Annotated in this window: 53 protein-coding genes (2 of these 53 running past the window's edge); 46 read left to right on the forward strand and 7 right to left on the reverse strand. The window is 51.2% G+C overall.

The features are described from left to right. The 11 genes from rsmH to HMPREF9469_RS32080 all read left to right on the forward strand — a co-directional run. On the forward strand, nucleotides 1-176 hold the final stretch of the coding sequence (gene rsmH / locus HMPREF9469_RS15750) for a 16S rRNA (cytosine(1402)-N(4))-methyltransferase RsmH (protein WP_007863638.1). It extends 766 nt beyond the left edge of the window; only the last 176 of its 942 coding nucleotides appear in the window; its start codon lies beyond the left edge, outside the window; its stop codon occupies nucleotides 174-176. A 77-nt stretch (nucleotides 177-253) separates the two neighbouring features. Continuing rightward, nucleotides 254-784, forward strand: coding sequence for a septum formation initiator family protein (locus HMPREF9469_RS15755; protein WP_007863639.1), 531 nt, complete (start codon nucleotides 254-256; stop codon nucleotides 782-784). Further along, the gene (locus HMPREF9469_RS15760) at nucleotides 762-3,083 is read left to right on the forward strand and encodes a peptidoglycan D,D-transpeptidase FtsI family protein (protein WP_007863640.1); all 2,322 of its coding nucleotides are present in this window, start codon (nucleotides 762-764) and stop codon (nucleotides 3,081-3,083) included. The genes HMPREF9469_RS15755 and HMPREF9469_RS15760 overlap by 23 nt, the downstream gene beginning before the upstream one ends. A gap of 104 nt (nucleotides 3,084-3,187) precedes the next feature. Then, nucleotides 3,188-4,978: a peptidoglycan D,D-transpeptidase FtsI family protein gene (locus HMPREF9469_RS15765; protein ID WP_007863641.1), complete on the forward strand. Its 1,791-nt coding sequence runs from the start codon at nucleotides 3,188-3,190 to the stop codon at nucleotides 4,976-4,978. Nucleotides 4,979-5,048: 70 nt separating this feature from the next. After that, on the forward strand, nucleotides 5,049-6,017 hold the full coding sequence (gene mraY / locus HMPREF9469_RS15770) for a phospho-N-acetylmuramoyl-pentapeptide-transferase (RefSeq protein WP_007863642.1): 969 nt from the start codon (nucleotides 5,049-5,051) through the stop codon (nucleotides 6,015-6,017). Between the two features lie 33 nt (nucleotides 6,018-6,050). Continuing rightward, on the forward strand, nucleotides 6,051-7,409 hold the full coding sequence (gene murD, locus HMPREF9469_RS15775; RefSeq protein ID WP_007863643.1) for a UDP-N-acetylmuramoyl-L-alanine--D-glutamate ligase: 1,359 nt from the start codon (nucleotides 6,051-6,053) through the stop codon (nucleotides 7,407-7,409). A gap of 13 nt (nucleotides 7,410-7,422) precedes the next feature. Continuing rightward, complete coding sequence (locus HMPREF9469_RS15780; protein ID WP_007863644.1) at nucleotides 7,423-8,646, forward strand: FtsW/RodA/SpoVE family cell cycle protein; 1,224 nt, start codon at nucleotides 7,423-7,425, stop codon at nucleotides 8,644-8,646. A gap of 92 nt (nucleotides 8,647-8,738) precedes the next feature. Further along, nucleotides 8,739-10,004, forward strand: coding sequence for a UDP-N-acetylglucosamine 1-carboxyvinyltransferase (murA, locus tag HMPREF9469_RS15785; RefSeq protein WP_007863645.1), 1,266 nt, complete (start codon nucleotides 8,739-8,741; stop codon nucleotides 10,002-10,004). A 147-nt stretch (nucleotides 10,005-10,151) separates the two neighbouring features. Beyond that, entirely contained in the window at nucleotides 10,152-10,883 is a 732-nt protein-coding gene (locus HMPREF9469_RS15790; RefSeq protein ID WP_007863646.1) for a cell division protein FtsQ/DivIB, read from the forward strand. Between the two features lie 124 nt (nucleotides 10,884-11,007). Beyond that, a complete protein-coding gene (locus HMPREF9469_RS15795) occupies nucleotides 11,008-11,535 on the forward strand; it encodes a hypothetical protein (RefSeq protein ID WP_040416584.1) in 528 nt (175 codons plus the stop codon). A 4-nt stretch (nucleotides 11,536-11,539) separates the two neighbouring features. Continuing rightward, on the forward strand, nucleotides 11,540-11,689 hold the full coding sequence (locus HMPREF9469_RS32080) for a hypothetical protein (RefSeq protein ID WP_156200150.1): 150 nt from the start codon (nucleotides 11,540-11,542) through the stop codon (nucleotides 11,687-11,689). Between the two features lie 127 nt (nucleotides 11,690-11,816). On the opposite strand, the gene HMPREF9469_RS15800 is transcribed toward HMPREF9469_RS32080, so the two are convergent. Further along, nucleotides 11,817-12,323 (reverse strand): GNAT family N-acetyltransferase, encoded by a 507-nt coding sequence (locus tag HMPREF9469_RS15800; protein ID WP_007863648.1) that lies wholly within the window; start codon nucleotides 12,321-12,323, stop codon nucleotides 11,817-11,819. 581 nt (nucleotides 12,324-12,904) lie between these two features. On the opposite strand from HMPREF9469_RS15800, the gene ftsZ reads away from it, so the two are divergent. From ftsZ to HMPREF9469_RS15825, 5 genes are all read left to right on the forward strand, one after another. Next, nucleotides 12,905-14,200, forward strand: a complete 1,296-nt coding sequence (ftsZ, locus tag HMPREF9469_RS15805) for a cell division protein FtsZ (RefSeq protein ID WP_007863649.1) — start codon at nucleotides 12,905-12,907, stop codon at nucleotides 14,198-14,200. A gap of 380 nt (nucleotides 14,201-14,580) precedes the next feature. Then, nucleotides 14,581-15,426 carry a sigma-E processing peptidase SpoIIGA gene (locus tag HMPREF9469_RS15810; protein ID WP_007863650.1) on the forward strand — a complete coding sequence of 282 codons (846 nt, stop codon included), beginning with the start codon at nucleotides 14,581-14,583 and terminating at the stop codon, nucleotides 15,424-15,426. A 30-nt stretch (nucleotides 15,427-15,456) separates the two neighbouring features. Beyond that, nucleotides 15,457-16,197 carry an RNA polymerase sporulation sigma factor SigE gene (gene sigE / locus HMPREF9469_RS15815; protein WP_007863651.1) on the forward strand — a complete coding sequence of 247 codons (741 nt, stop codon included), beginning with the start codon at nucleotides 15,457-15,459 and terminating at the stop codon, nucleotides 16,195-16,197. A gap of 143 nt (nucleotides 16,198-16,340) precedes the next feature. Beyond that, nucleotides 16,341-16,817 (forward strand): YcxB family protein, encoded by a 477-nt coding sequence (locus tag HMPREF9469_RS15820; RefSeq protein WP_007863652.1) that lies wholly within the window; start codon nucleotides 16,341-16,343, stop codon nucleotides 16,815-16,817. A gap of 61 nt (nucleotides 16,818-16,878) precedes the next feature. Continuing rightward, nucleotides 16,879-17,526, forward strand: a complete 648-nt coding sequence (locus HMPREF9469_RS15825; RefSeq protein ID WP_007863654.1) for a hypothetical protein — start codon at nucleotides 16,879-16,881, stop codon at nucleotides 17,524-17,526. A 157-nt stretch (nucleotides 17,527-17,683) separates the two neighbouring features. On the opposite strand, the gene HMPREF9469_RS15830 is transcribed toward HMPREF9469_RS15825, so the two are convergent. From HMPREF9469_RS15830 to HMPREF9469_RS30695, 4 genes are all read right to left on the reverse strand, one after another. Next, nucleotides 17,684-18,610, reverse strand: coding sequence for an NYN domain-containing protein (locus tag HMPREF9469_RS15830; protein ID WP_040416587.1), 927 nt, complete (start codon nucleotides 18,608-18,610; stop codon nucleotides 17,684-17,686). 174 nt (nucleotides 18,611-18,784) lie between these two features. After that, complete coding sequence (sigG, locus tag HMPREF9469_RS15835; protein ID WP_007863656.1) at nucleotides 18,785-19,561, reverse strand: RNA polymerase sporulation sigma factor SigG; 777 nt, start codon at nucleotides 19,559-19,561, stop codon at nucleotides 18,785-18,787. Nucleotides 19,562-19,674: 113 nt separating this feature from the next. Beyond that, nucleotides 19,675-19,950: a hypothetical protein gene (locus HMPREF9469_RS15840; RefSeq protein ID WP_040416590.1), complete on the reverse strand. Its 276-nt coding sequence runs from the start codon at nucleotides 19,948-19,950 to the stop codon at nucleotides 19,675-19,677. 59 nt (nucleotides 19,951-20,009) lie between these two features. Further along, nucleotides 20,010-20,588 (reverse strand): TetR/AcrR family transcriptional regulator C-terminal domain-containing protein, encoded by a 579-nt coding sequence (locus HMPREF9469_RS30695; protein ID WP_007863657.1) that lies wholly within the window; start codon nucleotides 20,586-20,588, stop codon nucleotides 20,010-20,012. Between the two features lie 481 nt (nucleotides 20,589-21,069). Here HMPREF9469_RS30695 and HMPREF9469_RS15850 point away from each other — a divergent pair, with 481 nt between their 5' ends. The 11 genes from HMPREF9469_RS15850 to HMPREF9469_RS15900 are packed head-to-tail and all read left to right on the forward strand — an operon-like array spanning nucleotide 21,070 to nucleotide 34,378. After that, nucleotides 21,070-22,740 (forward strand): AMP-binding protein, encoded by a 1,671-nt coding sequence (locus HMPREF9469_RS15850; RefSeq protein WP_007863658.1) that lies wholly within the window; start codon nucleotides 21,070-21,072, stop codon nucleotides 22,738-22,740. Beyond that, nucleotides 22,737-23,267, forward strand: coding sequence for a desulfoferrodoxin family protein (locus tag HMPREF9469_RS31400; protein WP_007863659.1), 531 nt, complete (start codon nucleotides 22,737-22,739; stop codon nucleotides 23,265-23,267). Before HMPREF9469_RS15850 ends, HMPREF9469_RS31400 begins: the two co-directional genes overlap by 4 nt. Before the next feature lie 37 nt (nucleotides 23,268-23,304). Then, nucleotides 23,305-25,344 (forward strand): oxidoreductase, encoded by a 2,040-nt coding sequence (locus HMPREF9469_RS15860; protein WP_007863664.1) that lies wholly within the window; start codon nucleotides 23,305-23,307, stop codon nucleotides 25,342-25,344. 27 nt (nucleotides 25,345-25,371) lie between these two features. Further along, a complete protein-coding gene (locus tag HMPREF9469_RS15865) occupies nucleotides 25,372-26,649 on the forward strand; it encodes a CaiB/BaiF CoA transferase family protein (RefSeq protein ID WP_007863665.1) in 1,278 nt (425 codons plus the stop codon). A 33-nt stretch (nucleotides 26,650-26,682) separates the two neighbouring features. After that, entirely contained in the window at nucleotides 26,683-27,873 is a 1,191-nt protein-coding gene (locus HMPREF9469_RS15870) for an acyl-CoA dehydrogenase family protein (protein ID WP_007863667.1), read from the forward strand. Between the two features lie 31 nt (nucleotides 27,874-27,904). Continuing rightward, nucleotides 27,905-29,140, forward strand: coding sequence for a CaiB/BaiF CoA transferase family protein (locus HMPREF9469_RS15875; RefSeq protein WP_007863669.1), 1,236 nt, complete (start codon nucleotides 27,905-27,907; stop codon nucleotides 29,138-29,140). Nucleotides 29,141-29,169: 29 nt separating this feature from the next. Next, on the forward strand, nucleotides 29,170-30,312 hold the full coding sequence (locus HMPREF9469_RS15880) for an acyl-CoA dehydrogenase family protein (RefSeq protein ID WP_007863671.1): 1,143 nt from the start codon (nucleotides 29,170-29,172) through the stop codon (nucleotides 30,310-30,312). Between the two features lie 56 nt (nucleotides 30,313-30,368). Further along, nucleotides 30,369-31,793, forward strand: a complete 1,425-nt coding sequence (locus HMPREF9469_RS15885; RefSeq protein ID WP_007863673.1) for a SulP family inorganic anion transporter — start codon at nucleotides 30,369-30,371, stop codon at nucleotides 31,791-31,793. Between the two features lie 27 nt (nucleotides 31,794-31,820). Next, nucleotides 31,821-32,624, forward strand: a complete 804-nt coding sequence (locus tag HMPREF9469_RS15890) for an electron transfer flavoprotein subunit beta/FixA family protein (RefSeq protein WP_007863675.1) — start codon at nucleotides 31,821-31,823, stop codon at nucleotides 32,622-32,624. Nucleotides 32,625-32,643: 19 nt separating this feature from the next. Next, entirely contained in the window at nucleotides 32,644-33,648 is a 1,005-nt protein-coding gene (locus HMPREF9469_RS15895; protein ID WP_007863677.1) for an electron transfer flavoprotein subunit alpha/FixB family protein, read from the forward strand. A gap of 49 nt (nucleotides 33,649-33,697) precedes the next feature. Further along, nucleotides 33,698-34,378 (forward strand): DUF3298 and DUF4163 domain-containing protein, encoded by a 681-nt coding sequence (locus HMPREF9469_RS15900; RefSeq protein ID WP_007863679.1) that lies wholly within the window; start codon nucleotides 33,698-33,700, stop codon nucleotides 34,376-34,378. Between the two features lie 217 nt (nucleotides 34,379-34,595). Here HMPREF9469_RS15900 and HMPREF9469_RS15905 read toward each other — a convergent pair whose 3' ends face one another. Beyond that, nucleotides 34,596-35,372, reverse strand: a complete 777-nt coding sequence (locus HMPREF9469_RS15905; RefSeq protein ID WP_007863681.1) for a type III pantothenate kinase — start codon at nucleotides 35,370-35,372, stop codon at nucleotides 34,596-34,598. 104 nt (nucleotides 35,373-35,476) lie between these two features. On the opposite strand from HMPREF9469_RS15905, the gene coaBC reads away from it, so the two are divergent. The 10 genes from coaBC (at nucleotide 35,477) to HMPREF9469_RS15955 (ending at nucleotide 46,276) form a co-directional block, all read left to right on the forward strand. Beyond that, nucleotides 35,477-36,661 carry a bifunctional phosphopantothenoylcysteine decarboxylase/phosphopantothenate--cysteine ligase CoaBC gene (gene coaBC / locus HMPREF9469_RS15910; RefSeq protein WP_007863686.1) on the forward strand — a complete coding sequence of 395 codons (1,185 nt, stop codon included), beginning with the start codon at nucleotides 35,477-35,479 and terminating at the stop codon, nucleotides 36,659-36,661. Nucleotides 36,662-36,781: 120 nt separating this feature from the next. Then, nucleotides 36,782-38,386, forward strand: coding sequence for a peptide chain release factor 3 (locus HMPREF9469_RS15915; protein ID WP_007863688.1), 1,605 nt, complete (start codon nucleotides 36,782-36,784; stop codon nucleotides 38,384-38,386). A 30-nt stretch (nucleotides 38,387-38,416) separates the two neighbouring features. Then, nucleotides 38,417-38,863 carry a GatB/YqeY domain-containing protein gene (locus HMPREF9469_RS15920; protein ID WP_007863690.1) on the forward strand — a complete coding sequence of 149 codons (447 nt, stop codon included), beginning with the start codon at nucleotides 38,417-38,419 and terminating at the stop codon, nucleotides 38,861-38,863. 18 nt (nucleotides 38,864-38,881) lie between these two features. Next, complete coding sequence (gene pepV, locus HMPREF9469_RS15925; RefSeq protein WP_007863691.1) at nucleotides 38,882-40,288, forward strand: dipeptidase PepV; 1,407 nt, start codon at nucleotides 38,882-38,884, stop codon at nucleotides 40,286-40,288. A 164-nt stretch (nucleotides 40,289-40,452) separates the two neighbouring features. Next, nucleotides 40,453-41,370 (forward strand): SGNH/GDSL hydrolase family protein, encoded by a 918-nt coding sequence (locus tag HMPREF9469_RS15930; protein WP_007863693.1) that lies wholly within the window; start codon nucleotides 40,453-40,455, stop codon nucleotides 41,368-41,370. Between the two features lie 592 nt (nucleotides 41,371-41,962). Beyond that, nucleotides 41,963-42,979, forward strand: a complete 1,017-nt coding sequence (locus HMPREF9469_RS15935) for a methionine ABC transporter ATP-binding protein (protein ID WP_007863697.1) — start codon at nucleotides 41,963-41,965, stop codon at nucleotides 42,977-42,979. 1 nt (nucleotide 42,980) lies between these two features. Next, the gene (locus HMPREF9469_RS15940) at nucleotides 42,981-43,646 is read left to right on the forward strand and encodes a methionine ABC transporter permease (RefSeq protein WP_007863699.1); all 666 of its coding nucleotides are present in this window, start codon (nucleotides 42,981-42,983) and stop codon (nucleotides 43,644-43,646) included. A 224-nt stretch (nucleotides 43,647-43,870) separates the two neighbouring features. Further along, the gene (locus HMPREF9469_RS15945) at nucleotides 43,871-44,803 is read left to right on the forward strand and encodes a MetQ/NlpA family ABC transporter substrate-binding protein (RefSeq protein ID WP_007863700.1); all 933 of its coding nucleotides are present in this window, start codon (nucleotides 43,871-43,873) and stop codon (nucleotides 44,801-44,803) included. Nucleotides 44,804-44,945: 142 nt separating this feature from the next. Continuing rightward, entirely contained in the window at nucleotides 44,946-45,893 is a 948-nt protein-coding gene (locus HMPREF9469_RS30700; RefSeq protein ID WP_007863701.1) for a hypothetical protein, read from the forward strand. Between the two features lie 89 nt (nucleotides 45,894-45,982). Continuing rightward, complete coding sequence (locus HMPREF9469_RS15955) at nucleotides 45,983-46,276, forward strand: PRC-barrel domain-containing protein (protein WP_045093357.1); 294 nt, start codon at nucleotides 45,983-45,985, stop codon at nucleotides 46,274-46,276. Nucleotides 46,277-46,531: 255 nt separating this feature from the next. On the opposite strand, the gene aroD is transcribed toward HMPREF9469_RS15955, so the two are convergent. Next, nucleotides 46,532-47,296: a type I 3-dehydroquinate dehydratase gene (gene aroD, locus HMPREF9469_RS15960; protein WP_007863703.1), complete on the reverse strand. Its 765-nt coding sequence runs from the start codon at nucleotides 47,294-47,296 to the stop codon at nucleotides 46,532-46,534. Between the two features lie 175 nt (nucleotides 47,297-47,471). Here aroD and nrdR point away from each other — a divergent pair, with 175 nt between their 5' ends. The 9 genes from nrdR to HMPREF9469_RS16005 all read left to right on the forward strand — a co-directional run. Beyond that, nucleotides 47,472-47,924 (forward strand): transcriptional regulator NrdR, encoded by a 453-nt coding sequence (gene nrdR, locus HMPREF9469_RS15965; protein ID WP_007863704.1) that lies wholly within the window; start codon nucleotides 47,472-47,474, stop codon nucleotides 47,922-47,924. Between the two features lie 29 nt (nucleotides 47,925-47,953). Beyond that, on the forward strand, nucleotides 47,954-48,460 hold the full coding sequence (locus HMPREF9469_RS15970; protein WP_007863705.1) for a YqeG family HAD IIIA-type phosphatase: 507 nt from the start codon (nucleotides 47,954-47,956) through the stop codon (nucleotides 48,458-48,460). Between the two features lie 29 nt (nucleotides 48,461-48,489). After that, on the forward strand, nucleotides 48,490-49,878 hold the full coding sequence (gene aroE, locus HMPREF9469_RS15975; protein ID WP_040416678.1) for a shikimate dehydrogenase: 1,389 nt from the start codon (nucleotides 48,490-48,492) through the stop codon (nucleotides 49,876-49,878). Between the two features lie 136 nt (nucleotides 49,879-50,014). Further along, nucleotides 50,015-50,572, forward strand: a complete 558-nt coding sequence (gene efp, locus HMPREF9469_RS15980; protein ID WP_007863707.1) for an elongation factor P — start codon at nucleotides 50,015-50,017, stop codon at nucleotides 50,570-50,572. Nucleotides 50,573-50,669: 97 nt separating this feature from the next. Beyond that, nucleotides 50,670-52,457, forward strand: coding sequence for an arginine--tRNA ligase (gene argS, locus HMPREF9469_RS15985; protein ID WP_007863708.1), 1,788 nt, complete (start codon nucleotides 50,670-50,672; stop codon nucleotides 52,455-52,457). A 28-nt stretch (nucleotides 52,458-52,485) separates the two neighbouring features. Further along, nucleotides 52,486-55,644 carry a DEAD/DEAH box helicase gene (locus tag HMPREF9469_RS15990; RefSeq protein ID WP_007863709.1) on the forward strand — a complete coding sequence of 1,053 codons (3,159 nt, stop codon included), beginning with the start codon at nucleotides 52,486-52,488 and terminating at the stop codon, nucleotides 55,642-55,644. Beyond that, nucleotides 55,641-56,267 (forward strand): flavodoxin family protein, encoded by a 627-nt coding sequence (locus HMPREF9469_RS15995; RefSeq protein WP_007863711.1) that lies wholly within the window; start codon nucleotides 55,641-55,643, stop codon nucleotides 56,265-56,267. Before HMPREF9469_RS15990 ends, HMPREF9469_RS15995 begins: the two co-directional genes overlap by 4 nt. 222 nt (nucleotides 56,268-56,489) lie before the next feature. Next, nucleotides 56,490-56,966: a MarR family winged helix-turn-helix transcriptional regulator gene (locus tag HMPREF9469_RS16000; protein WP_007863713.1), complete on the forward strand. Its 477-nt coding sequence runs from the start codon at nucleotides 56,490-56,492 to the stop codon at nucleotides 56,964-56,966. Next, nucleotides 56,967-57,671, forward strand: partial view of an ABC transporter ATP-binding protein gene (locus tag HMPREF9469_RS16005; protein WP_007863715.1) — the start only. 1,044 nt of this gene lie beyond the right edge of the window; only the first 705 of its 1,749 coding nucleotides appear in the window; the start codon lies at nucleotides 56,967-56,969; its stop codon lies off the right edge, out of view.

Below are 57,671 nucleotides of genomic sequence, written 5' to 3' on the forward strand. Positions count from 1 at the left end.
GGTTCAGGACCAATGAGAACCCCTGTATCTGCCCTCATGAGTTTCCTGTCTGCGTGTGCGGCAGGAAGAGCAAAGGAAAGGTGATATCAAGGAAACCCGTATTGCCCTCAGAGAAAGAACTGGAAGAAAACAGCCGTTCAAAGAGCGCCAAGCTGCGCGTGTTTGAACGGGGATAAATACAGATGATGTAACGCCGCACAAAGGATTTTCGTACAAAGGATGACCATATCAAGACAGAAGGGAGGATAAGGTTATGGCTGCAAGAACGCAGGCGTCATCAGGACGCACCAACAGACAGACAAACCGCAGGGCTGCACATACAGATCCCTATATGTACGGCACCGCGGCACCACAGCTTAAGCCGCAGGCCGCTCCACGGCCGGAGCGCAGGCCGGGGAAACCGGCAGGCAGCCAGTCCGTCCGGCACAATCACCGGATCCGCCGCAATCAGGAACGCGCATTGTATATGGATCTTCCGTATGTAATCATGCTTACCATTGCGTCAGTGTTTACCTTATACCTCTGCATCAACTACCTCCATGTGCAGTCATCCATTACAGCAAGAATGCATAACATCGAGAAGATGGAGGCACAGTTAGAACAGCTTAAGGCGGAAAACGATGCCCTGGAGACCAGCATCAATACCAGCATTGACTTAAACAAGATCTATGAGATCGCCACTAAGGAGCTGGGGATGGTCTATGCCAAGAAGGACCAGGTGTTATTGTATGACAAGACAGAAAGCGAGTATGTAAGACAGTATGAAGACATCCCGGAACACTAATGGAGGCGGCCGCCCCGGTGGTAATGGAAAAGGGAACGGCCGGGAGCAGCACAATACAAAAGGAAAATACTTTTATCCAAAGTATTTGCAGGAAAAGCTGGCAATCACCGTATTGGTGATTACGCTGGCTTTATTTGCATTAATAATGGTCCTTTACAGAATCATCAGGGACAACAATGAACAGTACAACAAGATCGTACTGACCCAGCGCCAGCAGGAGTATGAAAGCCGTACCATTCCCTACCGAAGAGGGGATATCGTGGACAGGAACGGCACCTACCTGGCTACCAGCGAAAAGGTATACAACCTGATCATCGACCCCAAACAGATCATGTCCAAACCGGAGCGTTATCTGGAACCCACCATAGAGGCGCTGGTGACCAGCTTTGGCTTTGACGGCGGGGAGGTGCGGGGCCTGATTGAGGAGAGGGCGGACAGCGCCTATCTCAGATATAATAAGGGGCGCCAGCTCACCTATGACCAGAAGACTGCCTTTGAGCAGCTGGCAAAGGATATGAACAAAGCCTATTATGAGAACAAGGACGAGGTGGAGGGAAAAAAGCGGGTCAAGGGGATCTGGTTTGAAGATGAATATAAAAGGATCTATCCCTATAATTCCCTGGCCTGCAATGTGATCGGATTTACCAGCAGTGACGGCAGCGTGGGAACAGGAGGGATTGAGCAGTACTATAACAGCAGCCTTATTGGGGTGAACGGACGGGAGTACGGATACCTGGACGAGAACTCCAACCTGGAGGGCGTGGTGAAGCCGGCAGAGGGCGGCAAGACCATTGTTTCCACCATTGATGTGAATATCCAGAATATTGTACAGAAATACATCAATGAATGGCAGACCACCACGGGCAGCAAGGTTACGGCAGCCATTGTCATGAATCCCAACAACGGTGAGATCCTGGCCATGGGCACAAGCAATGTTTTTGACCTGAACAATCCCAGGGATGTAAGCGGATTTACCCAGGAGGATCTGTTTGTTCTTGGAAAAAAAGAAGCAGCCGCTGTATACAGAAGGGAAAACGAAGGGAAGACTATTACAGAGGACCAGGTGCTGGATCATTTCAGCCGGGAGGATGTGATCTCCTACGGGCAGCAGGTGGCCTGGAACCAGATCTGGAGGAATTTCTGTGTCAGTGACACATATGAGCCGGGTTCCCCTTCCAAGATCTTTACAGTGGCGGCCGGCATGGAGGAGGGACTTATAAAACCCAGTGACAGCTTTGAGTGTGCCGGTATCCTCCATGTGGGAGATCATGATATCAAGTGTACGGCGTGGCGCAGGGGCGGCCACGGGTGGCTGAACGTACAGGAATCGCTGATGCAGTCATGCAACGTGGCCATGATGCGTATGGGCGCCATTATAGGCCGGGACCGCTTTACCAAGTACCAGTCCATCTTTGGATTTGGTGACAAGACAGGGATCGACCTGCCGGGTGAGGCGGATACCAGCAGCCTTGTATACAATGCGGACAACATGCGGCCCACGGATCTGGCAACCAATGCCTTTGGCCAGAACTACAACTGCACCATGGTCCAGATGGCTGCGGCATTCTGCTCCGTGCTCAACGGCGGATCTTATTATGAACCCCATGTGGTAAAGCAGATCCTCAATGAACAGGGCTCCGTGGTGGAGAAAAAGGAACCTGTACTGGTGCGGGAAACCGTATCCCAGTCCACAGCTGATTTCCTGAAGGAGGCCATGTTCCAGACGGTTGAGACCGGTACCGGAAAGGCAGCCCAGGTCATTGGATATGATGTGGGAGGCAAGACCGGAACAGCGGAAAAACAGCCCCGTTCAGCCAAAAACTATCTGGTCAGCTTTGCGGGCTTTGCGCCCATAGAGGATCCCCAGGTGTTTGTCTATGTAGTGATCGACACCCCAAACTATCCGCCGGGTGAGCAGCAGGCCCACAGCTCCTACGCAAGCGCGGTATTTTCAAAGATCATGACGGAGACCCTTCCTTATATGAATATATTTCCCACCAAGGATCTGCCGGAAGATGAGGCCATACAGGAAAGCCTTCCTTCCTCCGAGGGGATCAATGAGGTGGAGACAAGCCTGGAGGAGGGTGAAGGCCAGGAGGAGACCCCGGCCGAGACGCAGCAGCAGTATGATACGGATGAAGTGGTTCCGGATGATGGCGGGGGAAGCGGGGTACCGGATTCAGTTCCCCGGGATCCGTCAGCCCCTGAGGGGCCTGGGACCGATACCGGACCCACAACTGAGGCCGATCCCTCCAAGGAGGAGACGGCCGATCCCCAGACCGCGGGGAGTAATCCCTGACGGCCGTACCTGGAGCAGTACCGGATACTCCTTTCCGGATAAAGATTCATAAAATGAGACCGGCCCCAATATATTATTAACAATGATGGACGCCGGAGACGCTCATGAATTCAAACCTTACAAAGCACAGAAAGAATATAGCCGTCCTTGCACTGCTCATTGCCATTGTCATGGTGAGCCTCTCGGGGCGGCTTGCTTATCTTATGCTGTTCTGTTCCGAACACTACAGCGCAATGGCGGAGGACCTGCACCAGAGGGAACGTACCATCAAGGCAGCCAGAGGCCGGATCATCGATGCCAACGGCGTGGTCATAGCAGATAACAGGACCGTGTGCACCATTTCCGTTATCTACAACCAGGTGACGGACCGGGAGCGCGTAATACAAGTGCTCTGCAGTGAACTGGGGCTGGATGAGGAGCCGGTCCGAAAACGGGTTGAGAAGCGCAGCTCCAGGGAGATCATAAAGACCAATGTGGATAAGGAACTGGGGGATAAGATCCGCTCATACCGGCTGGACGGGGTAAAAGTGGACGAAGATTACAAGCGTTATTATCCCTATGACAGCCTGGCGTCCAAGGTGCTTGGATTTACAGGAGGCGACAACCAGGGAATCATAGGGCTGGAGGTAAAATACGAAAAGTACTTAAAAGGCATGAATGGGAAAATACTTACCATGTCGGATGCCAAAGGGGTGGAGATTGAAAATGCCTCCGAGGACCGGATCGAACCCATACCGGGAAATGACCTGCACATCAGCCTGGATGTGAATATCCAGAAATATGCGGAGCAGCTGGCCTATCAGGTTCTGGAAAAAAAGAATGCCAAAAAGGTCTCCATCATAGTCATGAATCCCCAGAACGGGGAGCTGCTGGCCATGGTCAATGTGCCGGAGTTCAATCTCAACGATCCCTTTACCCTGGACCAGAATCTGCGCAGCCAGAGCCTTCAGGAGATCGCTGCCCAGAACGCCTCCCTGCCCGCGTCCAAAAAGCAGGAGCAGCTGAACCAGATGTGGAGGAATACCTGTATCAACGATACCTATGAACCGGGTTCCACCTTTAAGATCATTACGGCGGCAGCCGGATTGGAGTCCGGTGCGGTGAAGCTGACAGACCAGTTTTCCTGCCCGGGATTTAGGATCGTGGAGGACCGGAAAATACGCTGCCACAAGGTGGGCGGACACGGCTCCGAGACATTTTTACAGGGTGCCATGAACTCCTGCAATCCGGTGTTTATCGATGTGGGGCAGAGGCTGGGCGTGGATGGCTATTATAAATATTTTACCCAGTTCGGCCTTAAGGGAAAGACAGGGATCGACCTGCCCGGAGAAGCTGCCACCATTATGCACAAAAAGGAAAATATGGGACTTGTGGAACTGGCCACAGTGTCTTTCGGCCAGTCGTTCCAGATCACGCCCATCCAGCTGATCACAACAGCTGCCTCCATTGTCAATGGAGGAAACCGTGTAACGCCCCATTTCGGGGTAGCGGCAGTGAGCACGGACCAGACTTCGGTCCGCGCCTTCAAATATCCCTCCAAGGGACGCATCCTTTCTGAGGAGACCAGCGCCACCATGCGCTACGTGCTGGAACAGGTAGTGTCGGAGGGAAGCGGCAAAAAGGCAAAGCTGGAAGGCTACAAGATCGGCGGCAAGACGGCCACGTCAGAGAAGCTTCCCAGAAGCCTGAAAAAATATATTTCATCTTTTATCGGCTTTGCTCCGGCGGACGATCCGCAGGTCATGGCGCTTATTACAATCGATGAACCGGAGGGGATTTATTACGGCGGAACCATTGCCGCTCCGGTGGTTGGAGATCTGTTTAAGAATATACTTCCTTATCTGGGAATTCAGGCAACGGAGGAAGAAACTGCTGTGCACGTTTCCAATCCATAGTTGATTATTCCCGGAAAAAGACGTATACTAATTACCAAATAAGACATACATATGAGATTGAGGTGCCCTTATGATTCATGAAACCATACTAGCTATCATTATTGCATTTGCCATCAGCGCACTGCTTTGCCCCATTATCATCCCTTTTCTGCACAAGCTTAAATTTGGCCAGCAGGTAAGGGAGGACGGACCGCAGGCCCATTTGAAAAAGCAGGGAACGCCCACCATGGGCGGGCTGATTATACTTTGCAGTATTATCATTACATCCATCTTTTATATTCCCAGCTATCCCAAGATCATTCCCATCCTTTTTGTGACGGTAGGGTTCGGCATTATCGGATTCCTGGACGACTATATCAAGATCGTGATGAAGCGCTCGGAAGGCCTGAAGCCGATGCAGAAGTTAGTTGGACAATTTATTATCACAGGTATTTTTGCCTGGTATCTGTTAAACAGCGGGGAAGTGGGGACCAATATGCTCATCCCATTTACCGGCGGGTTTGACGGCGGAAAGTTCCTTTCACTGGGAATCTTTTTTATCCCGGCCCTGTTCTTTATCATGCTGGGCACGGACAACGGGGTGAATTTTACAGATGGACTGGACGGACTTTGTACCAGTGTCACCATTCTGGTTGCCACGTTTCTGACCATTGTGGCCATAGGCGAGGATATGGGAATCAGTCCCATGACAGGAGCGGTGGTGGGAAGCCTTCTGGGCTTTCTGCTCTTTAATGTGTATCCGGCAAAGGTGTTTATGGGAGATACCGGTTCCCTGGCCCTGGGCGGTTTTGTGGCTGCTTCCGCCTATATGATGCGCATGCCCCTGTTTATCCCGATCATTGGCCTGATCTACCTGGTGGAAGTGCTGTCCGTCATTATGCAGGTTACGTATTTTAAGCGTACAGGCGGAAAACGCATTTTTAAAATGGCTCCCATCCATCACCACTTTGAACTGTGCGGATGGTCAGAGACCCGGGTAGTGGCGGTATTTGCCATTGTAACCGCAATATTGTGTATGGTTGCTTATCTTGGATTATAGTCGCATGCGTACGGTGAGGAGGTTAATTGACAAATGAATCAGAGTCAGAAAGTGTTAGTTGCAGGAACTGGATTAAGCGGAATCTCAGCAGCGCGCCTTATACTGGAGCGTGGCGGTGAGGTGGTGCTTTATGACGGTAACACTGCCTTAAAGGAAGAAGACATCAAGGCAAAGCTTGATAAAGAAGCAAAGGTCAATGTTGTGCTGGGAGAGATCAAGCGCTCCGATCTTTTGGGAGTTGAACTGTGTATCATCAGCCCGGGCATTCCTCTGGACAGTCCCTTTGTGGCTGTTGTGGATGATGCCAAGATCCCCATTCTGGGCGAGATCGAGCTGGCTTACCAGTGTGCGATGGGCAAGCTGGCTGCCATAACAGGAACCAATGGAAAGACCACCACCACAGCGCTCACAGGAGAGATATTAAAGGCGCGGTATGAAGAAACCTTTGTGGTGGGGAATATCGGCGACCCGTACACTGCCAGGGTGTTGGACATGACGGAAGAATCCGTGACCGTTGCGGAAGTTTCCAGCTTCCAGCTGGAGACCATCATGGATTTCCACCCGGATGTAAGCGCAATCCTGAATATTACCCCGGATCATTTGAACCGCCATGGGACCATGGAGAATTATATACGTATCAAGGAGTGCATCACCCTGAACCAGACGGAACAGGACGCTGTGGTGCTGAATTATGACGACCCGGTCCTGAGGGGATTTGGCCAGGATCCGGAGCTTAAGCCCAGGGTCATCTGGTTCTCCAGCCGTGAGAAGCTGGCGGACGGATTCTGTATGAACGGAGATAATATTGTCCACTGCCAGAAGGGCCGTGAGACAGTGCTGGTCAATGTCCATGACATGAAGCTTCTTGGGCGGCATAATTATGAGAATGTAATGGCGGCAGCTGCCATTGGCCTGGAGATGGGAGTTTCCATGGCTGATATTGCCAGGGTGGTGGAGGGATTCCTTCCCGTGGAACACCGCATTGAATTTGTGCGGGAGCGCACCGGAGTCAGGTATTACAATGATTCCAAGGGCACAAATCCCGATGCGGCCATCCAGGCCCTGCGCGCCATGCCGGGACCTACCATCCTCATTGCAGGCGGATATGATAAGAACAGCGATTATGATGACTGGGTATCTGAGTTTGAGGGCAAGGTCAAATACATTGTCCTGATCGGACAGACCAGGGATAAGATTGCCGAATGTGCCAAGAAGCACAAATTTACGGAAATCATGTATGCGGAAGATATGCAGGAAGCAGTCCAGGTGTGCGCGGTTTATGCGGATACCGGGGATTATGTGCTGCTCAGTCCCGCCTGTGCGAGCTGGGGAATGTTTAAGAATTATGAAGAGCGCGGGCGTGTCTTTAAGGAGTGCGTCATGGCGCTGTAGGAGGTAAATGCTTATGGCGGGAAAGGTGCAGACGGCCGCCCGGCCCTCGGGCCAGGCTAAACGGCCGGCTATGAACCAGGACATAAGAGAACAGCAGATGCCAAAGAAAAAAAAGAAGGTCAAACATTTTTACGACTACAGCCTTCTGTTCTGCATCATTTTCCTGACAGCTTTCGGACTTGTCATGATTTATAGTGCCAGTTCCTATTCGGCCCAGCTGAATTACAAAGGCAACGGCGCTTATTTCATGGAGCGCCAGGCAGGGATCGCGGCCGTGGGATTTGTGGCCATGATCATCATATCCAAGATGGATTACCATATATTTGCCAGGTTTTCCGTGCTGGCCTATCTCATGTCATACATACTCATGATAGCGGTCAGCTTTGTGGGCCGGGAGGTAAATGGTAAAAGGCGGTGGCTGGCAATCGGTCCCTTGAGCTTTCAGCCCACGGAGTTTGTAAAAATTGCCCTGATTGTTATGCTGGCCGCCATGATCACCACCATGGGTATAAAGATCAACAAGTGGCGCAATATGGGATATGTGGTGGCCATGACACTGCCCATCGCGGGCCTGGTTGCCATGAACAACTTAAGTTCCGGCATCATTGTGTGCGGTATTGCCTTTGTCATGCTGTTCGTGGCCTGCAAGGTGAAGTGGCCCTTTTTTACCATCGGCGCCCTGGGACTGGGTACGCTGGCATTTGCCGGGCCCATTGGAAAGTTCCTTATGACCATCAAACTGCTTCAGCCCTACCAGTTCAGGAGAATCGAGGCGTGGCTGAACCCGGAGTCCGACCCTACGGACAAGGGGTTCCAGGTGCTTCAGGGCCTTTATGCCATTGGTTCCGGCGGGCTGGTGGGACAGGGACTGGGAGAGAGCATCCAGAAGCTGGGATTTCTTCCTGAGTCCCAGAACGATATGATATTTGCCATTATCTGTGAAGAACTGGGATTGTTTGGCGCGGTGTCCATTATCCTGATATTCCTGTTTATGATATACAGGTTTATGCTCATTGCCAATAATGCACCGGATCTGTTTGGCGCCCTTTTGGTGGTGGGCGTCATGGGGCACATTGCCATTCAGGTCATCCTGAATATCGCGGTTGTAACCAATACCATACCGAACACCGGAATCACCCTGCCTTTTATCAGTTACGGGGGCACCTCGGTCCTGTTCCTTCTTATGGAGATGGGGGTCGTACTCAGCGTGTCCAATCAGATAAAATTAGAAAAATGACAAATTGGGCCTGCACAGGCGGGCACGTCCCGGCATATGCTTTAAGTAGATAGTGTTTTCTGCGGAAGGCATATATACCAGGAGGTGCCCCATTGTCTGTCATTCAGGTCTTTGGTCTTACTCCCTTAAAAGGGGAGATATCCATACAAGGTTCTAAAAATGCCGTTTTGCCCATGATGGCCGCGGCTGTGCTTCACAGAGGGATTACTGTTTTAACCAATGTCCCGGTTATCCGGGATGTGGCCTGTATGCTGGACATACTGGAATTTCTCGGCGCCAGATGCTGCCATAAGGGCGACTGCCTGGTTATTGACGCCCGGAACATCACCCAGACCAGCATACCGGAGCGGTATGTGACCGCCATGCGTTCTTCTATTGTCGTACTCAGCGCCCTGCTGGGACGCATGGGAGAGGGGTGCAGCTGTTATCCGGGAGGATGCCTGATCGGAGCCAGGCCCATCGACCTTCATCTTATGGTCCTTAAAAGCCTGGGAGCTGAGATCAGCGAGACGGAGGGACACATTAGAGCTGCCTGCGGCAAAGGGCTTACGGGGACGGAGATCCACCTGCCTTATCCCAGCGTGGGGGCAACGGAGCAGGCCATACTGGGATCTGTTCTGGCCAGAGATGTGACCATTATACACGGAGCAGCCAGGGAGCCGGAGATCAGCCAGCTTTGCCGTTTCCTCAACAACATGGGGGCCGTTATCTGCGGAATGGGCACAGACCACCTCATGATACAGGGAGTGGAGGAACTGCACGACAGCAGCTTCCGGGTGGAAGGGGACCGGATTGTAGCCGGCACGTATGCAGCAGCAGTTGCAGCAGCCACGGGAAGCGTGATCTTAAGGGAAGTCTGTCCCACGGAGCTGGAAGTTCCCCTGGAAATGCTGAAACAGGCCGGTGTATCGGTCCGCATTGAGAAGTGCTGCAAACAGATCCGGATCGAGATGAAGCAGCGTCCGGGCTGCCTGAACATTAAGACAGGGCCTTACCCCCAATTCCCCACAGATCTTCAGTCGCCCTTTATGGCATTCCTGGCTTCCGGGGAGGGGACCAGCACCATTGAGGAGCGGGTGTTTGAGGGCAGGTTTGCCACGGTGCGTTCCCTGATCCGGATGGGGGCATCCATAAGAACTGAGGAACGCAAAGCAGTGATTGAGGGGCATTACCCTTTGAAGGGGGCGGAAGTATCTGCCTCGGATCTAAGGGGAGGGGCGGCTCTTGCAGTGGCGGCCCTGGCAGCCCAGGGAGAGACCCTGATCAGAGACTGCCATCACATTGAGCGGGGGTATGAGGATATTTGCCGCGACATGGCGGTTTTGGGGGCCGACATCAGGTGGCTGGAGCGGGAGTGAGTGATCCATCGTTCCCTTCTGCGGATCGCTGAAGGCGCTCGGTGGATTGTTTAAGGCACTCTGCGGCTTGCTGAAGGCATTCTGCGATTGTTTAGGCGCTTGAAACACGCTTCGGGGAAATGAATTCATAACCAGGTGAGGTACTGCATGAGAAATTTTGGTAGGAAACATCATACGGGAGCAGGAATCGCTGTGGCAGTCATACTGCTGGCAGCCATCCTGCTTCTGTCCGTGCATATACAGAATATTTCAGTGACGGGCAGCAACAAATACAGTGAAAAGCAGATCGAGGAATTTTTGTTTTCCGGAAGGTGGGGCAAAAATTCCGCTTATGCTTATTTTGCGGACAGGTTTAAACCCCACCGCCAGATTCCTTTTGTGGAGGACTACAAAGTGGTGTTCCACGGCCCCTTTCAAGTGGAGGTCATCATCTACGAAAAAAGCATTGTGGGATATGTATCCTATATGAGCAGCTACATGTATTTTGACAAGGACGGGATCGTGGTGGAGAGTTCCGGCAACCAGCTGGAGGGTGTTCCCTGGATCACTGGACTGGATTTTGGGCAGATCGTGCTTCACAGGGCTCTTCCCGTGGAGGATAAGAATGTGTTTGAGGAGATCCTCAACCTGACCCAGCAGCTTTCCACCTATGAGATTGCGGTGGACAGGATCAAATATGACACTCATGGACAAGCCACCCTGTTTATCGGACAGATGGAGGTGACCCTGGGAGACAATTCAGATATAGATGGGAAGATATCCACCCTCAATGATATTCTAACGGCCCAGCCCCATCTCACCGAGATCAGCGGGACCATGCGCCTGGAAAATTATTCGGAAACCAACAGCAGGGCAGGGATTACTTTTAAGAAAAAATAAGAACGCCAGGTTTTTGCAAGGAGGGAAAATGAACTTTTTAACTCAAATTTTCAACATAACATCATCCCGACACCAAAATACCTCAAAGCCAAGTATGACTGGGATCGCCCATATGAGAGCGGCTTTGCCAAAAGTGGAAAAAGAGATAAGAACATATAAGAACCCCAGCAGTATTTCACTGGATATTGACAAACATAAAAATATAGTCATAGTGATCTATTATTACCACCAGGCCGGATTTGGGATTGACATAGGTGATTTTATAGAGATGAACTACCCTTATACATTTGAGGATATTGGCAGGAACATAGTGGAATGCTTTGAGACGCGTTCCCAAAGGCATGTTGTCATCGAAGAAGAGAGGGCCTGCCTACAGCCCTCTTTTAAGGTCATAACAAAGGGAAAGGGGTTTGTATACTGGCTTAACAGGCACGAATCCATCCATGTACATATGGGCGAAAACATCTCTATCGAGTATATGCACAGGGAGTCTTCGGGAGAAAACCGTGGTTATTCCCAACATAAAGAAGAATACAATGAGATTGAGATCAAGCTTTCCAAGGATTCCTCAGCCATGCAGATCGGTCAGGCGGTTAATCAGGTATACCGCGCTAAGAACGGTGTGGATTTGGCTGCTGTTACAAAGGGGTGAACTATTGCGCTATTATCAAAAGAATAAAGTGGCATGGGAAGATAAAGGCAAAACCATTTCACAATTTTGTTGTAATAATGGGCGTGAGTTATTCTCGCTTATTCAGCTTGGCGCAAAAGACGGGGTTGACTTTGATATTGCGGAAAATTTATAATTGGGGCAATTACATAGTTTAAATGATTTAAAACAGCTTTTTGAAAAGGTTTCCTAATGCTTAAAACCGGGAGGCGTATTACTCATCCACGATTACCCTCAGTGAACAAGGGCAAAGTGACTGTAGATTACTCTTTATGCATAAAGTAATAACTTGCGTCAAAGGTTTCACTTCCATCATACTTAGAATATTGACCGTAATGGGAAAATTTAAATCCGCATTTCAATAAAATTTTGGCGGATGCCACGTTGGCATTGGCATGGTTTGCAACAAAATCACGGACACCAAGCTCTTCGTATGCCCACTGGATCATAGCCAATGAAGCTTCGGATGTGTATCCCCTGTTCCAATAATTTTTGTTTAAATTATACCCTAATTCATAGGCGTTGCTATCTGATTGAAAACAAATTGAGCCTGAACCTATTACCTTATTTTCTTTTTTCAGGACAAAAGCAAACACATGGTTGTCCCCTTTAATTGAGGAGATCCATGTTTCTGCATCCTTAACACTTGTATATAAATTATAAGGCATATACGTATTAACAACGGGGTCGCTGACCCATTCAAATACATCATTGGCATCATTGGCAGTAAGCGGCCTTAATAACAGTCTCTCGGTTTCTATCACTTTCATATGGTATGATCCCTTCAAATAATGATCTGTGTATTTTTACATATGGAGATATTCTACCACAAATATCTTTGTTTTTCTATGATGGCGGCAAAAATCGATGGGGTTCTCTGCATCTGCCGGATCATACCCATAGTTATATTATAATAGGAAGCGAAAGTTTGAAAGAAATGTTGTCAACTGATCCTGATTCTGGTACAATGTCCATGGGTGTTGTGGCTTCTGCTCTATTTGAGAGAGTTATAAAATGGTATTAGGCCTTCTCGCATAGCTGGCATAAAGGTGGATAAAATAAGTAGAAGTACCCTGGGAATATGTTAGAAGCTATCGAAAATACAGAACGTGTGTTTGGCGATCGCGAAAGCAGCTTGATAGCATCCGCCCAATTACAGGCAATGCTGTAAAGTACAGGAAAAGCAAGGATTTAACGGAAATGTAATTTTTCTTAAAAAAGCTATTGATATTTTTTGTAAAATCAAATATAGTATTAGTTAGACCAGAAATCAATGAGAAATTGACATAGAAATAAGAAGTATGAGCATGGCTTTATGTGGTAGTAAGGGAATAAAAGGAGGATATGAATCTTGCTAGAGATTAAGATAAATGAGTCAGACAACGCTGCCAGAATCATAGTTGTAGGAGTGGGCGGTGCAGGTAATAATGCAGTAAACCGTATGATTGATGAAAACATTGCAGGGGTAGAGTTTATTGGTGTGAACACTGATAAGCAGGCCCTTCAGTTTTGTAAGGCACCCACTGCTATGCAGATTGGTGAAAAACTGACCAAGGGATTAGGCGCAGGAGCCAGACCGGATGTTGGAGAGAAGGCTGCTGAGGAAAGTTCTGAGGAGATTTCACAGGCACTGAAAGGTGCTGACATGGTATTTGTAACCTGCGGTATGGGCGGTGGTACAGGAACAGGTGCAGCCCCCGTAGTTGCCAAGATTGCAAAGGACATGGGTATCCTTACCGTAGGAGTGGTGACCAAGCCCTTCCGCTTTGAGGCCAAGACCCGTATGAGCAATGCTCTTGAAGGTATCGAGAACCTGAAAAACAGTGTCGATACCTTAATTGTGATTCCAAATGACAGGCTTTTGGAGATCGTGGACAGGCGTACCACCATGCCTGACGCTCTTAAGAAAGCAGATGAGGTTCTGCAGCAGGCAGTACAGGGTATCACGGATCTGATTAATGTTCCTGGTTTGATTAATCTGGATTTTGCTGATGTACAGACTGTTATGATCGATAAGGGAATCGCCCACATCGGTATCGGCAAGGCCAAGGGTGATGACAAGGCAATTGAGGCTGTTAAGCAGGCTGTATCCAGCCCTCTGTTAGAAACTACCATCGAAGGCGCAAGCCATGTAATCATTAATATATCCGGCGATATCAGCCTGATTGAGGCCAATGAAGCGGCCAGCTATGTTCAGGAGCTGGCTGGAGATGAAGCCAATATTATATTTGGTGCAATGTATGATGAGAATGCCCAGGATGAGGCAAGCATCACGGTCATTGCCACTGGTTTGGACGAGCACGGTGCCAATGCATCCGTGTCCAATGCCATGAAGGGATTTACCAGCAACTTTAAGGCAAAGCCAAGCGTAGCAGCAGCGGCTGTTCAGACACCCCATGCAGCAGCGCCTGAGGCGGCGGCAACCGCATCTTCACCATACAGCAGACAGAACCAGGGTTACGCCCCAAGCTTTAATCCTTCATCATCAGGAAGCCAGGGCTACAACCCGCCTAAGTATAACCCCAACCAGGGCTATAATACCGGCAACACCCAGAATCCGGCTCCGGCTCCAAGCCAGTCCTTCAGACCTGCAGCCAACAAGGAAATGCAGATCAATATACCGGATTTCCTGAAGAACAAGAGATAATCCCACAGAGAGAATCTGATCTTAATTCAGCTATGTAACAGGGCATGCATTGCATGTCCTGTTTTTCCATCTAAAAACAGCAAGCATCCATCCTGGACAGGGACGTTTTCACGTATGATCAGAGAACTCCCTGGACGGGATTTTTTTGTATCCTCCTTTTACATCCAGTGTACGCTCGGGCCCTCCCCGGCACCTATCTTTGCGGCTGATTTCCCACCGGCGGCACCCAAATTTATTCAACGTACACTCAACATCTGGTATGTCTCCCGATTTTTGTCGATAAATATTGTATCTGTGGGTCGTCATTTCGACAGCATTCGTACATATAAATAGTTATAATGGCTTTCAGAAAGTTTTTCAGGGAGGTGAGGCCGGACTGAGTGGTTTATACAGTATACATAGACGTGGTATTTGCGGTCAATACCATCATGGATGTGATGGTACTGGCCATCTTAAACAGGGTTTTATCATACAGGACTACAAAAAGGCGGCTCCTGGCCGGTGCTGTGATCGGCGGTATCTGGTCCTGTGTGGTGAGCGTGATGCCCGGTCTTCCGCCGGCGGTGGAGGTATTGGGGACGTATGTGGCAGTGAGCAGTCTTATGGCAGTGGCAGCTTACCATCTTAAGAGTGTCAGAGAAATTGTGAAATCCGTGGCAGGTATCTATCTGGTATCTGTGGTGCTTGGGGGAGCGATGCTTATGCTCTATGAGCACACAAAAGCTGGATATTATGCCTGGAGGATACTGCAGGCAGGTCAGGGTTCGGGGATACCCGTTCTGGCCTGGATTTTTATGATGACAGGGGCTGTACTGGCCTGCTATGGCTTTTCAGGGGGGATCAGGGGACTGATCCGCTCCATGGCACGCAGAAAAGACCTGTGCAGGGTCATTTTGAAATACGGGGAGAGAGAAGAAGAGGTTACAGGGCTTATTGATACTGGCAACCGGCTGAGGGAGCCGGTTAGCGGTCAGCCGGTCCATGTGGCGGCTGATGGCCTTATGAGGCGGCTGTGTCCGGCTGTGAAGGGAGTGGTCTATGTCCCGTATCAGTCCGTGGGAACCAGCCATGGAATCCTTCCGGCAGTGTATATCGACCGGATGGAGGTAGAGCAGGAGGGCAGGACCTACTGCGTTGAAAAACCTTTGGTGGCCATCACGAAACAGAGCTTATCTCCCTCAGGAGAGTATCAGATTCTGATACAAAAAACCGATGAAGGAACTTAAACAACGCACAACATACAGGAGGACATTTCCATGATCATAAAAGTATCCATACCAAACCGTTTCCAGTTAAAGACAGTGCCCAGTTTCAGGACGGTCCTGATGCCAAAGCAAGGGGAAGTCCATTACATAGGCGGCGCTGATATCCTGCCTCCGCCTCTGGAATCCGAAGAGGAAGGCCGGATGATAAGTCTTCTGGGCGGAGAGGATGACAAATATGCTCGTTCTTCCCTCATTGAACACAACCTCAGGCTGGTGGTTTACATAGCAAAGAAATTCGACAATACCAGCGTGGGAGTGGAGGACCTGATATCCATAGGGACCATTGGTCTGATCAAGGCTATCAATACCTTTAAGCCTGACAAGAACATTAAGCTGGCCACCTATGCGTCACGGTGCATTGAGAATGAGATACTGATGTATTTGCGGCGCAACAATAAAACACGTCTGGAAGTATCCATAGACGAGCCGTTAAATGTGGATTGGGATGGAAATGAACTTCTGTTGTCTGATATTCTGGGAACTGATGAGGATGTGATCTACCACGACATCGAGGACGAGATCGAAAAAAGCCTGTTAAACAATGCGATCAGCCGTCTAAACCCAAGGGAGAGAAAGATTGTGGAGCTGAGATACGGCCTTACCAATGAGGACGGGGAGGAGATGACACAAAAAGAAGTGGCGGACTTGTTAGGCATTTCACAGTCCTACATCTCCAGACTGGAAAAGAAGATCATGAAGCGTCTGAAAAAAGAAATTGTAAGATTTGAATAAGCAGAAAAAGTCAGCAGTCAGGCTGGCTTTTTTTGTTGGGATCCGGGCTTGCCTTATGGAGAAAAATGAGCTACATTGTTATTATACCATAATGTGGAAATTGCCCTGCTCTTGGCAGGTTCCATAAGGGGGGAAACAGACAGATGGAAAAGCAGGTTTGGGGAAATGAAAGAGATGCCATATTTCAGGACCAGCTGGATGAGGGGATCAGGTACAGACTGAAGGAACAGGAGATTGAAGAATTTTACAAATGGTTCAGCCGGACGGTTCTGAAGGGGAAAAGGCAGGGAAAGTCCAGAGTATCAAAGGGCATGGTTGGTTCCAACCTAAAGGAAGAAACCGTGCTTCAGACCGGGCCTGGAAGCATACATATACTGGCCGGGCTTCAGGATCTAAGGCTGCTGTACTCCGCCGTATCAAAATTGGACATGACTGAAAATTTGATCCTATTCTTTGACCAAAAGGATTTCTGGGCAGTTCCAAAGAGGGCGCTGGGAGAGGAAAAGGAGGCCGTTGCCTGGTTTGAACAGTTAAGGTGCAGATGTGAAGAGGGAAAGCAGGCACGTATTTCCATGAGTAAGACAGAGCAGCAGCGGGAAGGGAAAAAGGGTTTCAGGTGATACGCAGATAGACATTCGATGTCCGGGTGATGCGGTGTTTGAAAGAAAGGAGAAGATCATAATGGGAAAAGGTAAAATAGCAGCAGTGATCCTGCTGGCAGCCATGATGGCATCAGCGCCGGCCAGTGCCTATGGCTTTGAGATGAAAGGCGAGTACTACGAGATCAGCTGTCAGGAGGCGGGCGCCTTTATGTTTGACGGCACCACGGTAAAGGCGGGTACTACGGGACAGCTGGTACTGTCCAAACTGGAGAGCAGCTGGGCTTCAGAGAGTTCCATCAGGACCACGGACATAGGCGTTATAACGGCAAAGGTGGTAACCGGGGACAGCGGACTGAATGTGATCGAGTATACGGCCAAAGCCCCCGGCAAGGCACAGCTGATTGTGGTGGTGGAGAGCGGCGCTGCTGTAAACATGGGCACGTTCTATGTAACTGCTGCACAAGACGGAGACATGGCTGCAGCGGGATGGGTACAGGAGAATGGACAGTGGAAATATAAGATGGGCGATGGCACATACAAAAACAATGGCTGGCTGGCGGACCAGGGGAAATGGTACTATCTGGGACAGGACGGTGTGATGTATGCCGGCCGGTGGATCCAAGAGGGGGAATGGTGGTATTATCTGGGTGCGGACGGCGCCATGATGACGGACACGGTGACACCGGACGGTTACAGGGTGAACGCATCCGGAGTCTGGGAGCAGTGAGCGCTGAAGGATCACATCAGTGAGGGAAAACAATATATGACCCGTAGAAGGAAATAAAAATCAATACACCTGGCAGACGGGGGTGCTGTCAACAGTCAACCCCATCTGTCAGGTGTATATTACGATCAGATATCATATAGGTGTTACATTGTGCAGATCACTTCATCTGTACCATATTATCTTTGATCTTAAAGCTTCCGAAACTTCGGATAAAACTGGAAATACGGCTGAAGCCATATTGTTTTACATCAAAGGATGGGAAAATTTTCTTCAGCTCATCATGGACAATGCTCAGGTTGTCCACATGGCCGTTGTTCTCCCTGATCATGCGTGCAATGGCCTTTTCCACCTCCGCCTTGGAAATGCTGGCGCTTTTTTCCTGTACAAAAAATCCGCCGTGAAGCTTGACCACCTGGAAGTCGTTGTTGTCCAGGCTTTCCAGAAAGGTGGAAAGCTTGGAATATCCGTAGTTCCTTACATCAAAGTCAGAAAACCGCTTGGTGAGAAAGTTGCCCACCCGGGCCAGGATGATCGGCTGGTTCTGGCTGTTGTTCTCAATAAGAAGCTTGGTGATGGCTTTCTGGATCTCGTCAATGCTGGTAATGGTTTTCTGGTTTTCAATCACGGTGGCTTCCGGCGCATCATCGGAGGATATGATCTCCAGCAGCTTAAAGGTGTCGCAGGCAGCCCGGAAGGGCTTGGGGGTTTTCTGCTCCCCAATCCCCATGACGAACATCCCGGCCTCCCTAAGCCTCTGGGCCAGCTTGGTAAAGTCAGAGTCGCTGGATACAAGGCAGAAGCCGTCCACATTGCCGGAGTACAGGATGTCCATGGCGTCTATGATCATGGCTGAATCCGTGGCATTCTTTCCCGTGGTGTAGCTGTACTGCTGGATGGGGTTTACAGACCAGTCTAGCAGCACGTTCTTCCAACTGCGCTTTTCATTGTCAGTCCAGTCGCCGTAGATACGTTTGTAGGTGGCGATCCCCTGGTCGTTTACTTCATCCAGGATATACTTGATATACTTAGGCGAAACATTGTCCGCGTCAATTAATACTGCAAATCTTCTTTCACTCTGTTCCATAGATATGTTCACTTTCTGTCCGGTTATGTTTTAAGAATAGGATGGAATTTCTTAACATATTAAGTGTAACACATCATGGGAGGGGCTTCAAGAAAAAGTGTACGACAAGAATGCACATTTTCATCTTTCACTCCGATTGTGACGTTGCCTGTTAAATAGATGAGGAATAACAAATCAACTTAAATAGGTCTTCATGCTCTTTAAGGCGTTCTTTTCCAGACGGCTTACCTGAGCTTGGCTGATATGGATCTCCTCAGCCACCTCGGTCTGGGTCTTGCCCTCAAAGAACCGCATGTCTATAATGTGGCGTTCCCTTTCCGGCAGGCGCTTCATGGCCTCCACCAGGGACAGATCCTCCACCCAGTTTTCCTCCAGATTCTTTTTATCGCTGATCTGGTCCATAACGTAAAGAGGGTCGCCTCCGTCCGTGTATACGGGCTCATAAAGGCTGACCGGTGTCTGTATGGCATCCAGGGCATAGGTGATATCTTCCTTGGATACCCCTATTTCCTGGGCGATCTCCATCAGGGTGGGTTCCTTGGCATTTGTCCTTGTAAGCTGTTCCCTTGCGTACAATGCCTTATATGCCGTATCCCTGAGAGAGCGGCTTACGCGGATGGAATTGTTGTCCCTCAGGTATCTGCGGACCTCTCCCAGGATCATGGGAACCGCATAGGTAGAGAATTTTACATTCTGTGTTATATCGAAATTGTCAATGGCTTTGATGAGTCCGATACAGCCGATCTGGAACAGGTCGTCAATGTTTTCCTGACTGTTGGAAAACCTTTGAATTACACTCAATACCAGGCGCAGGTTCCCTTTGATATACTGCTCCCTGGCATCTTTATCTCCATTCAGTATCCTTTGAAATAACTCCTCTTTTTCTTCATTGCTCAGTAAAGGCAGTTTGGCGGTATTGACTCCGCAAATCTCAACTTTGTAGCCCGACATAATCCTTACCTCCGTTATAATGCCATCCACCCTGACATAAAAAAATGGCAGGGCTGTACTGGATGAATCTGCTATAACGAAATGATGTACTGATTCGGAGGGTTTTATACGATTTAGGGGCAGAAAAAGATTTCCATTTTTTGCACATGAGGAGAGGAAAATCTGGAATTTTGTTTAAAATCAGGCACTTTCAGGGGGTTTATCTTTTCGTGGGATGATGGAAAGGATATTATTAACCTTAAAACTACTGTTAAAAAAGCGATACAAAAGAAAAACCAATAATAAAACAAGAAACCAAAGCCGCCGTGTCCGCTGGTTGATTCACCAGCAGGCGCGGCGGCATTTTCTGTCTCATCATTCTGTTCTATCATTCCATATCCATCATCCATCCCCATTTCCCGCCGCACTTTTTTCGGCAGCAAAGGGAGCTTTTCGGCAGCAGAGAGATCTAAGCGATTTCCGAGGTGAACTGCTTTGGCTCGCTGCCCTTGGAGACCAGATAAACCTTGATGCAGTCAGGTGTGGAATTCATGGCATAGCGCGCCATGTCTTCGGGAGGGACCACCATACCATCGCAAGCCCATTTGACATACATATTGGACGCTCCGTGGGCATTAAAGGCCAGCGCGTAAAGGCACTCATCTGTGAGTACATGTTCACCGAAACGGTTGGAAATGTAATCTTTATAATAATTATATGTCTGATTGTAGATGGATTCCAGAAGGCAGTTCTGGCCTTCCAGATGGCAGGCCTGAGTAAAAAAAGGCTGGTTCAGCTTGGCTTTTTCATAGATACTCAGAAGATAGGCGTAAAAGCCGCTTGCTTCAATGATCCTTTTTTCACCCCGCAGTGTCCTGTGAAAAATCCAAAATATCAAATCATTTTTATCCAGAAAGTGATTATAAAATGTCTGCCGCCCTGTGCCCACACGTTTCACAATATCGGTGACCGTTACCTTGCTCAATGGTTTTTCATTGCTTAGTTCAATTATTGCATCAGCAAACAGCTTCTTTACGTCAATGGCCATAAAAATCCCCTCTGTGTGTATTATTTCTTTTCTCCAAAGAGTCAGATTAATGATTCGGAATCTGTTGTGAAATTCAAGAAAGGTAAAACAGAATAATAGGTTTTAGGATACTCTCTTCCACCATAATAATCTATATTTGGAAAAAGTCAATATGTGCGTTCTTACATTTTTCCTCTTGGATTCTCTGCCGCGGGGAGGGGGTCTAAACGATAATAAATTCACAATTACTATGAAAGCAGCCGGAAAAGAGCTATTTGCCGTTGAATTTTCAGCACTGATACACATGTAATAATTTGTCCATATTTAGACAAAAATAGTCAATAGTCCATATTTGTACGGTATTTACTGATTATAAATTCAAATATGAATATTTTTGGGATATAATTCAATTAATAAAAAATTAACAAACAGAAACACACAGCATATTGTCTGTAAAATGTTGAATTGTTTAACTATTTTTGTGCAAAACAGGAGGGGTACAATGGGGAAGTTAGCAGTTGAAATTGACAAAAAACAGGCGGAAAAATACCGGAAGCAGGGGCTTTGGGGTGATGCTACCTTGCTGGACTACTGGCTGCTGTCAGTGAGATCTTATCCTGACAAGGCCATGGTTGCAGATGACCAGGGCTCGTCATATACATACAGGGAATTGGACCAGGCATCCGACCGGCTGGCAGCTTACTTAAAGACAGAATGTAAACTGGAGGAAGGGGACATTGTTTCCGTCCAGCTGCCCAACTGGACGGAGTTTACCCTGATCCTCATTGCCTGCCTGAAGGCAGGAGTTGTGGTCAATCCGCTGCTTACCGGTTTCAGGGAGAGCGAACTGATCCACCGGTTGTCAAAATGTTCTTCCAAACTGATCTTTGTTCCGGGTGAGTTTAGAAATTACGATCATGTGGAACTGGCACAGAAGGTGGCTGAAAGTGTTCCCAGTCTGAAAAAGATTGTGATCGTGGACAAGCATGCTCCTTACGGCAAAGAGGAGGGAAAATGGGACCATCTCTCAGACATCCTGGAAAGGGATGCACTGCCCGCAGCGTATTGCCGGGGCGAGGCCGATGACGTGGCAATTGTTCTGTTCACATCCGGTACAGAGAGCGTTGGAAAAGGCGTGATGCTGACCCACAATAATCTTATAGCCAATATGAAGGGCTATATATCCATGACGGATCTGCACAGCTTTGACTCCATGATCATGCCGGTTCCCCTGTCCCATGCCACCGGATTGATGTACGGCGTCATCGTCCCCTTTATAACCGGAATGACCAGCGTGCTCCTGGAACGGTATACCGTGGACCGGTGCCTGGATATGATCCAGCAGGAAAAGTGCACGGTGATCGAGGGGCCTACTGTAATTGCATATGATGTCATGCGCCGGATCGAGGAACGGCCTGACGTGGATATCTCTTCCCTCCGGTTCTTTTACTGCGGAGGAGCGCCCATCCCACGTACCCTGGTAGAGAAAGCATTAAAAAAGGGGATCAAGGTGCTGGGGGTTTACGGATCCACGGAGAGCGCCCCGCACTGTATTGTCTCCCCCTATTTCCCCACTGAAAAAGTGCTGACAACAGACGGCCTGCCCGTACCGGGCACCGAGATTAAGGTGGTGGATGAACGGGGCAATCAGGTAGGACCCTGGGTGGAGGGTGAGGAACTGTCCAAAGGTCCCGGTGTGTTTATGGGATACATTGATGAGCCGGAGATGACAAGTGCTGCCATTGATGAGGAAGGATGGTACCACAGCGGGGATCTCTGCATCATGGATGATGATGGATTTATACGTATTACAGGCAGGAAAAAGAACATTATCATCCGGGGCGGGGAGAATATCAGCAGCGTGGAGATAGAAGGTATCCTGATGCTGCATGAAAATATCATTGAGGCGGCCGTGGTATCCTATCCTGATGACCGTATGGGGGAAAAGGCCTGCGCGTACCTGGTGTTAAAGGATAAGGATAAACCAATGGACCTGGCGCAGATACAGGCCCATATGGAAAAGAACGGGACCGCAAAATATAAATGGCCGGAGCGGCTGGAATTCATAGACAGCCTGCCCAGGACGGAAACGGGAAAGGTACAGAAATTTAAGCTAAGGGAAGACGTCAGACGGAAGATAAAATGCGAGGCAAAACATATGGAGGTCAAATGATTCCGGAAAGACAAAATTATACAACGGCCTGTATGACCAGCCGCCGCCCGCCCATGCACAGCAGTCATCCGGTATTTTACCGGTGTGAAAGCTGCGGCAGCGTAAGCATAGAGTATGGAGGATGTCCGCTCACTGGATCCAAGTGCGGGTGCAATGGAACGCGCCTGCGCCTGGAGACGCCTGGTCCGGATGAGGAGGACAGGACCCATATTCTCTCCTATGTGTTTTTTGGAGGGGCGCAGCATAACGCGGTCCGGATCTCGGTTGGAGGCGGAAGCCATCCAATGACAGAGGAGCATCGGATCGAGTGGATTTATTTACTTACCTACGAAGGAGGGCAGATGAAATTTTTGGATACATCTTTAAAGGCTCAGGCTGTATTTGCCATGGCCGGAAATGATGCTTATTCATACTGTGATCGCAGTATTTGCCGTATGGGACGTGAACATTGTCAGTTCCAGTGCAAGAGAGGCTGGGAAGTCTATGCATACTGCAGCCTTCATGGCTTAAGACATCTTGTACTGTGACCGTGTGATTCCAAGAAGATAAGGAGAGTGAAAAGACATGAAGAAACTGTATACCCCAGCCATGGTCGGAGCTCTGCAGCTTAAAAACAGGATGGTAATGGCGCCTATGGTGGATGGGTATAGTGAAGGGGGAATGCCTACAGCGCGCAGCCTGGAATATTTCCGGGTCCGCGCAGCAGGAGGGATCGGCCTTGTGATCGTAGGCAATATCCATGTGGATCCCACCCACAGGCATGTTATGCCCGGGTTTAATCTGTATGAGGACTGTTTTACAGAAAAACTCCGTCCGCTGGTACAGGTAATCCATGATGGGGGAGCCAAAACCTTTGCCCAGCTGATCCACCAGGGAAGGTATGCGAAATCCAGGGATTATATAGACGGGGTGCAGGCAGTGGCGCCATCAGCTGTTTTTACGCGGATGACCGGGGAGACCCCGAGGGAACTTTCAGTAGATGAGATCCTGGACCTGGAACAGGCATTTGCCCGGGCAGCCGGACGGGCGGTGGAGGCCGGTTTTGACGGGATAGAGATATGTACTAATTCGGGATATTTGTTTGGACAGTTCCTATCCCCCCTGACCAACCTGCGCACGGATCAGTATGGCGGTTCCCTGGAAAACAGGGCTTTGTTCCTGGTGGAAACCATTGGGGCTGTGCGCGGGCAGGTGGGAAAGGATATTCCGGTCACGGTACGCATGGGCGGGAGTGATTTTGTCCCGGGCAGCAATACCAACAAGGAGGCGTGCCGGATCGCCGCTATGCTGGAACAGGCAGGCGCGGATGGGATCAGTGTCACCGGAGGATGGCATGAGAGCGGTGTGCCCCAGGTAACCATGGACCTGCCCCACGGCGTATTCAGCTATCTGGGGAGGAACATACGCCGGTCGGTTTCAATTCCGGTGATGATGGGCAACCGCATGAATGCCCGGACAGCGGAGGAACTGGTGGAGCGGGGGGATGTGGACTTCGCCGTGTTTGGCCGGCCTCTGCTGGCGGACCCTGAACTTCCCCGCAAGGCATCGGAGGGAAGGGTGGAGGACATCAGGCCCTGTGTGGGATGCAACCAGGGATGTCTGGACCATTCCATGAGCGGAAAGAGTATTGAATGTCTCTGCAATGCCGAGTGCGGCAGGGAAAGTCTGCTCAGGGATGAAAACGGCCTCCTGCCCACTGAAAAAAAGACGGACCATCCTAAGAAGATCCTGGTAATCGGCGCCGGTGTGGCCGGAATGGAATTCTCCAGGGTGGCCTCTCTGAGAGGACACAGGGTTGTCATATGGGAAGAAGGACCGTGCTGTGGAGGCCAGCTGCGGCTGGCGGCCGTTCCCCCTGCCCGCCATGATTTTGATTACCTGGCGGATTATCTGCAGTCTGCCTGTACAAAGGCAGGGGTACGGTTCTGTTTTAACACCAGGGCGGATGCGCAGTCAGTATTTCGCGCAGTGAAGGAACAAGGATTTGACCATGTTGTGACAGCTACCGGAGCACGTCCTGTAAGGCCGGGAGTTCCGTCTGAAGAAGGCGCTCACATTGTGCAGGCCTGGGATGTGCTTAAGAAACATGCAGATACAGGCTCGGATGTGGTGGTCGTGGGCGGCGGCGCGGTGGGGATTGAGACAGCCATCCTGCTGGGGGAGGAAGGGACATTGACCCCTGAAGCCCTCCGGTTCCTTACCCTGTACAAGGCAGAGCCCCAGGAAGCGCTGTATGAGATGCTTAACAGCGGCAGCAAAAAGGTCACTGTTGTGGAAATGCTTGATAAGGCGGGAAGGGATATTGGCAAGACGACCCGCTGGATTATGATGGACCGGCTGAGAAAGCTGGGGGTCAGGATCTGCACAGGCACCCGTCTCACGGAGATAAAAAGGGACAGAGTAGTGGTGGAAGGGCCTGATGGAGCAGAGGAGATCCCTGCTGATACGGTGGTCCTTGCCATTGGGTCAAAAGCGGACCGTGGCCTGTATGAGGAGATAGAGAAAGAGTTTCATGAGGTTTCCTTGATCGGTGATGCCTGCACGCCCGGAAAGGCCATGGACGCCCTCAGGGAGGCATACGATCTGGGGATATCCATGAATTGAATCTGATAAAAAAAGGAAAGCATAAATATGACAGAAAATGTTTTTTCCGGTTTGACAATACTTGACCATACCCGATACCTGCTGGGCGGTTATGCGACTCAGGTTTTTGCAGACCTGGGTGCGGATGTGATCAAAATTGAAGAAATATCAAGGGGTGATCTGTGCCGTAGCGATGATCCAAAGATCAATGGTGTCAGCCACTATTTTTCAGCGCTGAACCGCAATAAAAAGAGCCTGTCCCTGAACCTGAAGAGCAAAGCAGGCAGGGAAGCATACTTCCGTCTTTTGGAGCGGGCGGATGTGGTGATTGAAAACTTCCGTCCCGGAGTCATGGAACGTCTGGGAATTGACTACAGCCATGAGAAGGAGATCAGGCCCGATATCATACACTGTTCCCTGACCGGCTTTGGGCAGGATGATCCCAGAAGCCTGATGGCATTTCACGATATCAATTTCCAGGCCCTCAGCGGTTATCTCTCCCTGAACGGAGGAAAGACCAGCCCGATCCATCTGGTGGATCTGTCCACGGCCATGGTTGCGGTCCAGAGTATTATGGCGGCGCTTTTACAGAGAAATGGGACAGGTAAGGGGGCGTTCTGCGACATCCGTATGTTTGATTCGTTTGTCTGGTGGAATTCCATACTGGATGCCAGGTACCAGTTTTCAGGCAGCCGGCTGACCGCGGATACGCTGGACTTCCCGGTCCTGGCTTACAACGTGTACGAGACAGCGGACAGCGGAAAGATATCCGTGGGTATGCTGGAGGACAAATTCTGGGATACCTTCCTTTCCCTGAACGGTCTGGAAGAATTAAAGCCATTTAAGCTAAGCCATCCCGGGGAGGCCAGAGAAGCCTTTGATACAATGGAGCAGCTGTTTAAAAGCCGGACAACGCAGGAATGGAAGAAATGGCTGGAGGACAAGGACATATGCGCCATGTGGGTCATGGATAAGACGGATGCCGTCAATTACATATTGGAACAGGATACGGGACTGATGGAATACTGCGATTTCCCATGTACGGGTGAAACACTTCAGACACGGATACCGCAGCTTATAAGTTCCATTCCCGTATCCCTGAAACATGCGGCGCCCGCCCCCAAACTGGGGGAGCACAATGCTGCGATCTTAAAAGAACTGGGATACTCGGACGAGGAAATATTAAACATGTCTGAAACAGGAGCCTGCGGAACCATTGGAGTTATGGGGCCGGGGCCGGAACCACTGGAGGAGGAGTCTCTGGCTGCGGATCCGCTGGATCCGCCTGGTGTTTCCGGCAGAAGAACGGGATTAACAAATTTGTAAGAATAATCAAACAAAAATAGGAGGAATAAAAGAATGTTAAACGACCAGAGGATCAGTGAGAAAGAACTGTACGAACTGAGGATGAAGATCCGCCATGTAGTTGAAAACGATATGGAAGCCCTTTCCGCGGAAATGGAAAAAAGTAATGTTTATCCGCCGGAGATGTGGGAGATCGGCAAGAAAAACGATATGTTCCGCCTTTCCCTTCCCACCCAGTACGGCGGCATGGGCCTGTGCCTGGAGCAGTACTTTACGGTATTGGAGGAGATAGGAAGGGGCAACCAGGCGATCCGCATGTTTTTCCATGTAGCAAACGGACTGAGCTGGGAGATCATGGCGGAGCACGGCACAGAGGAAATGAAGAATGAGTACCTTCCCAAAATGGGGACCGGTGATTTCTTTGTGGCCTTTGCCCTCACCGAACCTGACTGCGGTTCCGGCGTTGACATCCGCAGCACAGCCGTAAAGAAAGGGGACAAATGGGTCCTGAACGGACGTAAGACCCTGATCTCCTTTACAGATATCTGCGATGCATACTATATCATCGCTGTCTCAGATGAAGAAAAACGCAAAAAGGGCGGCCATACGGCGTTCTATGTTCCGGCTGACACAAAGGGGCTGAGAGTGGAAAACATGCCTCATATGATGGGCTGTAGGGGCACAGGACACGGGGATGTGATCATGGAAGACATGGAGATCCCGGATGAGTACCGTCTGGGAGCGGAAGGGGAAGGACTCACCGTATTCCTCCATGCCTTGGCCGTATCCCGTGCATCCATCGGCGTCTGCCTGCTGGGACTTTCACAGCGCATGCTGGAACTAGCCATTGCCAGGGCAAAGGACAGGGTCACCTTTGGAAAAGCGCTGATCCAGCGTCAGGCCGTGCAGCAGATGCTGGCAGATATGGCCACGCAGGTCCACGCACTGCGGCTGCTGGTGCGGGACTGCGCCCAGAAAGCGGACCGGGGTGAGGATATAGAGATGATCTCATCCATGATGAAGCTTCACGGAATTGATACGGTCCGCACCGTGTCGGACGGCTGTCTGGAAATCTTCGGCGGGATCGGATACTTCGAGGACAATCCTTACGGGCCGGTGGAACGCCTGTACCGGGATGCACGCGCCATGTGGTTTGAGGAAGGCCCCCGCACGGTTCAGCGTCTTACTCTGGTCCGTAAGGTGATTGATGCGGACGGGGAGATAAGGACATCCAATTACTGCTGATAGTAAGCTGACAAAGAGAGGTATACCGACTATGAAACCATTAGAAGGCATTAAAGTTATAGAACTGGCAGAATACGTGGCTGTTCCCGGAGCACCGCGGCTGCTGGCCGACTGGGGCGCAACCGTGTATAAGATCGAGCGGCCCCAGGGGGATCCCAGCAGACATTTAGGGCCGTCATTTAAGATGATCGATTTTATGAAGGAAGATTATAATCACTGTGTGGATATGATGGTGGGCGGAAACCGCCAATATATCTGCCTGGATCTGAAAAAGCCGGAGGGAATGGAGGCGCTGCATAGACTGCTGGAAACAGCGGATGTGTTTGCCACCAGCTGGCGTCAGAAGGCCCTGGACAAACTGCATCTGGATTACGATTCACTGAAGGAAAAATACCCCGGGCTGATCTACGCCCAGGTTACCGGATACGGTGACCGTGGTCCGGAAAAAGATAATCCGGGCTATGACACTATTTGTTATGCGGCCAGGGGCGGTTGGTTCCGCTCCCTGCCCCAGGAGGGGGACGCCCCCATGAACTGGCCCAATGCCCTGGGGGATCTTCCCACATCAGTGGCCCTTGCGGCAGGCATTTGCGGGGCATTGGTGAAAAAGGCAAAAACAGGGCTGGGGGACCGTGTGTTTATCAGCCTGTACCACACCGCCCTGTATTTCCTGACAGTGGGGATCGTGACCAGTACATATGACAATCATTATCCCAGCTCCAGAAAAAACCCGCCCAGCCCTCTCAACAACACATATCCCACCAGGGACGGCGGATGGATCTATTTGTGCATGCCGGTTTATGACGCTGAATTCAACAAGTGTATGGATCTGATCGAGAGGCCCGACCTGATCGACTCCCCTGTGTACGGCAGCTATAACAAGGTGCTGGCAGAAGGACGCGTCACGGAAGTGGTTAACCTTATTGAAGAAGGCTTTATGAAAAAGGATGTGGATGAGTGGGTACGGATTTTTAAGGAAAAAGATACGCCTGCCGGTAAATGTTTTACCGTGGATGACATATTGGCAGATCCCCAGGCATGGGAGAATGATTTCCTCAGAAAGATCCATTATGACAACGGGGTGGATGGTATTGTCACAGACACGCCTGTGCGCTTCCAGAGCATGGGACTTCCGCCCTTGGAACAGTCCAAACCCATCGGTTATCACACCGAGGAAATCCTCAGTCAGTACGGTTATACCCAGGAACAGTTGGATGAGATGAAAAAAAGCGGGGCTATCGTAGTGAAACACCATAACTGTGAATGATTTAATTTGAACTTGCGAGGTGAAGGAATATGGCAATGATTTATACGGAAGATCAGCTGTCTATCAGGGATTTGATTCGTGATTTTATGGCAAAAAGAGTGAAACCCCATTTAAGGGAACTGGATGATAAGGGAGAGTTTCCTCAGGATATTTATCGGGAAGCGTTTGAAATGGGGCTTCACTGTCTCCAAATACCGGAAGAGTTCGGTGGTGCCGGGCTTGATTATGTGACCATGGCCGTGGCGCTGGAAGAAATGGGAAGATGTGATCCCGGCTTTGCCATCACCATGCTCAGCACATCCATGACACTGAAGTGTATCCTGCTGGGGGGCAATGATGAGCAGAAACAGAGGGCGGCCGACATTCTGATTCCAGGCGCCCATGGAAGTTTCAGTATGACGGAGCCAAATGCAGGTTCTGACACACTGAGCCTGCGCACCACGGCCCGCAGGGACGGGGATGATTACATACTCAATGGTACTAAATGCTTTGCCACCAACGGCGCATACAGTGATCTGTACGTGATCATCGCCACTGTGGACAGGTCTCTTGGCTCCAAGGGGACGGTGGCCTTCATGGTAGAGGGCGGTACACCGGGACTCAGCGTAGGCAAGCATGAAAACAAGATGGGACTCCGCCTTTCCAATACCTGTGACCTGTTCCTGGAGGACGTCAGGGTACCGGCTGCCAATATGCTGGGCTCAGTGGGCGATGGCATTAGGATCGCTTTGGGCGGCCTGGATACAGGGCGTATCTATAACGCGGCAGTGGCGGTGGGCATTGCCCAGAACGCACTGGAAGAAAGCGTGGCCTATGCAAAGACCAGGGAGCAATTTGGAAAGCCCATCATAGAAAATCAGGCGATCCAGATGATGCTGGCAGATATGCAGATCGGCACCGAGGCAGGGCGGCAGCTGGTATTTGGCGCAATGCGCCTGCTGGACTCCGGTGTCAAGAGAGTCAGCATGGAGGCCTCCTGTGCAAAGACCTTCTGCAGTGACAATGCGGTGAAGGTCACCACAGATGCGGTGCAGATTTTTGGCGGCTATGGCTACAGCAAGGAATATCCCGTGGAGAAAATGATGCGTGATTCCAAGATATTCCAGATATTTGAGGGGACGAATCAGATCCAGCGCCTGGTGGTATCCAGGGAATTGGCAAAACTTTATTGAGATTTTACCAAGAGATGATAATGGTACTTAAGTGATAAAGTGAGGAGGATTTTGGTATGGCTATGAAGAGACCGTATGGCGGGGAGCAGCCGTATATAAAAATGGGGATGTTTAAGGTGCGTATTCCGTTTATCCATTGTAATCCCACATTTCCTGAGGCAATTCAGGGCATGTGTAACGGCGTATTGTGTTTTGGCGCAATATCCACGATCATGCTTTGTACAGGGGTGAGTGAGGAAGCTGCCTATGGGGCTGCATTTATCAGCACATTCCTTTATATTATCAATTCCCTGGCAGGAGATCCCACGGTGTGCGGGTGGATCATGCCCGCAGTGCCTCTTGTAATTGCGTTTTGCCAGGGATATCCGGCAGAACTTCAGGTCCAGGCCATGGCAGCACTGCAGCTGATGCTGGCGGCAATCTTCCTGTTCTTAGGCGGAACAGGGCTTGCTAAAAAGGTAATTGCCTTTGTCCCGCCCAGCATCAAAGGCGGCATTGTCCTGGGTGCAGCCATTGCTTCGATCTTTGGTGAATACAAGTCAGGCGGCCGTGTGGGAACCTATCCCATCACGATCATGGTATCCACGGTTGCAATGATCTTTTTGCTGTACAGCCCTGTTTTTAAGGGCTGGGTTAAAAAGGGGAATCCTGTGGCAAAGATGCTGGCAAGCTTTGGACTTGTACCGGCAGTTATCCTGGCAATGATCCTGGCTGCTCTCACCGGTGAGAGCCCCATGGAATTTTCCATCTTTCCTATTTTGACGATTCCGAATTTTGCAATCATGTTTAAAGAACTGTCACCGTTTTCCGTAGGATTTCCAAGTCCCGCCATATTGATTTCCGCCATTCCCACGGCATTTGCCATTTATATTGTTGCATTTGGCGACACCCTGGTGCTGAAGGAAATCGTCAGGGATGGAACCAAGTCAAGAGAAGATGAATACTGTGAGCTGAATGTAAACCGTGTAAGCATTACAGCAGGGTTGAGAAACCTGGTTCTGGGCCTGATCTGCCCCTTTGGGCCACTTGCATCCCCTTTGGGAGCGGCGTTCACCATCTCCATGCTTCAGGGGTATGAAGACCGCGGGGAGAAAGGATTCTACAGTGTGCACGGCGGCGCCATGTCGGGAAACTACATGCCGTTTATCACAATGATCTTTACACCGATTGTAAGCCTGGTGCGCCCCATTGCACCGATCTGTATGAGCCTTTGCCTGGTGTCCCAGGGATTCACCTGTACGGCCAGCGGTATCGGGCTGTGCCGCGACAAGTCGGATCTGGCCATTGCAGGAGCCATTGCGGCTGTCATGGTTGCCAGAGGCGCCGCTTGGGGATTTGCGGTAGGTATTGTATGCTACATATTTATTGCTTCCAGGGATAAGCGAAAGGATGATCTGTCATATAACAGGTCTGTGATCGCAGCGGAGGACGAGGAGGAGCGCAGAGCACAGGAATTAAGGGAAAAAGGTGCGGCGGCGTAAATCTGTTATTAAGATGAGGGATGAATTATGAATATATTAGTATGTATCAAACAGGTGCCGGATACAACGGAAATAAAAATAGACCCGGTGACCAATACATTGATCAGGGACGGTGTTCCCAGCATTGTCAATCCATTTGACGGATACGCGCTGGAAGCAGCTGCGCGCATCAAGGACGCCAACCCGGATACTAAGATAGTGGTGGTGTCCATGGGTCCCAATCAGGCAACGAATGCGTTAAAGGAGTGCCTGGCCATTGCAGCGGACAAGGCATATCTGGTTTCAGACCGGGCCTTTGGGGGATCGGATACACTGGCTACCAGCTATATTCTGTCACACACCATCAGGAAGATCGAGGAGACAGAGGGAAAATTTGACGCTATTTTCTGCGGCAAGCAGGCGATTGACGGGGATACGGCCCAGGTGGGGCCTGAGATCGCGGAGCATCTTGGTCTGCCCCAGGTGACCTATGCTCTGGAGGCGGAGGCGGAGGGAAACACCTTCCGGGTTTTGAAAGAAGGGCCGGACTACAATATGATGATCGGCATTACCATGCCGTGTCTGATCACATTTACCAAGCCTGGTTTTGACCCGCGTTACCCTTCCATTAAGAGGAAGATGGCGGCCAACCGCGCAGTGATCCCTGTTCTCACTGCCGCGGATCTGCCGGATATTGACCTTACACGGGCAGGGCTTAAAGGTTCGCCTACCAAGGTGAAGAAATCCTTCTGCCCGGAACGCAAAAAAGGCGGAGTCATCATTAAGGAGGACAGTGACCAGGCATCAGCAGCCAAGCTGGTTCAGGTGCTTAGCGCTGCCTGCCTGATATAAGGAGGAGGGGATACCGCAGATGGACGCAAAGACAAAGGATTTATGGGTATTGATTGAGACAAAGGAAGACGGGACTCCGAGAAAAGTAGGATTGGAACTGCTGAACCCGGGCCGCAGACTGGCTGATAAGCAGGAGGGAAAGCTGGTGGCCGTGGTGATCGGCTGCCGGACAGAGACTTCGGTTCAGGCATCGGGAGAATACGGAGCGGACGAGATCATTGTTGTGGATTCCGAGGAGTTTAAGGAGTACTCCACGGACGCCTATACGGCTGCCCTTACATTTCTCATAGAGAAATATGGACCCACCACCATGCTCATCGGTGCAACGCCCACGGGCCGTGACCTGGGCCCCAGGCTTTCCTGCCGCTTAAAGACCGGGCTGACCGCGGACTGCACCAGTCTGGATGTGGATGCGGAGACCGGCAACATGGCCTGGACACGTCCTGCATTTGGAGGAAACCTGATGGCAACCATTCTATGTCCGGACTGCCGGCCGCAGCTGGGTACGGTCCGCCCCGGGGTTTTTAAAAAGCCGGAAGCAGGGATTTCCAGGGCCGGGATCATAAAAGAGGAGTATTCTTTCCCCAAAGAAAAGATCCGGACCACTGTCCTTGAGATCATCCGGGAGGCGGCCAGCGAGGTGGTAGACCTGGAAGGGGCTGAGATCATTGTATCAGGGGGCCGCGGACTGGGCGGACCGGACGGGTTTAAGCTTATGCGTACTCTCGCGGATGTGCTGGGCGCAACCGTGGGCGCTTCCAGGGCGGCAGTGGATGCGGGCTGGATCAGCCACTCCCATCAGGTGGGACAGACCGGCAAGACCGTTGCCCCAAAGATTTACATTGCCTGCGGCATTTCCGGCGCCATCCAGCACATGGCGGGCATGAGCGGGGCTGACTGCATTATCGCCATCAACAAGGATCCGGAAGCTCCCATATTCGGCATCGCAGACTACGGCATTGTGGGAAACCTGTTCGAGGTAGTGCCCGTGATAACGGAGGAGATCAAAAAAGCCAGAGCGTAATATGGGTACATGGCGGCTCATATATTGTAAAAAAAGATATGAGGTTTCCATGCAGACCATAACAAAGTACACAGTGACAGAGCAGATGGAATATCAGGGCACGCCTGTGGTAAACTGCCGGATCTATTATCCCGGGTTTACCAGCACCTGCAGCCGGGAGGCGGCGGCATCCATCAGCGGATTCTACCGATCCATGGCGGAGGAGAAAAGGAGGCACTGTCAAGACAGCCTGTATCCCCAGGCGGTAACGGATTACCAGTACGGCAAAAGCAATGGGTATCCCTTTTTTTCCTATGAGTTTATCATGGGGTATCAGGTGACCTACAACCATGACTGTATTGTCAGCCTGTATTTGGACCAGTATGAATTCACGGGAGGAGCCCACGGAATGACGGTGCGTACATCCCAGACCTGGGATTTTGAAACAGGCAGGCAGCTGCGTCTGGGGGACTTCTTTATGGACGATCCCGGATATGTGGAAGCGATCCAAAACTGGATCGAATACGAGATCGCCCAGCGGCTGAAGGCTGATCCATCCACCTATTTTGACAATTACCCTGAATTGCTGCGAAGCACCTTTCAGGCGGAGAACTTCTATCTCACGCCCCAAGGGATCGTGCTTTACTACCAGCACTATGATATCGCTCCCTATTCCAGCGGGCTTCCCCAATTTCTTCTGCCTTTTGGGGAAATGGAGCAAAAGGCGGCTGACGGGACAGAGGATCATTAAATTCGGTCAGCCAAATAGAAATATGGGTGAAACAGAAATATAAACAAAACAGAAATATATACAAAACAGAAATATATACAAAACGGAAATATGAGCGATAGAGAAAACAGCGCCGGGATGGGGATCCGGGCGCTGTTTTGGATGCAGTTTTAAATTTGGCGAGAACCGCCTAAAATCTCTTTTACATACAGAGGGAGATGGGACAGGGGACTGCGTCTCACCGCTCCTGTAATGTGTTTTTCCGATATAAGATCAATAATCCCTTGAGCAAAAGGGCATCGTCCACAATGATCTTATGGCGGCAGAGCGGGGTGATGAATTTGGCCAGTCCGCCGGTGGCGATCACTGTGGGCTCTTCTCCAAGTTCCGCTTCCATGCGGTCCAAAATGCCATCGATCATATCCACATTGCCGTACACGATCCCGGATCTCATACAGTCAATGGTATTCTTGCCAATGACGTGGCCGGGGACCTCCAGGCTGATATAGGGCAGCTGCGCTGTCTTGCTGCTCAGGGAATTTAAGGATACCTTAAGTCCGGGAAGGATGACTCCTCCGATGTAATTTCCCTTCTTGTCCACGGTGCACAGAGTGGTGGCGGTACCCATATCGATGACGATAAGAGGCAGGGGATGTTCATGGCTGGCGGCCACGGCATCTACGATCTGGTCGCTTCCCACTGTCTTTGGGTTGTCCATGATAATATTCATGCCGGTCTTCATGCCGGAGCCCACAAGAAGGGGAAGGATCCCGGTCACTTTTTCCACAGCGCTTAAAATAGTGGAATTAAGGGGAGGGACCACGGAGGAGAGAATGGCTCCCTCAATGGTGGAAATATCGATCTGGTGCATTTCCAAAATGTTCTTAAAACTCACAGCGTATTCTGTATCGGTCCGTCCCTGATCCGTGGTGACCCGCTCGATAAAATATGTTTTTTCTTCGTCTATGCCGCCGATCACGGTGTTTGTATTGCCCATATCAATGGCTAAAATCATTGGGGGGAACTCCTTTCCATTGGAAAAAATATGTGATATACTTTATCATGGATTGTAACATAGAAAAACGGGAAAGACAACCAGAGGATCGCATGGAGGATGATATGTTAAAAGGAAAGACCGTTCTTCTTGGAGTGACAGGAAGTATAGCAGCTTATAAGATTGCCGGCCTGGCAAGCATGCTGGTAAAGCAGGGGGTAAAGGTGCATGTGCTCATGACAGAGAATGCCACTAATTTCATCAACCCCATTACATTTGAAAGTCTCACAGGGAACAAATGCCTGGTGGACACATTTGACCGCAACTTTGAGTTCAGCGTGGAGCACGTGGCCCTGGCAAAACAGGCGGACGTGGTGATGGTGGCCCCGGCTTCCGCCAATGTCATTGGCAAGATCGCCCACGGCATTGCGGACGATATGCTGACTACCACGATCATGGCGTGCAGGTGCAGAAAGATCATAGCCCCTGCCATGAATACCAATATGTATGAGAACCCTATTCTCCAGGATAACCTGGAGATCTGCCGCGGGTATGGGATGGAGGTTATCGACCCGGCCTGCGGTTATCTGGCCTGCGGGGATATCGGGGCCGGAAAGATGCCGGAGCCGGAGGTGTTATACCAATATATCCTGCGGGAGGCAGGCTATCCAAAGGACCTGGCAGGGAAGAAGATCCTTGTGACAGCCGGTCCCACCAGGGAGGCCATGGATCCGGTGCGCTACATTACCAACCATTCCACCGGCAAGATGGGATATGCCATTGCCCGGGTTGCGGCGTACCGCGGTGCCCAGGTCACCCTGGTAAGCGGTCCCGTGGACATGGCGCCGCCCCTGTTTGCAGATGTGGTGGCAGTGGAGAGCGCCAGACAGATGTTTGAGGCGGTCACTTCACGCAGCCGGGAACAGGATATTATTATCAAGGCAGCTGCAGTGGCTGATTACAGGCCGGCCTCGGTGGGAACTGAGAAAATAAAGAAAAAGGACAGCGATCTTTCCATTGCCCTGGAGCGCACGGACGATATCCTTGGCTGGCTGGGCAGCCACCGCAGGGAAGGGCAGTTTTTGTGCGGATTTTCCATGGAAACCCAGAATATGCTGGAAAACTCAAGGGCAAAGCTTAAGAAAAAGCATATTGACATGATCGTTGCCAATAACCTGAAGGTGGAGGGCGCGGGATTCGGCACGGATACCAATGTGGTCACGATCATCACAGAGAAGATGGAAAAGGAGCTTCCCATGATGTCCAAGGAGGAAGTGGCGGATTCCCTTCTCAGTGAGATCTGCGGCTGAAGCGTATTGCCATGGGATGTGAGAGGATAAGCCTTGACTTATGGTCATATTCATAATAAAATAAAAAATTAGACTTAAAAAGTGCATTGGAACAAATACTAAAAAATGGAGGACAAAAACTTGTCAAAGATAGATGACCAGTTGGCAGAAGAGATTAAAAAGCGGAGGACATTTGCAATCATATCCCATCCCGATGCAGGTAAGACCACATTGACTGAGAAGTTCCTGCTTTACGGGGGCGCCATTAACCTGGCCGGAACCGTAAAGGGCCGCAAGGCAGCCAAGCACGCGGTGTCTGACTGGATGGAGATTGAGAAGGAGAGAGGTATCTCCGTTACTTCGTCAGCCATGCAGTTTAATTATGAAGGATTCTGTATCAATATCCTGGATACACCGGGACACCAGGACTTCTCCGAGGATACCTACCGTACCCTGATGGCGGCTGACTCGGCCGTCATGGTGATCGATGGCTCCAAAGGTGTGGAGGCACAGACCATTAAGCTGTTTAAGGTATGCGTTATGCGCCATATCCCCATCTTTACCTTTATCAACAAATTTGACCGTGAGGCCAGGGATCCCTACGAGCTGATGGACGAGATTGAAAATGTGCTGGGCATCCGCACCTGTCCCGTGAACTGGCCCATAGGATGCGGGAAGAGCTTTAAAGGGGTTTACGACCGCTTTACGAAAAAGATAACCACCTTTACCGCTGCCATGGGCGGGGCAAAGGAAGTGGAGAGCCAGGAATATGATTTGGATGAGGCTGATCTGGACAGTATCATCGGGCACGACTATCACCAGCAGCTTACTGACGATATCGAGCTTTTGGACGGGGCCAGCGATGAACTGGACATGGACCGGGTGCAGCGGGGAAACCTGTCGCCTGTGTTCTTTGGTTCAGCTTTGACGAATTTCGGTGTGGAGACATTCCTGGAGCATTTCCTTAAGATGACCACCACGCCTCTTTCAAGAAAGACGCTGGACGGGGAGATCGACCCCTTCCGCCCGGATTTTTCCGCTTTTGTGTTTAAGATCCAGGCCAACATGAACAAGGCCCACAGGGACAGGATCGCTTTCATGCGCATCTGTTCCGGTAAATTTGAGGCCGGCATGGAGGTGAACCATGTGCAGGGGGGGAAGAAGATCCGTCTGACCCAGCCCCAGCAGCTTATGGCCCAGGACCGTAAGATCGTGGAGGAGGCGTATGCGGGGGATATCATTGGCGTGTTTGATCCCGGTATCTTTTCCATCGGGGATACGCTGTGCGTCTCCAATGAAAAGTTTGAGTTTGAGGGGATCCCCACCTTTGCGCCCGAGCACTTTGCCAGGGTGCGCCAGGTGGATACCATGAAGCGCAAGCAGTTTATTAAGGGTGTGAACCAGATCGCCCAGGAGGGCGCTATCCAGATCTTCCAGGAATTTAATTCCGGGATGGAGGAGATCATTGTGGGGGTGGTTGGCGTGCTGCAGTTTGAAGTGCTGACATACCGCCTCCAGAATGAGTATAATGTGGAGGTTATTCTGGAGAAACTTCCCTTTGAGCATATCCGCTGGGTGGAGAATCCGGAGGAGGTGGATGTGGCCCGGATCCAGGGGACATCCGATATGAAGCGAATCAAGGATCTTAAGGACAATCCGCTGCTTTTGTTCATTAACAGCTGGAGCGTGGGAATGGTCCTGGACCGCAACCCCAACCTGAGGCTCAGTGAATTTGGCAAGGCATAATGAAACAGGGAAATGTAAGGAGGTAATGACATGAGTAAAATTGATGTTGTAAGGGCAGCCATGGTGGAGGCCATGAAGGCAAAGGACAAGGCAAGGAAGGATTCCCTTTCCATGCTGTTATCCGCCCTTAAGAACGCACAGATAGATAAGAGGGAGCCTTTGACCGAGGCGGAGGAAGACGCGATTGTGAAAAAGGAGATCAAGCAGACCCAGGAGACCTATGACCTGGCTCCGGCCGACCGTGAGGATATCCGCCGGGATGCCGCCGCAAGGCTTGCTGTGTACAGGGAATTTGCGCCGGAGGACATGAGTGTGGAGCAGATCAAAGAAGTCATAGCTTCCGTTCTGGAGGAACTGGGGCTGGCATCCCCCACAGCAAAGGATAAAGGGGCCATCATGAAGGTGCTGATGCCAAGGGTAAAGGGCAAGGCCGATGGAAAAGTGGTCAATGAGACATTGGCATCCATGTTGAATTAGAGAAAAGGAGTTCTTAAAATGGATTATAGAAAAGAGATTGAAGGATTTATTGACAGCCACAGGGAAGATATGATAGAGGATATCTGCAGGCTCTGCAGGATCAACAGCGAGAAGATGCCTTATACGGAAGGAAAACCTTACGGTGAGGGAACCTTTGAGGCCCTCCAGGCAGCCCTTTCCATGGCTGAGGGCTATGGATTTTCCATTACCAATTATGATAATTACGTGGGAACCGCTGATCTCAATGACAAGGAAAGCCAGCTGGATATCCTGGCCCATCTGGATGTAGTGCCTGCCGGCGAGGGATGGACAGAGACATCGGCCTATGAGCCGGTTGTTAAGGACGGAAAGCTGTTTGGACGCGGCACTGCGGATGATAAGGGCCCGGCAGTGGCAGCCCTCTATGCCATGAGGGCGGTGAAGGAGCTGGGGATCCCCCTGAATAAGAACGTCCGCCTGATCCTGGGAACGGATGAGGAGTGCGGAAGCTCTGATATAGCCTATTACTATGACAAGGAAAAGGAAGCTCCCATGACATTTTCACCAGATGCGGAATTTCCTGTGATCAACATTGAAAAAGGGCGCCTGGAGGGACATTTCCATGCTGAGTTTAAGGCTTCCGAGGCAGTGCCCAGACTTGTGAAGGTGGAGGCCGGCATCAAGGCCAACGTAGTGCCGGGCAAGGCCAAGGCAACGGTGGAGGGAATCGATCTGGCAACCCTGGAGACACTGGCGGAGGAGATGAAGGCGGAGACAGGTATTTCCTTTGGCTTTGAAGGCAGCTTCCCTGTATTCCGTATCACTGCCCAGGGAGAGGGCGCCCATGCCTCCACTCCCCAGGAGGGAAAGAATGCCCTCACCGGACTTCTGTTATACCTGACGCGTCTGCCCCTGGCAGAATGCGGGCAGATGGACGCTGTCAAAGCGCTTGTGGAGCTGTTTCCTCACGGAGACACCTGCGGAAAGGCTGCCGGGATCGCCATGGAGGATGAACTGTCCGGAGCCCTTACCCTCGCGTTCAGTATGCTGACTGTTTCATCAGACAGTCTGGAAGGCATATTTGACAGCCGCTGCCCCATCTGCTCCAATGAGGATAATGTACTCAGGACAGTGAAGAAAAACATGGCAGACAAGGGCGTGACACTGGAGAATGAGACCATGGTGCCTCCTCACCATGTGGATGGAAACTCCCGCTTTGTAAAAACGCTGCTGGCCTGCTACGAGGAGTACACAGGACTTCAGGGAAGCTGTGAATCCACTGGCGGCGGTACCTATGTTCATCACCTGAAGAACGGCGTTGCCTTTGGAGCGGCCCTTCCGGATACGGATAACAGGATGCACGGCGCGGATGAATTCGCGGTGGTGGATGAGCTGGTGGTCAGCGCCAAGATATTTGCTCAGGCAATCGTGGAACTGTGCCGCTGACCTGGTATCAGATGATAAAATAGGGAACCCCTGTCCTGCCGGAGGCGGCAGGACAGGGGGCCGGGATCGGCAGGCAGAGGTCCCGGGATCGGACAATGCAGCGGTTTAACGGCAGATTATTATGCCGGATTGTTATGCCAGTAAGCTGGCATGGGAGGAAGGGTATGAAAAGGATCAGGATTATGGCGGCCGTTTTGGCAATTGCCATGGCTGCGGCCGCGTCTTCAGGATGCGGTGCGGACAGCAAAGATGGCGGAGACCGGACCACGGCCCAGCCTGCAAAACAGCAGGAGCCATCGGAGGAAACCACAACAGGATCTGCACAGGATGCAGAGCAGGATGAGGGGAAAGACGACAGCGCTAAAGCGTCCGGGGAAACATACAGGAAGATTCCTGATCCGGTTGTCAAGGACGGGGATAAGATCCTTTTTGTGGGAAACAGCCATACATATACCAATGATCTTCCGGGTATGTTCTTTGAGATGGCGCAGGCCGGGGGGCATGGGGTGGATGTGTATGACCTGACGGAGGGGTCCTATACGCTCCAGCGCTTTTCAGACCCGGAAGATGAACTGGGCGAGATCCTTACTGATGCGCTGCAAAGTGAACCATGGGATTTTGTGGTCCTTCAGGAGAACACCAATGCGGCTGTTGCTTTCAATGCAAAAAAGGATATGTACCCCTATGCGCGGAAACTGGACGAGATGATCAAGGCCGCAGGAGGCCAGACCGCATTTCTCATGACCTGGGCACCGGAGGAAGGCGCAGGTGCCTTTTCCAGGGAAATGGTGCAGGGACAGCTGGCAGCCGGATACAGGACCATTGCAGAGGAGCTGGACGCGCTGCTGATCCCCGGAGGGGAAGTATTTGCCAAAGCCTTGGAGCAGGATGAGGAACTGCAGCTCTGGGGGGAGGATGGTCAGCATCCTTCCGTGGAGGGGACGTATCTGGCAGCATGTACGGCCTATGCTTTGTTATTCCAGGAGACGCCTGTGGGAAATCCATATCTGGCCGATCTGGATCAGGACAAGGCTCAGGAACTTCAGGGCATGGCACAGGCATTTATACTGGATCAGGATTAGATCAGAACCGGATGAGGATCAGAGCAGGATCAGATCAGGATCATATCAGAGCAGGATCAGACTGCAAAAAAGTCTTGACAAATACCATTGGGTGATGTATCTTCTTAACTAAGACAATTCCTAGTTGATCTATAGAGAATAAATACAGGAGGATCTTATGAATCAGTTCAAAGCCATGCAGATGAATATGGATATGATGAACGGCATGTACATGATGATGTGCTGTGTATCCGCATGGGCAAAAAACTGAATGTAAGTACCAACTGTATGGATTGTGATGAATTTAGATTGAGTTGCTTTGGGAGAGAATCTTTCAGGCCGCAAGTCCTTGCAGGACGTGCGGCCCTTTTTATATCATAGAAAATTCCTCTGAAAATCCCTATGATACAAATAACGCTCCGCGGGGATTGCGCTGCGGCGGAAGGGAAGATGTTGCTGAAGCGACCCGCCGCAGGCGGAGAATCCCGCGGGCAGGATTCTTTGTTTTATTCAGGGGCTCCGGCAAAATCATATCATGGGGATCGCCCGGCGCCCGACCCAACTTGCCAAGGCGGATTAAATACTGGAATAACAGAAGAAAGGAACAAAAGCCATGGAAGATAACAAAGAAAATGCCATCATACGTCTGGAGGGACTGGGAAAACAGTTTCAGACGTCCGGCGGCCCGGTGACAGCGCTGGAGGATATTAATCTGGAGATCCGCAGCGGAGAGGTTTTTGGTATTATCGGATTGTCAGGGGCAGGCAAAAGCACCCTGGTGCGCTGCATTAATTATCTTGAGGTGCCCACTTCAGGCAAGGTGATCTTTGAGGGAAAGAACCTGTCGGCCATGAAGGACAGGGAGAAGCGGCTGGCCAGGCGGTCCATGGGAATGATATTCCAGCAGTTTAACCTCCTGGCGCAGAGGAATGTGCTCCAGAATGTGTGCTTCCCCCTGGAAATTGCCGGGACAGCCAAAGGTGAGGCGAAAAAACGGGCGGAGGAACTGCTGCGCCTGGTGGGCCTTGAGGACAGGATGAAGGCGTATCCGGCCCAGCTGTCCGGCGGGCAGAAGCAGAGGGTGGCTATTGCAAGGGCCATGGCCACCAATCCAAAGGTACTTCTCTGTGATGAGGCCACCAGCGCCCTGGACCCCAATACCACCAAGTCCATACTGGAACTTCTGAAGAAGATAAACAAGGAGATGGGGATCACCGTCATTGTGATCACCCATGAGATGGCTGTTATCGAAGCGATCTGTGACAGGGTGGCTATTATTGATCACAGCCATATTGCAGAGGTGGGAAAGGTGTCTGAAATTTTTTCGGGTCCCAAATCTGATATCGGCCGTCAGCTGATCCTGGGGGATGTGACAGCCCAGAGGACCAGCTTTGGAACCTCCAGGCAGATCCGTATCATATTTGACGGAAGGGAGTCCTCGGAGCCTGTGATCGCGAACATGGTGCTGGCCTGTAAGGTGCCGGTGAATATCATGCACGCGGACACAAGGGATATCGAGGGCAAGGCCATGGGGCAGATGATCATCCAGCTGCCTGAGGACGATACGGATGCGGGCAGGATATGCAATTATTTAAAGACAGCCAATGTGGCGTTTGAGGAGGTGCGGTGAGATGCAGTTTGATTCAACAACCATGCAGATGCTTATAAAAGGGATCGGGGAAACACTTTATATGGTGTTCCTGTCCTCCGCTCTTTCCTATGTGATCGGCATTCCGCTGGGAATTGCCCTGGTGGTTACGGACAAGGACGGCATCAGGCCGGTTCCCCTGTTTAATAAAGTCCTGGGACTGGTGATCAATGTACTCAGATCCATTCCCTTTATTATCCTGCTGATCATGGTGATCCCTATTACGAGAATGATTGTGGGCAAGATCATTGGCTGCAATGCCACGGTGGTGCCTCTTGTCATTGCCGCGGCCCCTTACATCGGCCGTATGGTGGAATCCTCCTTAAAGGAAGTGGATGCCGGAGTTATAGAGGCGGCCAAATCCATGGGGGCTTCCACCTGGCAGATCATCGTGAAGGTGCTGCTGCCTGAGGCAAAGCCCTCCCTGCTGGTAGGGGCAGCCATTTCCGTCACAACGATCCTGGGCTATTCCGCCATGGCCGGTTTTACAGGCGGAGGCGGTTTGGGTGACATTGCGATCCGTTACGGTTACCACCGCTATCAGACAGATATGATGATGGTTACCGTAGTGCTTCTGATCATTATTGTACAGCTGATCCAGGAAGTGTTCATGAGAATGTCCAGAAGGGGCGATAAGAGGGTCCGCTGATCAAGAGCCTGTTTGATCAGGACGGCAACCGGCGGAACCGGTAATATGGAGCCAATGAGGCAGCACCGGTAAAGCGGAACAGATAAGACAGAAACGATAAATCTCCCGGGGCTTTCCTGATGTGATAAAGATATCGCAAAAAGAGGAGGGCTCCGGCTGATGATAAAACAGCCCGTCATGGGTAAAAAATAAGGGGTAAACCCTGAAACGAGGAGGAAAACATTATGAAGAAGAGAGTATTAGGAGCAGCTATTCTGGCCGCAGCGCTGGCCGCAGGAGCACTGACAGCCTGCTCAGGCAGCGGGAAGGAGACAACCGCAGATACCACAGCAGCCCCAACCACGGCAGAGGATACCACTGCGGCAGGTGCTGAGGCAGAAACCACAGCCGCTGAAACTGAGGCAGCAGAAACCACGGCCGCCGGAGAAATGAAGAAGATCATTGTAGGCGCAAGCCCGGCTCCCCATGCTGAGATCTTAAACGCTGCCAAGGAAGTCCTGGCATCAAAGGGCTATGAGCTGGACATTGTGGAGTACACAGACTATGTGCTGCCAAATAACGCCCTGGATTCAGGAGATCTGGATGCCAACTATTTCCAGCATAAGCCATATCTGGATTCCTTTAATGAGCAGAACGGCACCAAACTGGTAAGTGCAGGAGCCATCCACTATGAGCCTTTTGGGATCTATGCAGGAAAGACCAGCTCCCTGGATGAGTTAAAGGATAAAGCAACCGTTCTGGTTCCCAATGATGTGAGCAATGAGGCAAGGGCTTTGCTGCTTCTGGAAGCACAGGGACTGATCAAGTTAAAAGAAGGCGTGGGTCTGGAAGCCACCAGAAACGACATTGTTGAGAATCCCAAGAATCTGGATATCGTAGAGCTGGAAGCCGCACAGCTTCCACGTTCCCTTCCTGACTGCGACATTGCGGTCATCAACGGAAACTATGCCATTGAGGCAGGACTTAAGGTGAGCGATGCCCTTGCGGCAGAGGACTCCGAATCCCTGGCAGCAACCACCTATGGAAACATTGTGGCTGTAAGGAAAGGCGATGAGACTACAGACGCTACCAAGGCGCTGGTAGAGGCACTGACCAGCCCGGAGGTAAAGCAATTTATGGAAGAAAAATATGAGGGTGCCGTAGTTCCCCTGTTCTAAAGGAACAGATAAAAGAGAAGACAATTACAAGACGCAGTCCGCCGGGGCAGGTTTCCGGCGGATTGTATTTTTTTGTAAGTTATGGTATACTTTTCACGTATGCTTTGACCGAAGGACACATGCCAGAGAAAGGGGACAATACATGGACAACGAACATGATCATGCCAATTATGCAGGGGAAGGCGGCCCCGGCTTGAATAGAACAGATAACGGGAACAACGCAGAGGAACCGGTTGGAGCGTCCAGGCAGCCGGAATGCCCGGCAGAACCCCAGGACAGTTCCTGGAGCCAGGCACCCGCCTCATCTTCAGTAACAGATACATGGATCCAGCCAGGGGCAGCGGACCAGCATGACGCGTGGAACCATGGAGGGGATGCCGATTCCTACGGGACTGATTCCGGCAGCCGCCAAGAAGGGCGCTGCCAGCCGGGTGCCCTGGACCAGGGAACCCATAATATGGGAACCCAGAAGGGGAGCAGCCGGAATATAAGCGGCCAGAACCCCATCAGCCAGAATCCCAACAGCCAGAACCCCAACAGCCGGAACGGGACCGGACCGAATCAGGGAGAACCGGTCTATAAGACAGCGCCTCCATCCTATTCAGGACAGCAGGAGCCGGTGCATCAGGGCGCGGGGCGGCACCAGGACCCAGGCCAGGTGCAGGATCCAGGTCAGCTGCAGGTTCCGGATCAGCGGGGGCCGGTATGTCAGCAGGGACCAGGATATCAGAAGGGACCAGGATATCAGCAGGGGTATCAGGGGGATGGGCAGAATCAGTACCAGACCCAATATCAGACCCAATATCAGACCCAGTACCGGAAACCCGCTGAGGATAAGAACGGCATGGCCATCACTTCACTGGTCATGGGAATCCTGGCCCTGGTCACATGCTGCTGCAACTGGATTGCCATAGTGTTTGGAATTCTCGGAATCATATTTGCCATTATGTCAAAGGGGGAGAATGGGCTGAGCGCACAGGCAAAGGCTGGACTGATCCTTTCTATTGTGGGCGTTGTTATAAATATCATCATGCTTATTCTTGTCATTGCAATGCAGGTGATCGGCCTGGTCCCGGAGTTGTTACCGTAGTTTTTGGAGTGCTGTTTTTCCCTGTCCAATTTAAATTTCCGGATAGGGAAAGGCAGTGACAAAGTCTAAATGGGTTCAGAGCTGCATATATAAGTAGTAAGAAGCAGCCGGAGGTTACGACTACGCGGATCTATGATTTAAAGCAAAAGGAAGTAATCAATGTAAAGACCTGCAAACGCCTGGGGTTTGTGGGGGATGTGGATTTTGATATGGAGACAGGGTGCCTACTGGCTCTGATCGTGCCCGGCCCGGGCTGTATCTGCGGTTTTCTTGGAAGGGAAAAGGAGTATATCATTCCCTTCTGTGACATCTGCCAGGTGGGCAATGACATTATTCTGGTGGATATAAAAGAAAAAGAAGTGACGGAGAACATAAAATGCTGATCAGGACACACGGCTTTGCGTCTGACAAAAAATTATAATCCAAACGGAGGAGTGGCCGGCAGGGTATACCCTGCCGGCCGGTTTGTGAGAAAAAGTTGTATGAAAAGCATTAGCTTTTTTACATTTTTTACAATACAGGAAAAATGTGATGATTCTATGTGCTGTTTGTGAAAAAAATGTGAAATGCCCCCGGCTAATCCGTGATCCATCGCGGCGCTGGCATCAAAACCATCCGGGTAGAGGATTCGCAACTGCTCAGCCCGTGAGCCCTCTGTGCATGGTCTCCAGAATCATCTTTAACTCCGTCACATCAATCTGTCCCGGGGCGGAGGCGCCTCCCACGGAGCCAAAGGTCAGACAGGATCCGAATATTTCCCCGCTTAACCGGCTGACCAGCCCGGTGCCCTTCATGGACATGGAGATAACAGGGCAGGAGAGGGTGCGAAAAGCTTGTTCCGTGGCTGATAAAAGCGTGAGCACATCTGCCGGGGAGTTTGGCATGACTGCGATCTTTGCAATGTCCGCGCCAAGGGCTTCCATGTGTTTCAGGCGGTTTAAGATCTCCTCTTTATCCGGTGTGGCGCTGAAGTCATGGCTGGACAGGATGACCCTGATCCCGTTTCGGTGGGCCAGATCCGTCAATTCCCGGACGATCCCATCTCCTGTAAACAGCTCCACATCCACTATGTCGATGAACCCCGAACCAATGGCCCGGCGCAGCAGCTCGCAGTAGGCGTCCGCGGAGGCGGGCAGATTACCTCCCTCCTTATGGGTGCGGAAGGTAAAGAGAAGGGGAATGCCCTTAAGGGCATCTGTGAGGCCGGGAAGGGCCTCCAGGGAGGTGTCGGGGCTTAGGATCCCCTCATACCAGTCAGCCCTCCACTCTGCCACATCAATGGGAAGAGAAGGAAAGCGCGCGGCTTCCTTAATAAGGACCTCATAGCCGGTGGCGACCAGGGGAGCGCATATTTTTGGGATCCCTTCCCCGAAAACAATATTTTTAACCTTGAGAGTATTCATGTGGAATCAGCCTTTCTGTACATTTGGTTTATTTATGGGTCTTATTATAAGGCGGGACATGGGATTCGTCCAGACACTTGCGAAAATAAATACAAAGTCCTTGCGATTCAAACCTTATTCGGTTAAAATATATGAAGCACTTAAGCCGTGAATGAAGGAAAGGACGTATAAAAAGATGAAATGCCCATATTGCAATGAACAGGATACAAAGGTCATTGATTCCAGGCCTGCGGATGACAACAGTTCCATCCGCAGGCGCCGACAGTGTGAGAGCTGCGGAAAGCGGTTCACAACCTATGAGAAGCTGGAGACCATGCCGCTTATGGTGATCAAGAAGGACGATTCCAGGGAGACATATGACCGCTCCAAGATTGAGGCCGGAATCATCCATTCCTGCCATAAGCGCCCTGTATCAACACAGCAGATCAACACTGTGATCGATGAGATCGAGAACCAGATTTTTAACATGGAGGAAAAGGAGGTCCCCACCTCTGTCATCGGTGAACTGGTGATGGAGAAGCTGAAGATGCTGGATGAGGTGGCCTATGTGAGGTTTGCTTCCGTGTACAGGGAGTTTAAGGATGTGAACACGTTTATTGATGAGATTGGAAAGCTGCTTAAGAAATAAGCGGATGAAAGAAAGGATCAATGTAAATTATGCTGGAAATGTTTTACCCCAGGCGGTACGAGGTATCGGCCTATGTGATTCCCTATGACCACTATCACGCCAATGGGATCCGGGGCGTCATATTTGATATCGACAACACCCTGGCAAACCATGATGCACCGGCGGATGACCAGGCCGTGGAGTTGTTTGAACACCTTCATCAGATCGGCATGAACACATGCCTGCTGTCCAATAATAAGGAACCCAGGGTCAAACACTTTGCGGACAAGGTGGGATCAGCTTATATACACAAGGCAGGGAAACCAAAGCGGGATGGCTATGAGCGGGCCATGGAGCGGATGGGCACGGATCGGGAGACGACTATCTTTGTGGGGGACCAGCTTTTTACAGATGTATACGGCGCCAACAGGGCCGGTATCTACAGTATTTTGGTAAAACCCATGAATCCGAAGGAGGAGATACAGATCGTCCTGAAGCGGTATCTGGAAAAACCGGTACTGTATTTTTATAAAAGACAATGCCGCAGGAAGGCATGAGAAGAAGGATTAGGGAGCGAGACAGCAAAATGGACGGAAAGACAAGAGTGTGCGGACTCATAGCCAACCCGGTGGAGCATTCCATGTCACCGCTGATGCATAACTTTTATGCCCGGCGGACAGGGGTGAACCTGGCCTATGTGCCCTTTAAAGTGGAAAATGAGCAGGTGGGGGACGCGGTAAAAGGTGCCTTTGCCCTGAATATCCTGGGAATGAACGTGACCGTGCCCCATAAACAAAGGGTCATGGAATTCCTGACAGACATAGATGGGGACGCCAAAGCCATTGGTGCGGTCAACACACTGGTGCGGACGGAACATGGCTATAAGGGATATAATACGGATGCCGCCGGCCTGACCCGCGCCCTTTTGGGGGCCGGGATCCATGTGGGCGGGGAGAGGTGTATCCTGATAGGCGCAGGAGGCGCGGCCAAGGCAGCCGCCTATGTGCTGGCCAAAGAGGGAGCAGCATCCATTTACATCATGAACCGCAATCTGGACAGGGCCCAGGAGCTGGCTGAGTACATCAACCGGCTTGTGGGACGGAACCTTGCGTCCGCTCTGCCCCTGGATGGTTATGAATCCATTCCCCAGGAAAAGGGCGGATATCTGGCGATCCAGTCCACCAGCGTGGGTATGCATCCCCATGTGGAGGATGTGATCGTAGAGGACAGGTACTTTTATGAGCTGATCCATACAGGCGTGGATATCGTGTACACACCGGCCAGGACCAGGTTTATGGAACTGGTGGAGGGGGCAGGCGGAAAGGCTGTCAACGGACTGGACATGCTGCTGTACCAGGGTATTATTGCCTATGAACTTTGGAATCCCCAGGTCAGGGTGGATGAGGAGACTATCTCCATGGCAAGGCAGCTGATCCAGGATCATCTGTCCATGTCACAGGCAAAGCATAACCTGATCCTGATTGGGTTTATGGGAGCCGGAAAGACCAGTGTGGGCGACTGCTATGCCAGGGAGTACGGCCTTCCTATCATTGATACGGACCAGAGGATCGAGGCAGCGGCCGGTATGGCCATTTCCAAGATCTTTGCCACCCAGGGGGAGGAGGCTTTCCGCAGGCTTGAGACAGGCGTGCTGGAGGAATTGCTGGCCCATACGGACCACTCCATCATCTCTGTGGGAGGCGGGCTTCCTTTGCGGGAGGAGAACAGGATCCTTCTTAAAAAACTGGGCTGCGTGGTGTATCTGGATGTTTCTCCGGAGACTGTGATGGACAGGATTGGAAGGGATGTATCCGACAGGCCCATGCTTCAGGGCGGGGATGTGGAATCAAGGATCCGCGGCCTGCTGGCAATGCGCCGCCCGGTCTATCTGGAAGCATCCCATGTGATCGTGGATGTAAACGGACGCAGCGTGGAGGAAATTGTGGAAGAGATACATTGCAGGGCCGGAATTTAACTGTATTTTGGAGAAATTTGCACTGCCGGGAAAAAAAGCCTTGAAAATGCTGTCTACATAGTATAGAATATAAAAGATTAAAGTCTTACCTGGCGCTTTCGCGGCGCCGTGAACGAACTCAAGGAGGAATATCTTTATGATATCAGCAGGTGATTTTAGAAATGGCGTTACACTGGAAATTGATGGACAGGTTGTTCAGATCATGGAATTCCAGCATGTTAAGCCTGGCAAGGGCGCTGCCTTCGTGCGTACCAAACTTAGAAACGTAATTAACGGAGGCGTTGTAGAGCGCACTTTCCGTCCGACTGAAAAATTCCCACAGGCCAGGATTGACAGAGTAGATATGCAGTACCTTTACGCTGACGGCGACCTGTTTAACTTCATGAACCAGGAAACATATGATCAGGTTGCCCTGAATCATGATATTATCGGCGATGCCCTGAAGTTTGTTAAGGAGAACGAAGTATGTAAGGTTTGTTCTTACAACGGCAATGTGTTCTCTGTGGAGCCTCCCCTGTTTGTAGAGCTGGAGATCACTGAGACAGAGCCGGGCTTTAAGGGTGACACGGCTCAGGGAGCCAACAAGCCTGCAACCGTAGAAACCGGTGCTACCGTATATGTACCTTTATTCGTGGAGATCGGCGACAAGATTAAGATTGATACAAGGACCGGCGAGTATCTTTCACGTGTATAATGATCTGTAAAAAAGAGCTTATGAATTGCTCCGGCGTCAGCCGGGGCACTTTTAGCTTTCCCGGAAGGAATTGTTATAGCAAAGGAGAACGCATACTGTGAAGAAAATTCTGGATATGATGGAGCAGGAGCTGAAGCAGGCATTTGCAGCCTGCGGGTATGAGGAGAAATTCGCCAAGGTCGTATTATCCAACCGCCCGGACCTGTGCGAGTACCAGTGTAACGGAGCCATGGCAGCTGCCAAGGCATATAAGAAGAAACCCATCGACATAGCTTCGGCTGTGGTGGAAAAGCTGACCGGAGAGGGCGGCCATCCTGTATTCAAGGAGGCGGTGGCTGTTATGCCCGGCTTTATCAATCTGAAGCTGTCGGAGCAGTTCCTGTCCGGCTATGTGAATGGAATGGCTGCCGGTGATAAACTGGGGCTGGAAGCGCCGGAACGCCCTGAGACCGTAATGGTGGATTACGGAGGGGCCAATGTGGCAAAGCCGCTTCATGTGGGCCATCTGAGGGCTGCCATTATCGGTGAGAGCATCAAACGCATGGGACGGTTCCTGGGCCATAAGATGATCGGTGATGTGCATCTGGGAGACTGGGGGCTGCAGATGGGGCTGATCATTGAGGAATTGAGGGACAGAAAACCGGAGCTGGTGTATTTTGACCAGACATACACAGGGGAATTCCCCTCCCAGGCTCCCTTTACCATCAGTGAATTGGAAGAGATTTATCCTGCGGCCAGCGCAAAGTCCAAGGAGGATGAGGCGTTTAAGGAAAGAGCCCATGAGGCGACCTTAAAGCTTCAGAAGGGATATCCGCCCTATAGGGCTATCTGGCAGCATATCATGGCTGTTTCAGTGGAGGACCTTAAAAAGAATTACTCCAACCTGAATGTGGAGTTTGACCTGTGGAAGGGCGAAAGTGATGCCGAGCCTTATATCGGGGATATGATCCAAATGCTCATTGACAAGGGACTGGCCTATGAGAGCCAGGGGGCCCTGGTGGTGGATGTGGCTGAGGAGAGCGATTCCAAGGAGATCCCCCCCTGTCTGATCCGCAAGTCGGACGGAGCATCCCTGTACGCCACCTCAGACCTGGCTACCATTGTGGAACGGGAGCAGGATTTCCATCCGGACCGGTATATCTATGTGGTGGATAAGCGTCAGGGCATGCACTTTGAGCAGGTATTCAGGGTGGCAAAGAAAGCCGGGATCGTGGCTCAGGATACGCCCATGATATTCCTTGGATTTGGCACCATGAACGGCAAGGATGGAAAGCCGTTTAAGACACGGGAAGGCGGAGTCATGCGCCTGGAGAAGCTGATCGATGAGATCGATGACGCTGTGTATGCCAGGATCATGGAGAACAGGACCGTGTCCCGGGAGGAAGCCAGGACGACCTCTAAGATCGTGGGTCTGGCTGCCTTAAAGTATGGGGATCTGTCCAACCAGGCGGGCAAGGATTATGTGTTTGATACGGAGCGGTTTACTTCCTTTGAGGGGAATACAGGACCTTATATTCTGTACACCATTGTACGTATCAAGTCCATTCTTTCCAAGTACAGGGACAATGGCGGCTCAGTCAGTGAGCAAGCGCTGGAAAAGCATATTCTTCCTCCGTGCGGAGAGTCGGAAAAGGCCCTGATGCTTATGCTGTCCAAATACAACGAGGTGCTGGAAAACAGCTTTGCAGAGACAGCGCCCCACAAAATCTGTCAGTACATCTACGAGCTGGCAAATGCGTTTAACAGCTTTTATCACGATACCAAGATCCTGTCAGAGGAGGATGAGGCCAGGAAGGACAGCTATATCGGCCTGATCACCCTCACCAAACGGGTACTGGAAACCTGCATCGGACTGCTGGGAATTGAGGCGCCGGACCGTATGTAGATGACCGCCGAAAGGGAGCATCAGTCCAATGAAGATTATCAGGATGAACGCCAGCAGCTTCTGGAAAGGAGAGGCTGGTGTAAAAGGCCTGGTGGAAGACCAGGGCAAGACATATAATGTAACTTTATATCTGGGGAGTGGCCGTGTGAAGGATTACTCTTGCTCCTGTGCAAAGGGCAATTCTTATAAGGGCATGTGTGCCCATGGGGAGGCCCTTTTTGCATATTATAGGCAGCAGAAGGAGGAGGGTTCAAAGCCTCCTGTCCACACCTCCAACCAGGCGCATACCATGATCCGTGAGTACACCAACCGGGAAGTGGCGCAGATCCTGGCAGAGGATGAGGTGGGCCGCGTAAGGCTGGTACCCGTTCTTGTGATAAGCGCAAGGGATATCCGTCTGGAATTTAAGGCCGGCATCACCCGGTTTTATGCCCTTCGGGATTTAAGCGCTTTCAGGGAAGCGGTGGAGAACGGCACGTACGTGGAGTATGGAAAGGATTTGGGATTCCACCACCAGAAATCCGCCTTTGAAAAGGAGAGCCAAAGCCTTTTGTCCCTTCTCCTGGGAGTGACGGAGAACCAGAAGGCGGTCCGTGATATCGGCCTGAGCCGTATGAACAGGGACCGCTTTTTTTCCATGGTCATGGGGCAGGAACTGGAAGTACAGATCCCGGGCGGGATCAAGGTGAAGATGGATGTGCTGGACGCGGACCCGGTCATGGCCCTTAAAGTATCAAAATACGGGAGGGACGGCCTGAAGGTGGAGTTTCAGGGGGTGGCGGACGGAAGGGACCAAAGGCCATGCCGTATGATCGCATGTCTGAAAGGCGAGCGTCATCTTTATGTGGTGTCAGGGCATGGGATATACTGCTGCAGCGAGGCGTTTACCACCAGCATGGAACCGTTTTTGGAACAGATTGAGAAGGAAGGGGAGAGGAGCGTTCTCATCGGGAATAAGGATATCCCTCTTTTCTATGAACGGGTGATCAGGAATATAAGCCCTTACAGCCGTCTTCTGCTGGAGGATGTGGATTTTAACGACTATGAGCCTGAACCGCTGAGGGCCGCCTTCCGTTTTGACACCGGGGAACATGGTGAACTTCTCCTGGAACCCAGCCTGTCTTATGGGGAGTATACCTTCCATCCTCTGGAGGACGAGAACCTGCCCAAGACCATATGCAGGGACGTGCCCGGAGAGTGCAGGGTCAGCCGTCTGATCCAGAAGTATTTTAAATATAAGGATCCGGAAGGCATGAAGCTGGTGATCAGGGATGACGAGGATGCGGTTTACCGGCTTCTGGAATCAGGTATGGAAGAGTTCCGCCTGATGGGGGAGGTTTACATCTCCGAAAGCCTGAGGGAGTGGAAGATACTTCCTTCCCCCAAGGTGAGTGTGGGCGTGGGCGTGTCCTCCGGGTGGCTGGAGCTGTCCGTGGACATGGGAGACTTAAAGGGCGAGGAATTATCCAGGATCCTGGCGGCCTACAGCCAGAAGAAGAAATACTACAGGCTTAAAAGCGGCCAGTTCCTGAGGCTGGGGGACGGCGGTCTTTTTACAGTCAGCCAGATGGCAGCGGACCTGGGGCTCAGCAAAAAGGAGCTGCAAAAGGGAACCTTCAGGCTACCCGCATACAGGGCCCTGTACCTGGACCATCTGCTAAAGGAAAGTCCCGGGGTTGCCTATTACCGTGACCAGCTGTTAAAAGCCATGGTCAGGGGGATCAAGTCCGTGGAGGACAGCGACTACCCGGTGCCCAAAGCCCAGCGCGGGGTCCTCAGGGAGTATCAGCGGGTTGGATATTGCTGGCTTAAGACATTGGACAGCTATGGCTTTGGCGGGATCCTGGCGGATGACATGGGCCTGGGCAAAACCCTTCAGATCATCACCCTTTTGGAGGACGCATACGAAGGGGGAGAGCAGCAGCCCTCCCTGATCGTGTGCCCGGCTTCCCTGGTCTATAACTGGGAGCATGAGATCGGCAAATTCGCGCCGGAGCTTAAGGTCCTTTCCATTGTGGGAAACGGGCCTGAAAGGGAGGAGAAGCTTAAGGCGGTCAGCCGGTCCCGGGACCGCTTCAATGTCCTTGTCACTTCCTACGATCTTTTAAAGCGGGATATGGCCTGTTATCAGGAGATACGGTTCAGGTACCAGGTCATAGATGAAGCGCAGTATATAAAGAACGCCGCCACCCAAAGTGCCAAGGCGGTAAAGTCCATTGATGTAAAGACCCGCTTTGCGCTGACAGGGACTCCGGTGGAGAACCGTCTCAGCGAACTCTGGAGCATTTTTGACTACCTGATGCCGGGATTCCTTTTTGGAAGCCAGTATTTTAAGAAAGAGTATGAAACCCCTATTGTAAAGGAGGGGGATGAGGATGCCCTGCTGCGGCTCAGACGCATCATCGGCCCGTTCGTGTTAAGAAGGGTAAAGCGGGATGTGCTTAAGGAACTGCCGGAAAAACTGGAGCAGGTAGTGTACTCAAACTTTGAGGACGAGCAGAAAAAGCTGTACACTGCCAATGCGGTGCAGCTGAAGGAAAAACTGGAGTCAGGGGGATTTGCCCAGGCCGGGGAGGGCAAACTCCAGATACTGGCCGAACTCATGCGCCTGCGTCAGATCTGCTGCGATCCCAGGCTGTGTTATGAGAACTACAGAAACGGATCGGCCAAGCTTGAGACATGTATGGATCTCATACGCAGAGGTGTTTCCGGGGAGCATAAGATCCTTTTGTTCTCACAGTTCACCTCCATGCTGGAACTGGTCGAGGCACGGCTTTTAAAAGAAGACATCAAGTGCCATAAACTGACCGGCTCCACCTCCAAGGAGGACCGCATCCGCATGGTAGGAGAGTTCCAGCGGGATGATGTGCCCGTGTTCCTGATCAGCCTGAAGGCTGGCGGCACGGGGCTTAACCTGACAGCGGCCGACATTGTGATCCACTATGACCCCTGGTGGAATGTGGCGGCCCAGAACCAGGCCACGGACAGGACCCACAGGATCGGCCAGGAAAAACAGGTTACGGTCTATAAACTGATTACCAGAAATACCATAGAAGAGAACATCTTAAAACTTCAGGAATCCAAACAGTACCTGGCCGATCAGATCGTCACAGAGGGAACGGTGAGTTTTGGAAGCCTGACAAGGGAAGATATTCTGAACATAGTGACCCAGGAGGTAGAAGAATGAAAGTATTAATGTTAAACGGAAGCCCTCATGAAAAGGGATGTACCTACACTGCATTGACGGAAGTGGCCAAAGAGCTGAACAAAGCCGGGATTGAGACGGAGATCCTGCACGTGGGCGGGGATGATGTACGCGGCTGCATGGGATGCGGGGCCTGCGTTAAGCTGGGCAGATGCATTTACAACAACGACAAGGTCAATGAGGCGGTGGAGAAGCTGAAGGGATCCGATGGCCTGGTGGTGGGCTCGCCGGTCCATTACGCATCCGCGGGCGGTGCCATCACTTCATTCTTAGACAGGTTCTTTTATTCAGGCAGCGCTTACGCTGTGCATAAGCCCGGGGCAGCGGTTGCCTCCGCCCGCCGGGCAGGCACCACGGCCACCCTGGACCAGCTGAATAAATATTTCATGATCTCCCAGATGCCGGTGGTATCCTCCCAGTATTGGAACATGGTGCACGGAAGCTGCCCGGAGGATGTGAAAAAGGACGAGGAGGGGATGCAGATTATGCGTGTCCTGGGCCGTAACATGGCCTGGCTGCTCCAGTCCATAGAGGCAGGTAAAAAGGCGGGGATATCATGTCCCCAGCCGGAGACTGAGAAAAAGAGAACGAATTTTATACGGTAAAACCATAGGGATCCCGGCGTCTGCTTCAAGGCGCCGGGATTTTTGCGAAAAAGGCCCTTGATTTTTATTCTCCGCAGAGTTATACTATGCAAATAATTAGCTAACTAATGATAAACCAGCTAATAGTAAACCAGCTAATAGTAAACCGGTTAATGATAAACCGGCTAATAGCAAATCGGAGGATGATCGGCCAGGTAACCACCTGACGGAGGAGGAAGGAAGATGGAAAGACCAACATACAGGGAGCCCTTTGATTCACCGGAGCACCGGCTCATTGAAAAGTATATACGGGTGACCAGGCTGCACCGGAGCATGGTGGAACACCAGCTGGAGGGAACCGGTGTCTACCGCAGCCAGCATCAGATACTGATGTACGTGTCGAGGAATCCCAATGTATCCCAGAAGGAGCTGGCCGGAATGTACGGAGTATCCGGCGCCACCATAGCGGTTTCCCTTAAGAAGCTGGAAAGAGGAGGCTATATCAGCCGCCTGGTGGACCAGAATGACAACCGGTGTAACCAGATATGCATCACTGAAAAGGGAAAACGGGTGGTGGAGGACAGCGTTTCCATTTTCCGGCGCATGGAACTTTCCATGTTTGAGGGATTTTCCGAGAATGACAGGAAGGTGCTGGGGGAACTGCTGGACCGGATCTATGAGAATTTACAGCATATACCAGATGAAAGAGAGGACAATTAAGTGAAGCGGTATAAAAAATATATGCGGCCCTATCTCAGCGCTTTTATCATAGGGCCTCTTCTGATGCTGACAGAAGTATTTGGCGAGATCATGCTGCCAAAACTCATGTCAATGATCATCAACCACGGCGTGGCTGACAGGAATCTCCCGTATATCCTGTCCATGGGGGCCGTGATGGTACTCACCACCTTTGTGATGGCCGCGGGAGGGATCGGAGGGGCTTACTTTTCAGCCAAGGCATCCATCTGCTTTACAAGTGACCTGAGAGATGACCTGTTTGCAAAGGTACAGGAATTTTCCTTTAAGAACATAGACAGCTATTCCACAGGTTCCCTTGTCACCAGGCTGACCAATGACATACAGCAGATACAGAACGTGGTCATGATGGGCCTGCGTCTCATGCTCAGGGCCCCCGGAATGTTTGTGGGCGCCCTGATTATGGCGTTTATCATGAATGCAAGGCTGGCCGTGGTCATCCTGGTGGTGATCCCCCTCCTTACACTGACCATAGCGCTGATCCTCAGGACTGCATTTCCAAGGTTCACCGTTATGCAGAAGAAACTGGACCGGTTAAATTCCGGCATCCAGGAAGCCCTGACCAATGTGCGCGTGATCAAATCCTTTGTGCGGGAGGATTTTGAATATAACAAATTTAAGGAAATGAACCAGGACCTGAAGGAGAGCAGCTTAAGCGCCATGAAGATC

Source organism: [Clostridium] citroniae WAL-17108 (assembly GCF_000233455.1).
Taxonomy (GTDB): domain Bacteria; phylum Bacillota; class Clostridia; order Lachnospirales; family Lachnospiraceae; genus Enterocloster; species Enterocloster citroniae.

Coding starts and splice junctions, on each gene's coding strand:
- HMPREF9469_RS15755 (WP_007863639.1), top strand. CDS start 254: ATGGCTGCAAGAACGCAGGCGTCATCAGGACGCACCAACAGACAGACA.
- HMPREF9469_RS15760 (WP_007863640.1), top strand. CDS start 762: ATGAAGACATCCCGGAACACTAATGGAGGCGGCCGCCCCGGTGGTAAT.
- HMPREF9469_RS15765 (WP_007863641.1), top strand. CDS start 3,188: ATGAATTCAAACCTTACAAAGCACAGAAAGAATATAGCCGTCCTTGCA.
- mraY (WP_007863642.1), top strand. CDS start 5,049: ATGATTCATGAAACCATACTAGCTATCATTATTGCATTTGCCATCAGC.
- murD (WP_007863643.1), top strand. CDS start 6,051: ATGAATCAGAGTCAGAAAGTGTTAGTTGCAGGAACTGGATTAAGCGGA.
- HMPREF9469_RS15780 (WP_007863644.1), top strand. CDS start 7,423: ATGGCGGGAAAGGTGCAGACGGCCGCCCGGCCCTCGGGCCAGGCTAAA.
- HMPREF9469_RS15790 (WP_007863646.1), top strand. CDS start 10,152: ATGAGAAATTTTGGTAGGAAACATCATACGGGAGCAGGAATCGCTGTG.
- HMPREF9469_RS15800 (WP_007863648.1), bottom strand. CDS start 12,323: ATGAAAGTGATAGAAACCGAGAGACTGTTATTAAGGCCGCTTACTGCC.
- sigE (WP_007863651.1), top strand. CDS start 15,457: ATGATCATAAAAGTATCCATACCAAACCGTTTCCAGTTAAAGACAGTG.
- HMPREF9469_RS15820 (WP_007863652.1), top strand. CDS start 16,341: ATGGAAAAGCAGGTTTGGGGAAATGAAAGAGATGCCATATTTCAGGAC.
- HMPREF9469_RS15825 (WP_007863654.1), top strand. CDS start 16,879: ATGGGAAAAGGTAAAATAGCAGCAGTGATCCTGCTGGCAGCCATGATG.
- HMPREF9469_RS15830 (WP_040416587.1), bottom strand. CDS start 18,610: ATGGAACAGAGTGAAAGAAGATTTGCAGTATTAATTGACGCGGACAAT.
- sigG (WP_007863656.1), bottom strand. CDS start 19,561: ATGTCGGGCTACAAAGTTGAGATTTGCGGAGTCAATACCGCCAAACTG.
- HMPREF9469_RS15840 (WP_040416590.1), bottom strand. CDS start 19,950: ATGGATGATGGATATGGAATGATAGAACAGAATGATGAGACAGAAAAT.
- HMPREF9469_RS30695 (WP_007863657.1), bottom strand. CDS start 20,588: ATGGCCATTGACGTAAAGAAGCTGTTTGCTGATGCAATAATTGAACTA.
- HMPREF9469_RS15850 (WP_007863658.1), top strand. CDS start 21,070: ATGGGGAAGTTAGCAGTTGAAATTGACAAAAAACAGGCGGAAAAATAC.
- HMPREF9469_RS31400 (WP_007863659.1), top strand. CDS start 22,737: ATGATTCCGGAAAGACAAAATTATACAACGGCCTGTATGACCAGCCGC.
- HMPREF9469_RS15860 (WP_007863664.1), top strand. CDS start 23,305: ATGAAGAAACTGTATACCCCAGCCATGGTCGGAGCTCTGCAGCTTAAA.
- HMPREF9469_RS15865 (WP_007863665.1), top strand. CDS start 25,372: ATGACAGAAAATGTTTTTTCCGGTTTGACAATACTTGACCATACCCGA.
- HMPREF9469_RS15870 (WP_007863667.1), top strand. CDS start 26,683: ATGTTAAACGACCAGAGGATCAGTGAGAAAGAACTGTACGAACTGAGG.
- HMPREF9469_RS15875 (WP_007863669.1), top strand. CDS start 27,905: ATGAAACCATTAGAAGGCATTAAAGTTATAGAACTGGCAGAATACGTG.
- HMPREF9469_RS15880 (WP_007863671.1), top strand. CDS start 29,170: ATGGCAATGATTTATACGGAAGATCAGCTGTCTATCAGGGATTTGATT.
- HMPREF9469_RS15885 (WP_007863673.1), top strand. CDS start 30,369: ATGGCTATGAAGAGACCGTATGGCGGGGAGCAGCCGTATATAAAAATG.
- HMPREF9469_RS15890 (WP_007863675.1), top strand. CDS start 31,821: ATGAATATATTAGTATGTATCAAACAGGTGCCGGATACAACGGAAATA.
- HMPREF9469_RS15895 (WP_007863677.1), top strand. CDS start 32,644: ATGGACGCAAAGACAAAGGATTTATGGGTATTGATTGAGACAAAGGAA.
- HMPREF9469_RS15900 (WP_007863679.1), top strand. CDS start 33,698: ATGCAGACCATAACAAAGTACACAGTGACAGAGCAGATGGAATATCAG.
- HMPREF9469_RS15905 (WP_007863681.1), bottom strand. CDS start 35,372: ATGATTTTAGCCATTGATATGGGCAATACAAACACCGTGATCGGCGGC.
- coaBC (WP_007863686.1), top strand. CDS start 35,477: ATGTTAAAAGGAAAGACCGTTCTTCTTGGAGTGACAGGAAGTATAGCA.
- HMPREF9469_RS15920 (WP_007863690.1), top strand. CDS start 38,417: ATGAGTAAAATTGATGTTGTAAGGGCAGCCATGGTGGAGGCCATGAAG.
- pepV (WP_007863691.1), top strand. CDS start 38,882: ATGGATTATAGAAAAGAGATTGAAGGATTTATTGACAGCCACAGGGAA.
- HMPREF9469_RS15930 (WP_007863693.1), top strand. CDS start 40,453: ATGAAAAGGATCAGGATTATGGCGGCCGTTTTGGCAATTGCCATGGCT.
- HMPREF9469_RS15935 (WP_007863697.1), top strand. CDS start 41,963: ATGGAAGATAACAAAGAAAATGCCATCATACGTCTGGAGGGACTGGGA.
- HMPREF9469_RS15940 (WP_007863699.1), top strand. CDS start 42,981: ATGCAGTTTGATTCAACAACCATGCAGATGCTTATAAAAGGGATCGGG.
- HMPREF9469_RS15945 (WP_007863700.1), top strand. CDS start 43,871: ATGAAGAAGAGAGTATTAGGAGCAGCTATTCTGGCCGCAGCGCTGGCC.
- HMPREF9469_RS30700 (WP_007863701.1), top strand. CDS start 44,946: ATGGACAACGAACATGATCATGCCAATTATGCAGGGGAAGGCGGCCCC.
- aroD (WP_007863703.1), bottom strand. CDS start 47,296: ATGAATACTCTCAAGGTTAAAAATATTGTTTTCGGGGAAGGGATCCCA.
- nrdR (WP_007863704.1), top strand. CDS start 47,472: ATGAAATGCCCATATTGCAATGAACAGGATACAAAGGTCATTGATTCC.
- HMPREF9469_RS15970 (WP_007863705.1), top strand. CDS start 47,954: ATGCTGGAAATGTTTTACCCCAGGCGGTACGAGGTATCGGCCTATGTG.
- aroE (WP_040416678.1), top strand. CDS start 48,490: ATGGACGGAAAGACAAGAGTGTGCGGACTCATAGCCAACCCGGTGGAG.
- efp (WP_007863707.1), top strand. CDS start 50,015: ATGATATCAGCAGGTGATTTTAGAAATGGCGTTACACTGGAAATTGAT.
- HMPREF9469_RS15990 (WP_007863709.1), top strand. CDS start 52,486: ATGAAGATTATCAGGATGAACGCCAGCAGCTTCTGGAAAGGAGAGGCT.
- HMPREF9469_RS15995 (WP_007863711.1), top strand. CDS start 55,641: ATGAAAGTATTAATGTTAAACGGAAGCCCTCATGAAAAGGGATGTACC.
- HMPREF9469_RS16000 (WP_007863713.1), top strand. CDS start 56,490: ATGGAAAGACCAACATACAGGGAGCCCTTTGATTCACCGGAGCACCGG.